The sequence below is a fragment of the Microbacterium sp. UBA7513 genome (genome assembly GCF_002478345.1).
Classification (GTDB): domain Bacteria; phylum Actinomycetota; class Actinomycetes; order Actinomycetales; family Microbacteriaceae; genus Microbacterium.
This window is the reverse complement of the sequence record NZ_DLNJ01000015.1, coordinates 51401-98437: the sequence shown is the minus strand read 5'-3', so window position 1 is coordinate 98437 and position 47037 is coordinate 51401. Positions and strand designations below refer to the sequence as shown.

The following is a 47037-nucleotide window of genomic DNA, read 5'->3' as shown; positions in this document are numbered from 1 at the left end:
ATGTCGGTGACGTTGCGCACGAAGGTCACGCGGCCGTGACGGTGCGTCAGCCAGCGGCGCAGGAGATCGAAGCTCAGGGCCGCCCGGACGTGGCCGATGTGCGGGCCGGACTGCACGGTGGGTCCGCACACGTACATCGTGATGTTCTCGGGATCGAGAGGCACGAAGTCGCGCAGCAGCTGTGCGCGGGTGTCGTAGAGGCGGAGAGTCACCGCTCAAGCCTACTCGGCGGGCGCTGAGAGACCCCGCTCCGGTCGCGGGATGACGACCGCGACGGCCGTGACCGCGATTCCCTCGCCCCGCCCGGGGAAGCCGAGGCCGTCCGTCGTGGTGGCCGTCACAGCCACCGGAGCACCCCAGAGCGCCGCCGACAGAACCGCCTCGGCCTCCTTTCGACGTGCGCTGAAGCGCGGACGATTGCCCTGGAACTGGACCGACACGTTGCCGATCGCGAAGCCCGCCTCCGCCAGGAGCTCCGCGGTACGGGAGAGGAAGACGTCGGCGTGGGCCCCCGCATACTCCGGATGGGCGGTGCCGAAGTGCTCGCCGATGTCGCCGAGCCCGGCGGCGCCGAGCAGGGCATCGACGATCGCGTGGGCGACCGCGTCCCCGTCCGAATGCCCGGAGAGCGCGGGCTCCCCCGGCCATTCCAGCCCGGCCAGCCACAGCGGTCCGTCGCCGCCGAACGCATGCACGTCCGTGCCGATGCCCACGCGGGGCGCGCCCCCGACGACGGCCGACGTACGAGGCGCAACGGAAGGCGTGGCGGGCGCGGTCGCGACGAGCAGGCGGGCGCGCTCCAGATCGGCAGGGGTGGTGATCTTGAACGAACGCTCGGAGCCGGGCACCAGCCGCACCGCGTGCCCCGCCGCGGCGAAGAGCGCCGCGTCATCCGTGTACTCGACACGCTGAGCCGTCGCCTCCGCGTACGCCGCTTCCAGCGGGCCACGAGGGAACCCCTGCGGCGTCTGCGCGGCCGCGAGCTCCGCACGATCCAGGGTGCCCACGACGAGACCGTCCGCGACCCGCTTGAGCGTGTCCACGACCGGCAGGCTCGGCACGGCGCCGGCGTCGCCGATCACGGCCTCCGCCACGGCGTCGATCACCTCGGGCGGGGTCAGCGCGCGCGCAGCGTCGTGCACGAGCACTGTGCGCACGTCCCCCCACAGCGCCGCGAGTCCGGCGGCGACGGATTCCTGCCTCGTCGCGCCTCCGGTGACCACGCGGCCCAGGTCGGCACGATCGCCGGCGGCCGCGAGCAGCTCGGTCTGCGCGTCGCCCTCGTAGCCTGCGGGCGCGACGACGACGACCTGCAGGGGTGCCGCCGCGAACACGCCGTCGAGGGAGTGCCGCAGGATGGTACGGCCGTCGATGCCGACGAACGCCTTGGGCGCTCCGGCCTCGAGACGGGTGCCGGAACCGGCGGCGACGACGATGATCGCGGTATGCGGGACGGGGAGGATGCTCACAGCTTCACGTTACCCGCGGAGACGACAGAAGGCGGGTGCCGCAGCACCCGCCTTCCGTGGAGGACGTCTCAGGACGCGAGGACCTCGTCGAGCAGTGCGCCCGCCTTGTCCTCGTCGATCTTCTCGGCCAGGGCCAGCTCCGAGATGAGGATCTGCCGGGCCTTGGCCAGCATCCGCTTCTCGCCCGCGGACAGGCCGCGGTCCTGGTCGCGGCGCCAGAGGTCGCGCACGACCTCGCTCACCTTGATGACATCGCCGGACGCGAGCTTCTCCAGGTTCGCCTTGTACCGGCGCGACCAGTTGGTGGGCTCCTCGGTGAACGGCGCGCGCAGCACCTCGAACACGTGGTCGAGGCCCTCCTTGCCGATCACGTCGCGGACGCCGACGAGGTCGACGTTCTCGGCCGGGACCTCGATGATGAGATCGCCCTGCGTGACGTTGAGCTTTAGGTACTTCTTCGCCTCGCCCTTGATGATGCGCTCCTTGACCTCGATGATGGTCGCAGCGCCATGGTGCGGATAGACGACGGTCTCGCCAACCTCAAAAAGCATAAAAACATGTCCTTTCGGCAACCTCAAGGATACCACAGGGGATATGCGCTAAGGTTCGCGCTCCCTGTTCCCTGCGCGCTCCCGACTTACCCATAGAATGGGGAGGGATATCCCGTCGGACCTCAGGAGGACCCGTGAAATCGCGCCTTGTCGCGTCTGCCGCCATCAGCGCCCTCGTTCTGCTCGGCGCGACCGGGTGCACGTTCATCACACCGCAGTCGACGAAGATCGAGTACGCGGCCTCCGACGGCGTGAACGTCTCCGATCAGGACGGCCCCATCGCCGTGCGCAACGCCCTGATCATCGCGAACGAGGACGGCACGGTCGGCAACTTCGTCGGCGCCGTCGTCAACCCGTCGCAGGACCGCGCCACCCTCACTGTCTCGCTGGAGGGCGGCGATCCCTTCATGATCACCGTGCCGGCCGGCGGGACCGTCAGCTTCGGCGCCGACGAGGAGCCCGTGGAGATCACGGGGCTCGACACCATGCCCGGTGCCACCGTCGCGATGCACTTCCAGTCCGGCGACTCCGCCGGCGTCACGACCGAGATCCCGGTCCTCGACGGCACACTGCCGTACTACTCGGACCTCGCTCCTCAGGACTGAGTCCCCGGGGACGCGAGAGGCCGGCACCCGTGGGTGCCGGCCTCTCGCGTCTCCTCAGCCTTCGAAGCGGTAGCCCAGCCCTCGGACCGTGACCAGCATCACCGGCTCGCTGGGGTTCTCCTCGATCCGCGAGCGGATGCGCTTGATGTGCACGTCGAGCGTCTTGGTGTCGCCGAAGTAGTCGCTCCCCCACACGCGGTCGATGAGCTGGCCGCGCGTGAGCACGCGTCCCGAGTTGCGCATGAGCACCTCCAGGAGTTCGAACTCCTTTAAGGGCATGTTGATCTGCTCGCCGGCGACCGACACCGTGTGCCGATCGATGTCGAGCGAGACGCGCCCGCCTTCCAGCACCCGCTCGTCCAACTCACCCTCGGCCTGCACGACCCGTCGCAGCACCGCCCGCATCCGGGCGAGGAGCTCCCGCGACGAGTAGGGCTTGGTGATGTAGTCGTCCGCTCCGAGTTCGAGTCCCACGACGATGTCGACCTCGGAGTCCTTCGCCGTCAGCATGATGATCGGCACGGCCGAGGTGGAGCGGATCTGACGGCACACCTCCGTCCCGGGCATCCCGGGAAGCATGAGGTCGAGCAGCACGATGTCGGCGCCGCGCTCCCGGAACGCCGTGAGGGCACCGGGACCGTCCTCGGCGATCTCCACCTCGTAGCCTTCGCGACGGAGCAGATACGCGAGCGGGTCGGCGAGGTCGGGTTCGTCTTCGACGAGAAGGATGCGGGTCATGCGGTCTCTCCGTTTCGGACGCGCGTCGCCCCGGTCGCGGGGGCGGCCTTGCGCGCGCGCTTGTTCTTGCTCTTCTTGCCCTGTCCGGCGTTCGCGGGAGCATCGATCCGGGGCAGGCGGATGGTGAACGTGGACCCGCGGCCGGGGCGCGACCACAGCCGCACCTCTCCCCCGTGCCGCTGGGTGGCGTGCTTGACGATGGACAGCCCGAGGCCGGTGCCGCCGGTGCGCCGGGAGCGGGCCTCATCCGCGCGATAGAACCGCTCGAAGATGCGCTCGCGATCGGCCTCGGCGATCCCGATGCCCTGGTCGGACACGGCGATCTCCACGACGTCGTCGTCGGCCTTCACCCCGACGCCCACGCGGGAGCCGCGGGGCGAGTAGACGATGGCGTTGGCGATCAGGTTGCCGACCGCCTCGATGAGGATCTGCGCGTCGCCGCGGACCCACACCCCGCGATCGCCGCCGCGGGCGAGCTCCACACCCGCGGAGTCGGCCTGCACGACGTGGGCTTCGATCGAGGAGGCGATGACCTCGTCGATCGAGACCGGGGCGACCTCGGTCAGCCCGTCCTCCGCCTGCAGCCGGGACAGGCTCATGATGCGTCCGGTGAGCTGACCGAGGCGGCCCGCCTCCGCCGAGATCCGGGACGCGAACGCCCGCACCTGGGCAGGGTCGTCGGCGGCGGATTCGATGGCCTCCGCGAGCAGACTCACGGCCCCGACCGGCGTCTTGAGCTCGTGGCTGGTGTTGGCCACGAAGTCCCGGCGCATCTGGTCCAGGCGCTCCTGCTCGGTCACGTCGCGGATGATGAGGAGCACCAGGCGCGTGCCGATCGCGCTCGCCCTGGCCGACACCAGGCGGGGGTCGAGGCTGAGACCGCCGCGGGTGATGCGCAGGGACTCGGTCGCCGTCTCCCCCGTCGAGCGGACGCCCCGCACGAGCTGCCGGAGCTCCGGGTTCTCGAGCGTCGATCCGACCTCGATCCCGAACCGCGCGGCGGCTTTCGACGTGGCGAGCACGAGGCCGGAGACGTCGACCACGCACGCGGCGTCATCCATGCTGCGCAGCACGTCGGTGATCCCGGTCGGGATCGTCATCGACGTCTCCTCCTCCGCCCGCGCCCGCGCCCGATAGGCCCAGACGACCAGGAGGGAGAGGCCCACCCCGATCGCCAACCCGATGGCGAGGGAGGACAGCGCGAGCTGCGGCAGGGTCATGACTCCAGCGTAGAGCGCGTTCACCGTCGATCCGGCGGGTTCCCGCGCCATCCCGGGGAGCGGAGACGTACTATTCACTCGCCGGGCACCGTTCGTTAACCTTCGGAGCAGACAATCGCTTCAGGCCTGCGCGCGCGCAGCCCTCCCCCTGCGGACGCCCCGCCGCCCCGCGCTGGACCGTCAGCCGGGATCCGAACGAAAGGTTGCGCCCACCATGCGCGAAGTCTTCCACCAGTCCCTCGAGGACCTGCAGTCCCGCCTCGTCGAGATCGCCGAGCTCGTCACGGTCTCCATCGACAAGGCCACCCGCGCGTTCGCCACGAGTGACGTCGCGCTGGCCGAGGAGGTCATCGCCGACGACGCGAAGATCGACGAGCTCGCTGTCGCGCTGGACGAGCAGGCCATCGAGATCCTCGCCCGCCAGCAGCCGGTCGCGCGCGACCTCCGGATCGTCGTCACGGCGCTCCGCGTCAGCGCGTCCCTGGAGCGGATGGGCGACATGTCCGAGCACATCGCCCAGCTCGCCCGCCTGCGCTTCCCGGAGCGCGCGATCCCGAAGGGCCTCAAGGGCACGTTCGTGAAGATGGGCGAGCTCGACGTGGAGATCTCCCGCACGCTCACGGAGCTCCTCCGTACCCAGGACCTGAAGTTCGCGGACGCGATCCGCAACGCCGATGACGACGTCGACGAGCTGCACGCCAGCGTCTTCGAGAAGGTGCTCAGCGACAACTGGAAGGGCGAGGCCGTCGCCACGGTCGATGCGACGCTCGCCAGCCGGTACCACGAGCGCTTCGCGGACCACGCGGTCGCCGTCGCCAAGAAGGTGGTCTACCTCGCGACGGGCGACTGGCACGTCGAGGAGGAAGACATCGCCCTCGCGGTGGAGCAGCAGGAGCAGCTCGGCCACGCCTGACCGAAACCCCGCCTTATCGCCGAGACCCCCTGCTGCAGTCGCCTGCAGCAGGGGGTCTCGGCGTGAAACCGGGGTCTCGGTTACTTCTTACCCTGGGCGGCGACGGCCGCGGCACCGGCGGCGGCGGCCTCCGGGTCGAGGTAGCGACCGGGACCGGTCGGCGCGTTGTTCTCGTCGAGCTCGTACACGAGCGGAATGCCGGTCGGGATGTTGAGGCCGGCGATGTCGTCGTCGCTGATGCCCTCGAGGTGCTTGACGAGGCCGCGCAGCGAGTTGCCGTGCGCCGTCACGAGCACGGTCTTGCCGGCGTCGAGGTCGGGAACGATCTCCGCGTCCCAGTAAGGAAGGAGGCGGTCGATGACGAGCTTCAGCGACTCCGTGCGCGGCACCTCGCCGTCGATGCCCTCGTAGCGGGCGTCGCCTACCTGGCTGAACTCGCTGGCGTCGTCCAGAGGGGGCGGCGGCACATCGAACGAGCGGCGCCACAGCTGGAACTGCTCAGGACCGAACTCTTCGAGCGTCTGCGCCTTGTCCTTGCCCTGCAGAGCCCCGTAGTGGCGCTCGTTGAGCCGCCACGAGCGCTTCACCGGGATCCACAGCCGGTCGGCGGCATCCAGCGCGATGTCGGCGGTCTGGATCGCCCGGCTCAGCAGCGACGTGTGCAGCACGTCGGGCAGGATGCCGGACTCGGCGAGGAGCTCACCGCCGCGACGGGCCTCGCTCTTGCCCTGCTCGGTCAGGCGGACATCCACCCAGCCGGTGAAGAGGTTCAGCTCGTTCCACTCGCTCTGGCCGTGGCGGAGCAGGATCAGGGTGCGCTTCGCAGTCATGTCGTCAGTTTATCCGGGGTACGGAGCGGGCACGGCGGCGAAGGAGGGAGGATGGACGTATGGCGTCATCTCCCCTCGGTCGGCCGACCCGCGGCACGACCGGGACGAACCGGCTGCGTCGGAACGACCGCTGGATCGCCGCCTCCCCCGCCTTCCGTCGTGCGGCGGACCCGCTCGTCGTCGACCTCGGTTTCGGAGCGAGCGGGGTCACCGCGTTCGAGCTGGCCGCACGGCTGCGACGCGTACGGCCGGATGCGGAGGTGCGCGGTCTCGAGCTCGATCCGGACCGGGTGGCGACCGCGGAGCAGCAGCTCGCCGAGGTCAAGGCCGGCCGGAGCCCCTTCCCCGCCGACCTCCGCGTCTCCTTCGGCCGCGGCGGGTTCGAGGTGCCGCTCCCGGGCGGTCGGCGGCCCGCGGTCATCCGGGCGATGAACGTCCTGCGGCAATACGACGAGGAAGAGGTCGCCGCCGCCTGGCGGACGACGGCGCACCGCCTCGCTCCGGACGGACTGCTCGTGGAGGGGACGTGCGACGAGATCGGACGCGTCGCGAGCTGGGTGGACGTGGATCCGCTGGGTACTCCGGTCCGCTTCACGGTGTCCCTCCGGCTTCGCGAGCTCGAGGTCCCGAGCATCGTGGCGGAGCGGCTGCCCAAGGCGCTCATCCACCGCAACGTCCCCGGCGAGCGCATCCACGCGCTGCTGGTCGATCTGGACCGAGAGTGGGAGCGCGCCGCTCCGCTGTCGACCTTCGGCGCCACGCAGCGATTCCTCGCCGCGGTGGCCGCGCTGCGCGCGCAGGGCTGGCCCGTGCAGGGCGGGCGGAGCCGCTGGCGACTGGGTGAGCTCACCCTGCCGTGGGAGGCCGTGGCACCGGCCTGACGGCACCCCGCGAGGACGCACTCCTGCTGTATACCGGTGCGCACCTCACTCCGGGCCTGCACACCGCTAGCGTCGTACGCGGCGGGCCGTACCGACGCGTGCGCCGACTCGATCGCCATGCGTTCCCAGGGCAGGAGAGGCGATGACCACCGAGAACGCGAAGGCGGAAGGATCCGCGGAGGCACAGGAGAACGACCGCGAACGACTCGGCGACGTCCTGACGTCGGCGCAGGACTTCGCCCACGAGCAGTCCGGCTACCGGACCGCGCTGAAGGCACGGCATCTGCAGATGATCGCCCTCGGGGGCGCGATCGGGACCGGACTGTTCATGGGGGCGGGAGGACGCCTGAACGCCGCGGGTCCCCTGCTGGCCGTCTCGTACCTCGTGTGCGGCGTGTTCGCCTTCTTCATCCTTCGCGCCCTCGGGGAGCTCGTCATCCACCGCCCCTCCTCCGGATCGTTCATCTCGTATGCGAGGGAGTTCTACGGCGAGAAGCTGGCCTTCGCCGCCGGCTGGCTGTACCTGCTGAACTGGGGCATGACCGCGGTCGTCGACTCCACGGCCGTGGCCCTGTACGTCCACTACTGGTCGGCGTTCCGCGTCGTCCCGCAGTGGCTGCTCGCACTGATCGCCCTGATCGTCGTCGTCGGCCTCAACCTCGTCTCGGTCCGGCTGTTCGGCGAGATGGAGTTCTGGTTCTCGCTCGTGAAGGTCGCCGCGCTCGCCCTCTTCCTCGTGATCGGCGTGGTGTTTCTCGCGGCCGGCTGGCAGACGGATCAGGGACCGACGGGAGTCGCGATGCTCGCCGCACACGGGGGCTTCGCGCCGGAAGGGGTGCTCCCCGCCGTGATCGTGATGCAGGGAGTCGTCTTCGCCTACGCCTCGATCGAGCTGGTCGGCACCGCCGCGGGCGAGACCGAGAACCCGGAGAAGGTGATGCCCCGGGCCGTCAACTCGGTGATCCTGCGCATCGCCGTGTTCTACGTCGGATCGGTCCTGCTGCTCGCCCTCCTGCTCCCGTACACGGTGTACCGCGCCGGGGAGAGCCCGTTCGTGACGTTCTTCTCGCACGTGGGAGGGCCGGACGTGGGAGCGGTGGCCGGCAGCACCATGAACTTCATCGTGATCACCGCCGCGGTCTCGGGGCTGAACGCCGGCCTCTACTCGACCGGCCGGGTCTTCCGCTCGCTCGCGGCCTCGGGCGCCGCACCACGGGCGACCGGCCGGATGAGCCGTCGCGGCGTGCCCGTCGTGGGCATCCTTCTCACCGCGGTGTTCGCCCTCGCCGGTGTCCTGCTGAACGCGGTGGTTCCGACCCAGGCCTTCGAGATCGTGCTGAACCTGTCCGCCCTGGGGATCATCGCGGCCTGGGCGACCATCATCCTCTGCCAGCTCCGGCTGTACCGGCTTTCGCGGCGCGGCCTCGTCGAACGACCGTCGTTCCGCCTCTTCGGGGCGCCCTACACCTCATACCTGACGCTGGCGTTCCTCGCGTCCGTCGTCGTGCTCATGGCCTTCGACTATCCGACGGGCACCTGGACCGTCGCCAGCCTCGGCGTGCTGATCCCTGCGCTCATCGGCGGCTGGTTCCTGGCCCGAGCACGGATCGCGGAGCTCGCCGCACAGCGCTCGGCCGGCGGCTCGGACGCCAACGGCTGACCGGCTCCCGTCGGCTCAGACGCCGGCGTCGCGGGGATCGGGTGCCGTCGGTCGGCGGGACAGCCGCGTCAGCCGCGGGATGTCCGCGGTGGCGCCGGCGTCGGCCGGGACGATGATCTGCTGGGACGCGGCGATGTCGATCCCCTCGGCCCGGACGACGAGGTCGCCGACGGGAGCGCGGCGGGAAAGGAGGGCGAGGGCGATCGGCCCGTCCTCATGATGCCGCGCGGAGGAGGTGATGTGCCCGACCTCGTCGTCGCCCGCGAACACCGGGGCTCCGGGTTCCGGAAGCACGGCGTCGCTGCCGTCGAGCTGGAGCAGGGCGAGCCGCCGCGGCGGATGACCGAGGTTGTGCACCTTCGCGACGGTCTCCTGCCCGCGGTAGCAGCCCTTGTTCAGGTGCACAGCGCTGCGGAGCCAGTCCGACTCGTGCGGCAGCGACCGCTCGTCCACCTCGGCCGCCCACCGCGGACGCCAGGCGGCGATGCGCAGCGCTTCGGCGGCGAGGAGACCAGCGGCGTCCTCCCGATCGAGCTCCGCGGCGAGCGCCCGCGCCACCGTCTCGGGCACGATGGCGACCCGCCAGGCGAGGTCGGCCCCGGGGTGCGCGGCCACGTCAGCGTACTGATGCCCGCCGACGGCGACCTGCTGCCACGGGTCGACCCAGATCCGGGCGTCGTCGAGGCCACGCACGCGCTCGGCCGCGGGACCCCCGTCGACGAAGCCAAGGAGCGCGAGGTCGGAGCGCAGCTCGACCGTGGCCTGGGTGCGGAACTTCATCCGCGTCAGCCAGCTCGCCAGACCCTCGGCGTCGCCGGCGTCCGCCAGGAGCCAGGTCGAGGTGCCGTCGTCGAGCACGCCCGCCGCGTGCTCCACCCGTCCCTGCGGATCGAGGACGAGGAGTTCGGTACTCTCCCCCGCGCGCAGGCGAACCACCGCCTGCGACGTGATGGAGTCGAGCCAGGGCAGGCGTTCGGGGCCGGACACCTCGATGACCGTCCGGTCGTCGAGGGGCGCGATCGCCGTTCCGGCCGCGAGGCGGCGCTGCTCCCGGAACGGATCGCCGAAGTGGGCGATCCCGCGCTCCCCCGCTGTCGCGCCGGGGACGCCGTCGAAGACGCTGGTGCTCACCGTGTGCTCCGTTCAGACGCGGGCGAGACGCGCCGAGGCGTGCGCCCGCAGAGGTGTGCCGAGGGCGGCGATGTCCCACGCCCACAGCAGGTGCCCGTCGACGAGTCCGTACATCCGCGAGGCGGAGCCGTAGTCCTTGGCGCCGGCGCCGCGCACGATCGCGTCCGACGCGAGGTCGACCCGCGGTCCGTTGATCTCGCCGAGGTAGTACTCGAGCATGCCGTCCGAGCGCGCCAGCGACACCTCGAGCGGGAACGCGCCGTTGGCCGACCGCAGCGCCTCCACGTCGTCGACCGTGCGGGCGACGGGCGTCGCCGTCGGCGGCAGCAGCGCCGGTCCCGCGTCGGTCGCCGCGGCCGGGCGCGCCAGACGCCAGAAACCGGACTCGGCGGTCAGCGGGACGGCGGGCGCACCCTCGTCACCGACGAAGGTCGCCGTGGCCGCATAGTTGAGGAACGGCCCCCCGTCGTGGCTGAAGCTGACGCGATGCGTGAACTCGCCCTGCAGACGCTCCTCGCCGACCGGGTAGTCGATCACCCCGGACCCCTCCCACACGCCGATCAGCCACGCCAGCGGGGCGAGGTCGGCGGGAAGGTCGGTGGGGAGTTCGATCATGTCGTCAGCGCTGGCCGCGGAAGAGGTTGCGCAGCACCACGGCCGAGACGAAAACGATCGCGAGGCTCGCCAGGCCGAGCAGGCCGATGAAGAAGATTTCGAGCGCCATGATGTCCATGACCTCCACCTTACCCCCGGCGATCCGGGTCAGGAGGGGATGAGGGCAGCCAGCCCGAAGCCGACCGAGATGATCCCCATCAGCAGCAGCGCACCGGTCACGCTGCTCGCGACACGGAAGATGAAACCCTGCGTGCGGCCGTACCAGAGCTGCACGGCGAAGGAGAGCAGCACGACCGCCCCGAAGCCCACCAGCATCCAGGGGATGCGCCACTCCTCGGGAGCGAAGATCCCGATGACGATACTGCCGACGAACGCGGTCGCCCAGACCGCGATGACGCCGGTGAAGGCGTTGCGGGGCGCGAGTGCCGGTTCTGACATGTCTCCATTCTTGCGCATCGGTGGCCGCTATCATGGCGGCACGGCGTCGATCCCCCCGCCGGTGAGGAGTGCGCGTGGCCCTGGTGCTGGTTCTGACCAATGCTCCGCTCTCGGAGCAGGTGCTGCCCGCCCTCGAGCTGCTGAGCCATCGCACCCGGCAGATCCCCGCGGAGCCCGCGCAGCTCATCAACGCCCCGGAGTACGACATCGTGATCGTCGACGGCCGTCACGACCTGGTCGGGGCGAAATCGCTGTGCCGTCTGCTGCGGGCCACCGGCCAGGATGCGCCGCTGCTGCTCGTGGTGACCGAGGGCGGCATGAGCGCGCTCTCCGGCGAATGGGGCATCGACGACGTGCTGCTGTCCACCGCCGGCCCCGCCGAGATCGACGCGCGCGTGCGCCTCGCCCTCGCCCGGCGGGACGAGGTCGCGGAACCGGCGCGGGTGCAGGCCTCCGGCGTCACGATCGACGAGCAGTCCTACTCGGCGAAGCTGCACGGCCGGCCGCTGGACCTCACCTACAAGGAGTTCCAGCTCCTGCACTTCCTCGCCACGCACCCCTCGCGGGTGTTCACCCGCGAGCAGCTGCTCAGCGAGGTGTGGGGGTACGACTACTTCGGCGGCACCAGGACCGTGGACGTGCACGTGCGCCGGCTGCGCGCGAAGCTCGGCGATCAGGAGCAGATCATCGGCACCGTGCGCAACGTCGGGTACCGCTTCAACGTCTACGAGGACGACAGCCTGGTCGGCTCGCGCTGACCGCCGTTCACACGCCCGACACCTGCCGGTGCTTAGATGTACCCCATGATCGATCCCGCACTCGCCGACGCCGGACTCGGTGACGCAGAAGACGACGACTTCGACGACGCCGTCGAGGCGCCGGACTCGCAGCTCCCCGACCACCGCTATCTGGACCGCGAGCTGAGCTGGCTCGCGTTCAACCAGCGGGTGCTCGAACTCGCGGAGGACCCGTCGCTGCCCGAGCTGGAGCGGGCGAACTTCCTGGCGATCTTCGCCAGCAACCTCGACGAGTTCTTCATGGTGCGTGTGGCCGGCCTCAAACGGCGCATCATGACCGGCCTCGCCGTGCCGACCAACATCGGGCGGTCGCCCGTCGACGCCCTCGCGGACATCTCGCGGGAGGCCCACGCGCTGCAGCTCCGCCACGCGGACGCCTGGACGAAGCTCGTCCGTCCTGCTCTTGCCGACTCCGGCATCGAGATCACCGACTGGTCCGATCTCACCGACGACGAGCGCCGGGCACTGTCGGACTACTTCGGAGCGCAGGTCTTCCCGGTGCTGATGCCCCTGGCGGTCGACCCGGCGCACCCGTTCCCCTACATCTCCGGCCTCTCCCTGAACCTCGCCATCCGCATCCGCAACGCGCGGACCGGCCGCCAGGAGTTCGCGCGCCTCAAAGTGCCGCCCATGCTGCCGCGCTTCGTCGAGGTCCCGGGCGGCGGGGAGATCAAGCGTTTCCTGCGGCTGGAGGAACTCATCGCCAACCACCTCGGCGACCTCTTCCCCGGCATGGAGGTGCTCGACCACCACGCGTTCCGCCTCACCCGCAACGAGGATGTGGAGATCGAGGAGGACGAGAGCGAGAACCTCATCCAGGCGCTCGAGGCCGAGCTGCTGCGTCGTCGGTTCGGTCCGCCCATCCGGCTCGAGATCACCGACGACATGGACGACGTCACCATGGACCTGCTGGTCAGGGAACTCGACATCACCGACCTCGAGGTGTACCGCCTCCCTGGGCCGCTCGACCTCCGCGGACTGTTCGACCTGTCGCGGATCGACCGTCCGGACCTGCGGTATCCGCCGCACCTGCCCACCACCGCCGTCGCCTTCCAGCCCGCGGGGTCGAGCAATCGCGCCGACATCTTCAAGGCGATCCGCAAGTCCGACGTCCTCGTGCACCACCCGTACGAGTCGTTCACCACGAGCGTCCAGGCGTTCCTGGAGCAGGCCGCCCGCGACCCGCATGTGCTCGCCATCAAGCAGACGTTGTACCGGACGTCCGGCGACAGTCCCGTCGTGCAGGCGCTCATCGACGCCGCCGAGGCCGGCAAGCAGGTGCTCGCGCTCGTCGAGGTGAAGGCGCGATTCGACGAGGCGAACAACATCGTGTGGGCGCGCAAGCTGGAGAAGGCCGGCGTGCACGTGGTGTACGGCCTCGTCGGGCTCAAGACCCACTGCAAGCTCGCCCTCGTCATCCGCGAGGAGGACGGCCGGCTCCAGCACTACTCGCACGTCGGCACGGGCAACTACAACCCGAAGACCAGCCGCATCTATGAGGACTTCGGCCTGTTCACCGCCGACGCCCAGGTGGGCAAGGATCTCACCCGGCTGTTCAACGAGCTCAGCGGTTACGCCATCGAGAAGAAGTTCAAGCGCCTCCTCGTCGCGCCGCTCCACCTCCGCAAGGGTCTCGTCCGGCTGATCGACGCCGAACGCCGGATCGCCGAGGCAGGCAAGCCGGCGCACATCCGCATCAAGGTCAACTCGATGGTCGACGAGGAGATCATCGACGCGCTCTATCGCGCGAGTGCCGCGGGGGTGAAGGTCGACGTGTGGGTGCGCGGTATCTGCAGCCTGCGGACCGACCTCGACGGGATCAGCGACAACATCACGGTCCGCAGCATCCTCGGCCGCTATCTCGAGCACTCCCGGATCTTCACGTTCGAGAACGACGGCGACCCGCAGGTGTACATCGGCAGCGCCGACATGATGCACCGCAACCTCGACCGTCGCGTGGAGGCCCTGGTCCGGGTCACGGACCCCGCGCATCTCAAGGAGCTCATCGCCTTCTTCGACCTGGCGATGGACGACCGGACCTCCTCGTGGCACCTGGGCCGCGACGGCGTCTGGGAGCGTCACGCCGTGGACGCCGACGGCAAGCCCCTCGTCGACCTGCAGGATACGACCATGGGGATGATCCAACGACGTCGTCGGGCGCGGGCGGTTCGATGACGGCGCGGCAGGTCCAGCTCCCGCCGTCTGCGGCCGAAGCGAAGTGGGCGGACAAGGCCGTGTACGCGGCCGGTGCCGTCGTGTGGCGTCTGGTCGACGGCAAGCTGCGGATCCTTCTCATCCACCGCACGAAGTACCGCGACGTCACCCTGCCGAAGGGGAAGGTCGACCCGGGCGAGATGCTCGCGGAGACCGCGGTGCGCGAGGTGCACGAGGAGACCGGCATCCGGGTGGCGCTCGGCGTGCCGGTCGGGATCAGCCGCTACCACCTCGCGTCCCGCAAGCAGAAGGTCGTCCACTACTGGGCGGCCGAGGCCACGGACGCGGCGATCCGCGCCTCGACCTTCGTGCCGAACCGCGAGATCGCCGCCCTCGAGTGGGTCAGCGTGAAGAAGGCCCGTGCCGCGCTGAGCTACCCCGTCGACCTCGAGATCCTCGATGCGTTCGCGGCGCTGGTGGACGACGGCGTGCTGCGGACCTTCCCGGTGATCGCCCTCCGGCACGCGAAGGCCCTGCCCCGCTCGGAATGGGACAAGGCGGACGCGGCCCGACCGCTCACCGACCGCGGGAAGCGCCAGGCCAAAGCCATCGTCGGGCCGCTCCGCGCTTTCGGCGTGCGCAAGATCGTCACCAGCGACGCGGTGCGCTGCGTGCAGACCGTCACGCCGCTCGCCAAGGCCCTGGACCGCACGCCGGTCCTCGCCGAGAAGATCAGCCAGGACGCCTGGGAGGACGGCGTCGCCGACCTCCGCTCCGTCGTCGGCCGCCGCATCCGCGCCGGTAAGCCCGCCGTACTCTGCAGCCACGGCCCCGTGCTACCCGCGCTACTCTCGGAGATCGCCCTCGCGACCGGCACCGTGCACGGCTCGTACGTCGGCAGTGCTGCCGATCTGGAGACCGGCGCGTTCTCCGTGGTCCACGTCTCGGCGACCAACCCCGGCTCCGGCATCATCTCGATCGAGACCCACGCGCCCAAGGTCTGACCCTTCCCGTCGTTCGAGTCGCGCACTTCGCTGCATCTGTGCCCGAAATGGCGCAAAGTGGGCGATTCAAAAGGGCGCGCGGTGACGGGGGGCCGGCTCCAGAGAGTCGCCGGCCGTTCACCTGCCGTTCACCTGCGCGGGAGAGTCTCGTTAACCGTCGCCCCTAGCGTCACTGTGTGCCCTGCACCGGGCCCCACCCCTCCAAGATCGAAGGATCCACAGTGAAGATCTCCCGAATCGCACGAATCGGCGCCATCGGCGCCGTCGCCGCTCTCGCCCTCGCCGGCTGTGCCGCGAACGAAGGCGGAGCCGGCGGCTCCAGCGAAGAGCCCTCGGAGTCCACGCTCTCCGGCACGATCGACGCGACCGGCGCGTCCTCGCAGACCGCAGCCCAGGAGGCCTGGGTCGCCGCCTTCCAGACCGCCCACCCCGACGTGACGGTCAACTACGAGCCCACCGGCTCCGGCACCGGCCGCGAGAACTTCCTCGAGGGCGGCAGCAACTTCATCGGATCCGACCGCGCGTTCAACGACGAGGAGATCGCCGCCGGCGGCTTCGGCGCCTGCACCACCGACGACATCGTCGAGGTCCCCCTCTACATCTCCCCCGTCGCCGTCGCCTTCAACCTCGAGGGCATCGACACGCTGAACCTCGACGCCGCCACGATCGCGGGCATCTTCGCCGGCACGATCACCAACTGGAACGACGAGGCCATCGCCGCCCTGAACGACGGCGTCGAGCTCCCCGACCTGGCGATCTCCCCCGTGCACCGCTCCGACCCCTCGGGCACCCAGGAGACCTTCGCCAAGTACCTCAGCGCGACGGCCCCCGACGTCTGGACCTACGAGGTCTCCGACGAGTGGCCGATCCAGGGTGGCGAGGCCGCGCAGGGCACCTCCGGCGTGAAGCAGGCCCTCACCGCCGGCAACGGCGCGATCGGCTTCCTCGACGCGTCCCAGGCGGACGGCCTCGGCCAGGTCGCCGTGGGCGTCGGCGAGGACTTCGTCTCCTACTCGGCCGAGGCCGCCGCGAAGCTCGTCGAGGGCTCGCCGCTCGCCGAGGGCCGTGGTGAGGGCGACCTCGTCTTCGACGTCGACCCGGCCGCTGCTGCGGACGGCGCCTACCCGATCGCCCTGGTCAGCTACCTCATCGGCTGCGAGCAGTACGAGGACAGCAACGTCGCGGAGCTCGTGAAGGAGTACTTCACGTACATCGCGAGTGCCGAGGGCCAGGACGCCGCCGCCGAGAACGCCGGCAGCGCCCCGATCTCGGACGGCCTGCGCGAGCAGGTCCAGGCCGCGATCGACCTCATCCAGGTCGGCTGATCCTGCCGATCCACTGACGACGGTGCCCCCGCGTCCCCGAGCGGGCGCGGGGGCTCCGCCAGGTCAGCACCCGATCCATCTCCACCCGGCCCGAAACAGGGAGATCATGAGCACGACCGCGCAGGAGCCGACAACGGCACCGGCACCGGCACCGACACCGGCGCCGCCCACACCGATCAAGGCCAAGCAGCGCCTCGGCGACCGGGTCTTCTCCGGTACCGCGCTGGCGGCCGGCATCATCATCCTGGTCGTGCTGGCGCTCGTCGCGGCCTTCCTCATCATCCAGAGCCTGCCGGCCTTCCAGCTCGACACCACCGACAACCACATCCTCCGGGGCGAGTCTTTCTGGGTGTACGTGTGGCCGCTCGTCTTCGGCACCCTCTGGGCCTCGTTCATCGCCCTGCTGATCGCGGCCCCCATCGCCATCGGCATCGCGCTCTTCATCTCTCACTACGCCCACCGACGGCTCGCGTCGTTCCTCGGCTACATCATCGACCTGCTCGCCGCAGTCCCCTCCGTGGTGTTCGGACTCTGGGGCGGCCTCGTGCTCGCCCCCATGCTCCAGCCGATCTACGTATGGCTCAACGAGAACGCCTCGTGGGTGCCGTTCTTCGGCGGCCAGGTCTCCGCGACGGGCAAGACGATCCTCACCGCCGCGCTCGTCCTCGCTGTGATGTGCATCCCGATCATGACCGCGATCTGCCGCGAGGTCTTCCTGCAGACCCCCAAGCTCCACGAGGAGGCGGCCCTCGCCCTCGGGTCCACGCGCTGGGAGATGGTCCGCATGGCTGTCCTCCCCTTCGCCCGCGGCGGCATGGTGTCGGCGGCAATGCTCGCCCTCGGCCGCGCGCTCGGCGAGACGATGGCCGTGACGATGGTGCTCTCCCCCTCGGCGGTCGTCAGCTTCCTCGTGCTCACCGCCACGAACCCCACGCCGATCCCCGCGAACATCGCGCTCGCGTTCCCGGAGGCGCACGGCACCGGCGTGAACACGCTGATCGCGACCGGCCTCATCCTCTTCGTCGTGACCTTCGCGGTCAACGCGCTGGCGCGCTGGATCGTGGCCCGCCGCGCCGAGTTCTCGGGAGCGAACTGACATGACCGCCCTCACCAGCGCTCCGCCCGCCGCGAGCAGCACCGCGCTCACCTCCGGCCGCCTGCCGAAGTGGGCTCCGTGGGCCCTCCTCGGCGTCTCCTTCGTCGTGTCCGCCGCGGTCTTCGGTGTCGCCGCCGCCGGCTCGGACACGCCGCTCGCCGACTTCAACATCGCGGGCACCGTCATCGTCGGCATCCTGCTCTACATGGTGATCATCACGGTGATCTCGTCCATCGCCGAGAGCCGTCGCAAGGCCGTCGACCGCCTGATGACGGCCCTCGTCGCCACGGCCTTCCTCATCGCCCTGCTGCCGCTGATCTCCCTGCTGTGGACCGTGGTGGCGAACGGCCTCGAGCGCTTCGACGCCGAGTTCTTCACCTACTCGATGCGCAATGTCGTCGGTGACGGCGGCGGTATCGTGCACGCCATCTGGGGCACGGTCCTCATCACGCTGACGGCCACGATCATCTCGGTGCCGGTCGGTCTGATGACCTCGATCTACCTCGTCGAGTACGGTCGCGGCAAGATCGCCAAGGCCATCACGTTCTTCGTCGACGTGATGACGGGCATCCCCTCGATCGTCGCGGGTCTGTTCATCTACGCGGTGTTCGCCCTCCTGATCCGCCCCGGCATCTCGATGGGCTTCATGGGCGCGCTCGCCCTCGCCGTGCTGATGACGCCGGTCGTCGTCCGCGGCAGCGAGGAGCTGCTCCGGATCGTCCCGAACGAGCTGCGCGAGGCCTCCTACGCCTTGGGCGTGCCGAAGTGGCTCACGATCCTCAAGGTCGTCCTGCCCACCTCGATCGCCGGCATCATGACCTCCGTCATGCTCGCCATCTCCCGCGTGATCGGCGAGACGGCCCCGCTGCTGCTCACCGCCGGCTTCACGCAGAGCCTCAACACGAACATCTTCGACGGTCAGATGATGACCCTCCCGGTGTTCGCCTACAACCAGTACATGAACCAGGGCACGAGCCCGGACGCCGCCGTCGCGCGCGCCTGGGCCGCCGCCCTCACCCTCATCCTCATCGTCATGGTGCTGAACCTGCTCGCCCGCCTGATCGCGAAGCTGTTCGCCCCGAAGGTCAACGGCCGCTGAGGCCCCGACCACTCAGAATAGGAATCCACGTGTCCAAGAGCATCGAAGTCAACGACCTCAACGTCTACTACGGCAACTTCCTCGCGGTCGAAGGCGTCTCCCTCGACATCCAGCCGCGCAGCGTCACGGCCTTCATCGGCCCGTCCGGCTGCGGCAAGTCCACCTTCCTCCGCACCCTCAACCGCATGCACGAGGTGATCCCCGGTGCCCGCGTGGAGGGTGAGGTGCTGCTCGACGGCAAGGACCTCTACGGCGCCGGCGTCGACCCGGTGCTCGTGCGTCGCCAGGTCGGCATGGTGTTCCAGCGCCCGAACCCGTTCCCCACGATGTCGATCAAGGAGAACGTTCTCGCGGGTGTGAAGCTCAACAACAAGCGGATGTCGAAGAGCGAGCAGGACGACCTCGTCGAGAAGTCGCTCACCGGCGCGAACCTGTGGAACGAGGTCAAGGACCGCCTCGACCGTCCGGGCTCCGGGCTCTCGGGCGGCCAGCAGCAGCGTCTCTGCATCGCCCGCGCGATCGCCGTCTCCCCCGAGGTGCTGCTGATGGACGAGCCGTGCTCCGCCCTCGACCCGATCTCGACCTACGCGATCGAGGAGCTGATCGGCGAGCTCAAGAACGAGTTCACGATCGTGATCGTGACGCACAACATGCAGCAGGCGTCCCGAGTCTCCGACAAGACCGCGTTCTTCAACATCGCCGGCACCGGCAAACCCGGCAAGCTCATCGAGTACGACGACACCACGAACATCTTCACGACCCCGTCGGTGCAGGCGACCGAGGACTACGTCTCCGGCCGCTTCGGCTGACCCGCACACCCTTCGGTCATCGGGCCCGTCCGTCCTCTCCCCCTCCGCCCCGGGCACAACTTCGGATGTACCGCGCGACACGCCGGCACCCGCTCCAGGGCCGCGGCGCGTCCCCTTCGGTCTCCGAAGCCGTGCACGGGTCGTGAGTCCTGCACCGACGGGGCCGTGAGGCGGATCGTCCACAGAGGGCGGACTCTGAGGTCGAGACCGGGCGGAGAGGCCGCGGCGGCGCGAATGATGGCGGGATGTGCACGGGGCGAGGGACGCAGGTGTGGACGTATGCCGCGCTCCGCGCCCGGCACCGACGACGGCAGATCGAGCGTCAGATGCGCGACGGTACCCTCGTCCGGGTGCGGCGCGGGATCTACGCGACCGCCGCTGCGTGCGTGGAGGTCGTGACCGCCGCCGCTCACGGCGGGGTCCTCGGCTGTGAGTCCGCCGCCCGGCACCTCGGGATCTGGGTGCTCGACGAGCCGGCTCTGCACGTCTGGATGCACCACGACCGTCATCAGTATCCGCACGAGGACTGCGACTGCGTGACGCACTGGGATGCCGCGAGGTCGAGCAGTGCCTTCGAGCAGCCGGGGGTGCCCCTCGTGCTCCGGCAGATCTACGGCTGCCGAGGGCCGGAGGCGTTCTTCGTCGCTCTGGAGTCCGCCCGGCGGCTCGGACTCATCGATGCGGTCGAGCTGCGCCGACTCGGTGACCGGCTCGGGCCCGAGGGGCGCGACCTCATCGCCTTCTCGCGGGCCGACGCCGACAGCGGCCTGGAATCCTTGGTGCGGCTGCGGATCCGGCGCCACGGGTGGCGCGTGCGGACACAGGTCGGCGTGGTCGGGACGGGCCGGGTAGACCTCCTCATCGACGATTGGCTCATCATCGAGACGGACGGACGCGCCAACCACGAGGAGGGCTCGCTCCGGCACCGCGATCTGGTCCGCGATGCGACCGCCGCCGGCTGGGGCCACCCCACTCTCCGCTTCGACTACGCGATGGTCCTCCACGACTGGCCCCTCGTCGAGCGCGCCATCGTCGAGACCATGCGTCGCCGTCCCTGACCCGGTCACCCCTGTGCCGTGCACAGCTTCGGAGACCGTCGACGACACGCCGGTGTCGGGGCCGGGGCCACGGCGTGTCGTCCGGCATCTCCGAAGTCGTGCCCGGGGACCCCGGAGGCTCAGTCGCGCGGGGAGAGGAGGTAGGCGTTGAGGTCGTCCGTGAGGGCGGTGTCGACGGGCACCGGCGTGCCGTCGATCGCGGTGATGGCGGTGGCGAGACGCACGCTCGACACGAGCCATGCGGCGTCGGCCCGCGTCAGATCGGCGGCGGGGATGCGGTCGTACCCGACCTCGAAGCCGCGCGCGAGGAGGTGGTCGTAGACGCTGAGCTGCGTGGTGCCGTGCAGGATCCCGCCGTTCGGGGCCGGCGTCGTGAAACGGTCGTCGAAGCGCAGGATGAGCGAGGCCGTCGGAGCCTCCAGCACGAAGCCGTCGCTCGACAGGAAGATCGCGTCGTCGGCTCCGCGGCGCTTGGCCTCGCGCAGGGCCGCCATGTTGACGGCGTAGGACAGCGTCTTGGCTCCGAGCAGCAGCCAGGGTGCCCGTTCTGCGGCGCCGAGGTCGTATCCGCGGTCGAGGGTCACGACCTTGACGCCGTTCCGCCGTACCGCGGCGAAGTCCGCCGCCGGAGCCGCCGTGACCCAGGCGGTGGGCGTCGGCCCGTGCTCGACGCCGCGACTGAGGATCAGCTTGATGACCGACTCCCCCGCCCCGAGCTGTGCGGCGGCCTGCTGGATCGCCTGCCGCCACTGCTCCTGGTTCGGCACCGGGAGGTCGCAGAGTCGCGCCGAGTGCGCAAGGCGTTCCAGATGCGGGACGACCTCCTGCGCATGTCCGTCGACGACCCCGATGGACTCGAACACACCGTCGCCGCGCTGCGTGCTCAGCTCGCCGACGCTGAGGGCGGGGGCCGCGGCGTCCACCTGCGTGAACGTGTCGGCATAGTCGGCACGCTGCTCGTCGGCGGCGACGGGATCGATCATGAGGGCGAAGCGACGGGTCATGTCACGAGCCTAGGCCGCCGGGAATACCCACCGCGTCCTCGCGTTACACTGGAGTGGCCGGGCCGCATAACCCCGGGCTCCAATTTTCGCCGCTGCGAGCGGCCTTCCGCCGAGAGGCGTTCTTGCGGCCCGGTCTTTCTCTGTCCGGACGCTGTTCCGCCCCGCTCGGACTCAGGCCAGGGCTCCGGTGCGCCACAGAACTGCCGACGCCGCGAGGTCCTGGGCATAGCTGCTCAGCCGCAGCGCCCGCGTGGTGAGCTCGCTCGCCCGGGCGGGCTCCGTGGGCTCGTAGCCGTCGGCGGTGTGCGTCGCCCCCGAGGCCTGGACCCGGCAGAACGCCGCCGCGCGCTCCAGTGCCACGGCGAAGTCGCCGCGGAAGGCGCCGCGCAGGATCGTGTCGATGAGCGCCACGAGCTCGTCCGGGCTCGCCGGCACCGGCGCCCCGGCGACCACGGCATCGGCCGACGGCAGCTCGACCCGTCCCCGGTCGTAGAGCAGGGCGGCGGTGCGTGGGTCGCCGTGGATCGCGAGCTGGAGCACGTACAGCCGCCACAGCGACCCGGGGAGAGTGCGCGACGGCGCCTTGGACCACAGCTCCGCGATCTCGTCGATGCCGTGCTCGCTCGTGAAGGCGATCAGCCGCTCGACGCTCGCCCCGCTCTCGTCCTCGCGGACGCGGGTCAGCAGCGCGGAGGCCGTGGCGTGTGCGACACGCGTCTCCTCGGCGGGATCATGGGCGCCGACGATGTTGTCGAAGGCGCTCGTCGGACGGCGCACGGGGCGATGGTGCTGCTCGGGCATCCCTCCAGGGTACGCCCCGCCTCCCGCGCTCAGGCCGTCGGGATGACGATCACCGGGTCGGTCGTGGGGAGCCCGGACGGCGATCCGCCCTCCTGCTCGACCGTGACCGCGATGGCGTCGCCGGCCTGCATCTCGCCCTCGAGGAGCGCCGTGGCCTCTCCGTCGTCGACGTCGAACACACCGGCGGCGATGGGATCCTCCCCGCGCACGAACCACAGCTCGTAGGTCTTGCCGTCCGCCACCTCGGGCAATCCGTCCGTGACGAGCACGGCCTTGCCGACCGAACCCGACCAGTGCGCCGTCGCCGTCGCGCCGTCGTCGAGCTCGACCGTCGCCTTCTGCGCGTCGCCCGCGGACTCGATCTCCTGCAGCGCGACGACGCTCTCCGGCCTGTTCAGCTGATCGTTCAGAGCCACCGCACCGATCCCGACGCCCACGAGGAGTGCGAGGCACGCGGCGAGCGCGAACGCGAGCCGGGTCCAGCGGCGAGCCGGAGCGGGAGCGGCGGCACCGGAGGCAGGGCTCTCGCCCGCGAGCTCGGGCGCGGAGGCATCGCTCTGCGGAGTCTGGGCGATCTGCGCGAGCAGAGCCGCACGGATGCCGGCGGGCGGAGCGACCGGAGCCACGCCGTCGGCGAGGACAGCGGCCGTCTCGGTGTCGGTGTCGTCCTGCGCCGCCCACTCCGGGTGCTCGGCGAGGGCACGGCGGTACCGGCGCTCGTCGTCCGCCGACAGCGCGTGGAGCGCGGCACCTGCCGCGAGTTCTGCGAAGTCCTTCTCGTTCATGCCGTCACCCCCATCGCCGTGCGGAGCCGGGCCAGCCCGTCTCTCATCCGTGTCTTGATCGTTCCGAGTGGCGCTCCCACGAGCGCCGCGATCTCGTTCTGACTGTAACCGCCGTAGTAGGCGAGGACGAGCGCCTCCCGCTGCGCCTCCGGAAGCCCGGTCAGCGCCGCCACGACCCGCTCTCCTTCGATCCCCAACTCGACCCGTTCCGCCACGCTGTCGTGCGCGACGCCGAGGTCCTTGAAGCCCGCGCGCACGTCCCGGTCCGCACTCGACTGCGAAGCCCGCACCCGATCCACGGCCCGGCGATGCGCGATGGTCATCACCCAGGTTCGTCCCTGTCCCTTGTTCGGAGCGAACCGGGAAGCGGATTGCCAGATCTCGAGGAAGACCTCCTGGAGCACTTCCTCGCTCTGCGCGCGGTTCACGAGCACGCGGAGGATGAGGCCGAACACGCGGGAGGAGAGGGAGTCGTACAGCGCCGCGAAGGCAGCCTGATCACCGGAGGCGACGCGGACGAGGAGGTCGGCGACAGCATCCTGCGGCGCCGCCCCGTCCTCGGGGACGTCCATCCCATCAATGACCATCTCCATAAGCATGCCGTATCTCCTCCCTCTTCCCGTGCAGACGTCACCCGAATGTGAACGAATACACCTCGACGCCGGTGGGGACCTCGAGCGTGAACGTGCCCTTCGCGATGTCGTCCTGCTCGAGCAGGCCGTAGGAGCGTGGCGTCCCGTCGATCCGGATCGTCTGCGCGTTCCCGTCGGCGTCGGTGACCACCACCTCGCCCGACCCCGCGACGACCATGCGCACCTCGGCCGCCCGATACTGCAACCGGATCCGCGCGTCGTCAGCGGTCGGCGTGACGTACTGCGTGTCCACGGTCCAATCGCCGTCCAGCGCGAAGCTGTCGTCGGGCTGGTCATCGGGGAAGCGGAAGCTGCCCTCGCCGCGGCGGTACTCGTCGCCACCGCCGTAGTTGATATCCTTCGAGGAGCCGAGGAAGGTCTCCCGGGTCGTGGCGCCCACCTCGGGGGTCTCGTCCTTCACGTCCGTGGCGGCGGGCAGCTCGACGTCGGGGTCGGCATCCTGCAGCAGTTCCCGGATCATCGCCTCCGTCGCGGCGTAGTTGCCCTCGCCGAAGGAGATGTGGCGGACGGTCCCCTCCGCGTCGATGAGGTAGTGCGCGGGCCAGTACCGGTTGCGGTAGTTGGTCCAGGTCGAGAGGGTGTTGTCGAGGGCGACGGGGTACTCGATGCCGAAGTCGCGGGCGCCCGCCGCGACGTTCCCCGGATCCTTCTCGAACGCGTACTCGGGCGAGTGGACGCCGATCACCTGCAGCCCGGCGTCCCGGTAGGTCTCATCCCAGGCCACGACGTGCGGGATCGAGCGCTGGCAGTTGATGCACGAGTACGCCCAGAAGTCGATGAGGACCACCTGTCCGCGCAGGTCCTTCAGATCGATCGCCTCCCCGTCCGGGGTGTTGAGCCACTGCTGGATCCCCTTGATGGACGGCGCCGTCCCGCAGGACTCCAGCTCGGTCGCGCCGTTCGTGCACTTGTCGAGGTCTTTGTTCTCGTCGTTGACCAGGCCGCCGAGGTCGAGGGCATCCTGCACCTGCTCGGAGTCGGCGATCTGCTCCTGCAGCGGTGCGGTGTAGTCCGGCAGCAGCCGCTGCAGCGCCTGGGGCACGTTGAAGACGAGACCCACGGCGAGCGCGATCATCGCGACACCGGCGGCGATCCGCAGCGCACGCTCCTTGGTCCGGAAGGCGCGGATACGCTCGATGACGCTGCGACCCGCGAGCGCGAAGACCAGCAGGGGCACGGCGACGCCGATCGCGAACGAGACGGTGAGCAGCACAGTGCCCACGCCGATCTGCCCCGTGGAGCCGGCGACGATGATGGCCGCGAGGACCGGGCCCGCGCACGGGACGAACACGGCCCCGAGAGCGAGGCCAACGCCGAAGCCGTTGCCGCGGTTCTTCACCTCGCGCTGTCCGAAGCGCTGGAACGGCCGCTCCAGGATGTGCTGGAACCGCGGCACGATGAGTCCCACCCCGATGACGACCAGCACCGCGATGCCGACCCAGCGGATGATGTCCTGCGGCAGGTTCAGCAAGCCCAGCAGGAGCGACCCGGCGAGCGTCACGAGCGTGAAGCTCAGCACGAGGCCGGCGATGACGAAGTAGGGGCGGCTGCGCTTCGCCGGCACCGCCTCCCCCTCGTAGGACGCCGACTGGGCACCGCCGGTGAGGAAGATCACCGGGAGCACGGGCAGGATGCACGGCGAGATGCCGGTGATGAGCCCGCCGAGCAGGCCGATGATGATCAGGTCCATGAGGTCCTCGTCTCTGTCGGGGGCTGTTCGCGCCGACCCCCCGGAGCGGATTGGATCGGATCCGATTTCGGAGAATCTCGAAATTCTTCCCATCCGATCCGGGGACGCTTCCGAACAGCCCTCGACGCCACGGAGAGGCCGTGGCCGGAGTTTCGAAGGAGCTCGACATGTTCAGCACCAAGAAGAAGGTCACCGCAGCAGTCACCCTGGGTCTGGCGAGCGCATTCCTGCTCTCGGCATGTTCCATGGGCAGCGGAACGAGCACGGAGGAGTCGTCGGAGCCGACGACCCCGGAGTCGTCGGAGTCGACGCCGATGGAGATGGACCCCGCCGCGAACCTCGTCGGTCCCGGCTGTGCGGCCTACGCGGAAGAGGTCCCGGACGGCGCCGGTTCCATCCAGGGCATGTCCCAGGACCCGGTGGCGGTCGCCGCCTCGAACAACCCCATGCTGACGACGCTCGTATCGGCGGTCAGCGGTGAGCTGAACCCCGACGTGAACCTCGTCGACACGCTCAACGGCGACGAGTTCACCGTGTTCGCCCCGGTCGACGACGCCTTCGCGAAGATCGACCCCGCGACCATCGAGACGCTGAAGACCGACAGCGACCTGCTGACCTCGATCCTCACGTACCACGTGGTCCCCGGCCAGATCGAGCCGTCCGACATCGAGGGCACGCACACCACCGTCCAGGGCGCCGACCTGGAGGTCACCGGCAGCGGTGACGAGTGGATGGTCAACGACGCCAACGTCATCTGCGGCGGCGTGCAGACCGCGAACGCGACCGTGTACCTCATCGACTCGGTCCTGATGCCCCCGGCTGAGTAAGCCAGGGATGGTGCCGGCGACCCGACCGGCACACGGCCTCCCCTGTTGTCAGGAGGGACACGGGGCAGGTGAAGGGGCCGTCGGCGGCTGTGGCGCCGACGGCCCCTCGTCGTGCGCCCCCTAGACTGGGAGCACGGGCCTCTAGCTCAGTTGGCAGAGCATCGGACTTTTAATCCGCGGGTCGTGGGTTCGAGCCCCACGGGGCCCACCGCATCCTCAGTCGTCGCCGCCGACGTCCCCGGCGAGCAGGTCGTCGCGGATCCCGGCGACACCGTCCGGCAGGGTCTCGCCGTGCAGCACGAAGTCCGGGGCCTCGGGGCTCCCCCCGATACCGCAGACGGCGACGTTGTCCTGACCGTCGATCGTCTCCGGGACGGCCACGAACCACACCGCCGACTGTTCCAGCCACTCAGTGGTCGCCATGTCGGCGAAGAACGTGGCGTTCGGCGAGATCGTACGGATCTTCTCGGTGCAGAGGGAGACGAGCTGCCCCTTCGCGAAGGCGCCGGCAGCCGGCGGCGACGACGACTCCGTGGGCGTCGGGGCCGTGGTCGGGACGGGCGAGGACGACGGCGTCTCCGAGGGGGTGGAGGTCACGGTCGGCGTCGGGTCCGGAGCCGGCGTGCACCCGGCGAGGACGACCAGCACCGGCAGGAGGAGGAGAGCAGGGCGGAGGCGCATGTCTGGATGGTATCGAGTCGCCGCTGCCATTCCCTCCAGCGCGGCCGCTCTGTATCACCGTCGTCCACGGCTGGCCACCCCCTGGCGATGCCCGGAGCTCCGCGAGAGGGTCGAGGAGTCCCCGGATCAGGGCGACTTCCCACCGAAAGGACGGACCATGACTCTCACCGGAAACCGCGTGGCATTCCTGGCGACGGACGGCTTCGAGGACAGCGAGCTCACGAGCCCCTGGGAGGCGGTGACCACGGAGGGCGCCAGCGCCACCCTCATCGCCCCGGACGGAGCGGCGATCACCGGCAAGAACGGCCACGAGCAGGCCGTCGACCTGAAGGCCGCCGACGCCAGCGCCGACCAGTTCGACGCGCTCGTGCTGCCCGGAGGCGTCGTGAACGCGGATCACCTCCGCATGGATCAGGCCTCCATCGACCTGGCCCGAGCGTTCTTTGAGCAGCACAAGCCCGTAGGCGTCATCTGCCACGGCGCCTGGATCCTCATCGAGGCCGGCGTCGTGGACGGCCGGACGATCACGAGCTATCCGAGCCTGAAGACCGACCTCCGCAACGCCGGGGCGAGCTGGGTGGACGAGGAGGTCGTGGTCGACGAGGGGCTCGTGTCGAGCCGCACCCCGGACGACCTCCCGGCGTTCAACGCCAAGCTCGTCGAGGAGATCGGCGAGGGCAAGCACGCAGGGCAGACGGCCTGACCCTCAGCTGACGCGCGCCCGATGGCGCCGCACGGCCGCCCGATTCGCGCACCTCACGGAGCAGAACCGCTGGCGGCCGTTGCGCGTCACGTCCGCGACGACGTTGGTGCACGGCGGCGCGTCGCAGCGCCCGAGTCGGTTCATCCCCCGGGTCACGAGGTGCAGCGCCGTGCCGAGGTTGATGATCGCGCGCAGCACGAAGGGCAGCGAGCGCACGTCGTCCCGGTAGTGCAGGTGCCAGCCCTCGTCATCGTGATTGGTGAGCCGCGGATAGGCTCCCGCGGTGGCGAGTTGATCATTGAGCAGGACGGCCCGGGCATCGGGGTCCGGCTCATCCACGATGGCCAGCCAGTCGTCTATCACGGCCCGTACCTGCGCGTGGTCGTCGGGGGCCGGCGGAAAGGTCTGCGTCATCCCCAGCGCGAGCGTGCGCTCCTCGATCCCCGCGCGGTCCTCCGGCCAGTCGTTCGCGAGGGAGGCAGCGAGGAGCACCGCATACTCGCCGTAAGGGTTGAGATGCATAAGACCATTACATCACGCTGGTCCCATGACCTCCTCCGACACCCTCCCGATCCCCCGGCTCGCCTCCCCCGCCGACACGCACGAGCACGCCTGGCTGGTCGAGTCTCGCCATCCCACCAGCGAGGGCGTCGTGCTGTACGTCCGGTGCGCGGGCTGCGACTCCCGCCGGGTCGACCTCGCCCCGCGTGCCGAGATGCCGCCGACCGCGCTGAGCCGCGCCGTGGTCACGCCGTCAGCGCGATGAGCTTCCGCACCGTGCGCAGGTTGCGCGCCGTACCGGGAACCCCGAGCGCTCGGTCGAGCACGGCTTTCGTGAGCTTGGTCGTGTGCACCCCGCCGGGGGCGTAATCGATCCACAGATCGTGTCCGACCAGAGCGAGACGCTCCCCTGGCACCAGGCGCTCGTGCAGAGCTTCGAGGGCGCCCGCGGCGGGCTCACCCTCGAGGAACATCGCGTGCACGAGGTTCAGCTCTCCCTCCGAGGAGGGCTGGGCCGCCTCGGACTCGGCGAGCTCGGCGTGCGTGCGATGGATGACCGGCGTGTCGACACCGAACTCCGCCGCGATGAGCGCCCGGACCGTCGCGCAAGCCGCCGCGGGTTCTCGCGGCGTCGCGCAGAGGATGTTGCCGCTCGCGATGTAGGTCGAGACGTCACCCAGGTCGGTCTCGGCGACGAGCAGCTCGCGCAGCCGCATCATCGGCACGCTGTTGCGGCCGCTGACGTTGACCGCGCGGAGGAGGAGGACGCTGCTACTCACGCCTTCGCGCTCTCGAGGAGCTCGGCACCGGCGTGCGCGAGCTCGGCGAGGGCCGCGGCACTGGGTTCGGGCGCGACTCCGGCGACCAGGTCGGTGAGGACGCGGACGCGGACGCCGTGCGCGATCGCATCGAGTGCGGAGGCACGGACGCAGTGGTCCGTGGCGATGCCGACGATATCCGCCGTGACGACGCCGGCCGCGCTCAGCACCGCGGCGACGGTCGCCCCGTGGTCGGTCACCCCCTCGAACATCGAGTAGGCCGGACGGCCCTGCCCCTTGCGCACGTGGTGGGTGACGCGGTCGGTCACGAGCAGCGGATCGTAGTCCGCTCCCGCGGTGCCGGCGACGCAGTGCACCGGCCAGGAGTCGGTGTAGTCGGGAGTGGCGGAGAAGTGGCCGCCGTTGTCGCCGTCGGCATCGTGCCAGTCGCGGGAGGCCACGACGACCTCGTAGTCGTCGGCGTGGGACGCGAGGTAGGCGGAGACGGCGGCGGCCACCGCGTCACCGCCCGGGACCGCGAGGGCGCCGCCCTCGGTGAAGTCGTTCTGCACGTCGACGATGAGAAGCGCTCTGCTCATGCTCCGAGCGTACGCCCCGCGGCCGAGCCCGGAGACGAGGAAACCCCCGGGACCACGAGGGTTCCGGGGGTTTTCCTGAGCCGCTTGTCAGAATCGAACTGACGACCTTTTCATTACGAGTGAAATGCTCTGCCGACTGAGCTAAAGCGGCGTGCGACGCGTGAGCGGCGCGATCACCGATATTACCCTGTCTCGCGCTCGCTCGCGAATCGAGGCGCGATCACTCGCAGCGCAGGCCGTCTTCCGGCACCACGTCTTCGAGGAGGAACGCCTCCACCGCCTCGTCGACGCAGGCGTTGCCCTTGTTGTAACCGGTGTGGCCCTCGCCCACGCGGGTGATGAGGACACCCTCGGAGAGCTGGTCGGCGAGCGACTCCGACCACTCGTACGGGGTCGCAGGATCGTTGGTGGTGCCGACGACGACGATGGGACCCGCGCCTTCCGCGGTGATCTTCTCGCGGGTGCCGGTGGGCGGATACGGCCACACCTCGCACGGGTCCGGTCCGGACCAGTACGGCGCGATGGTCGGCGCCCCGTCCGCGATCTTCTTCTCGGTGGCCGCCTCGGCCGCGGGGTCGTCCTCGACCGGGTAGTCCATGCAGTTGTACGCGCGGAAGGCCTCGGTCGAGTTGTCGATGTAGGTGCCGTTCTCCCGGCCGTTGTAGTAGTCGGCCAGGCGGAAGGCCGTCGACGGGTCCCCCTGCAGCGCCTCGTCCAGGGCCTGGGTGAGGATCTCCCAGCTGTCCTCCGAGTACAGCGCCGCGATGATCGCCGTCATCAGGGCGTCGGCGCCCATGAGCCGGCCGTCGCCGTTTTTCAAGGGCGTGCGATCCGCGCTCGCGAGCAGGGCGCCGAGATCGGCCATCGCCTCGTCCACCGTGCCGTTGAACGGGCACGAGCCGGAGTCGAGGCAGTTCTGCATGTAGGCCCGCAGCGCCGACTCGAAGCCGAGTGCCTGCGTAGCACCGACCTCGAGGCCGGGGACGGAGGGATCGATCGCTCCATCGAGCACGAGCCGTCCGGCCTTCTCCGGGTAGAGCTTGGCGTAGGTCGCCCCGAGAAACGTGCCGTACGAGTACCCGAGGTAGTTGAGCTCCTTGTCGCCCAGGACGGCACGGAGGAGGTCCATGTCGCGGGCGGCGTTGACCGTGGTGATGTACGGCAGGATCCCCTCGCTGTTGGCGTCGCACGCCTCACCGAAGGCGCGGGCCGAGTCGAGCAGCTCGGACTCCCACTCCGGGGTGCCCCGCGGCGCGGAGGGGATGCCGTAGAGGTACCCGTCCATCTCCTTCGCGTCGTAGCAGGTGACCGCGGTGGAGGCGCCCACCCCCCGGGGATCGAAGCCGATGACGTCGTAGTTCTCGATGAGCGCCGGACCGACCGCGTAGTCGAGGCTGCCCTGGATGAGGTCGACGCCGCTGGAACCGGGGCCGCCGGGGTTCGTGAGCAGCGAGCCGATCGCCTCGCCCTCGGCGCGGTGCCGCACCACGGCGAGCTCGATCTCTCCCGCGCTCGGGTCTTCCCAGTCGAGCGGCGCGGTGACGGTCGTGCAGTCGAAGCCCTGACCGCAGTCGGTCCAGTCCAGCCCCTGGGAGTAGAACGGCAGCAGATCTTCCGCGACGCCCTCGGTGTCCGGCGTCTTCTCCACGGCCGGCTTCGAGGACTGCTCCGGGATCATGGCGTACAGGCAGCCGGAGAGCGCGACCGAAGCCGCGGCGAGACCGGCGACGATCGCCGCGGTGCGACGGAAGCGGGACAGGGATCGAGTCTTCACGGTTTCCTCCCGCTCGTGACGGTCACGAGCAAACTCTCGAGTGCGAGCAGCGGGGCGACGTTGCGCTCCAGCGCCTCACGGGTCTCGGCCAGGTGGTCGAGCACGACCAGCGTGCGCTCCACACTCCAGGCGGCGGCGAGGCCGGCCACCTCGGTGTGCAGTTCGCGGTTGATGAGATCGTCACCGCGACCGTACTGCAGCATCACGACGTCGCGGAAGAGCGACTGCAGGTCGGTGAGGACCCGGTCGATGCCGTCCCGCAGACTCCGCGTCGCCCGTTTCTTCTGGTCGTCCTCCAGCGCCGACACCTGAGCACGCAGCGCCGGAGGCACCGCCTGCCCCTCGGCGACCCCGACGGTGCGCAGGAGAGCGGCGCGTTCCGCCGCGTCCCGCTCGGCGGTGAGCGCCTTGGCGTCTTCCGTCGCCGCCTGGATGATGCGCCCGGCGACCTCGACCGCGTCGTTGACGCCGCGCACCCCGATCACGGCACGGAGCGTCTCGTCGCGGCGGCGGCGTGCGGCATCGTCGGTGGCGAGACGCTGGGCCATGCCGATGTGGCGCTGCGCGTGGCGGGCGGCCTGCTCGGCGACGGCCTCGTCCACGCCCGTGCGGAGGCTGATGAGGCGGGACACGTCCGCCACGTCGGGTTCGCGGAGTCGGAGCGACCGCACGCGTGACCGGATGGTCGGGAGGAGGTCGGCCTCACTGGGCGCGCAGAGGATCCAGACGGTCTGCTCCGGCGGCTCCTCCAGCGCCTTGAGCAGCACGTTCGAGGTGCGCTCGACCATCCGGTCGGCGTCCTCGACGACGATGACCCGGTAGCGCCCGGCAGAGGGCGCGAAGTAGGAGCGTTCGACGAGGGCCCGCGCCTCGGCGATGGTGATGATCACCTTGTCAGTGCGCAGCGCCGTCACATCGGGGTGCGTGCCGGCGAGGACCTGCCGCATCGTGGCCTCGTCATCGGGCCCCTCGGCGATGAGCGCGGCGGCGAAGGCGTAGGCGAGGGTCGAGCGTCCGGAGCCCGGAGGGCCCGTGATCAGCCAGGCGTGCGAGAGCGCGGCGGGATCGGACGCGGCGGCGCGCAGCGTCTCGACGGCGGCCTCCTGCCCCCAGACGTCGGCCCAGGGAAACGGCGGGGCGAGGGTCGAGGGCATGCACTCAGCCTAATCGCGACCGCCGACGCTCCCACCACCCGCCGGGGACTGGGCCTCCCAACGGACGAGGCCCCCGATGAAGGATCAGTCGAACAGTGCGGAGACGCGGGCGCGGATGCGCTCGGCGATGCGCTCGGGCGACGCCGCAGCGTCGATCACGAGGAACCGGGCAGGCTCCGCGCGGGCCAGTTCGAGATAGGCGTCGCGCACACGGGCGTGGAAGGCCTCCTTCTCGGCCTCCAGCCGATCGAACGGCTTGTCGGCCGAGTCGAGGCGCGTGCGCGCCATGGCCGGATCGAGATCGAGGAGCACGGTGAGATCCGGAAGCGCCCCCTCGGCCGCCCACAGCGACAGATCGCGAATCTCCGCGGCATCGAGGACGCGTCCGGCGCCCTGGTACGCCACCGAGGAGTCGAGATAGCGGTCCTGCAGCACGATCTCGCCGCGAGCGAGCGCGGGGCGCACCACCGTCGCGACGTGGTGCGCGCGGTCGGCGGCGTAGAGCAGCGCCTCCGCGCGCGGTGCGATGTCGCCGCGGTGGTGGAGCACGATGTCGCGGATGAGCTGCCCGACCTCGGAGCCACCCGGCTCCCGGGTGCGCACGACCGTTCGACCGCTCTGCTCCAGCCAGATGGCGAGGAGGTTCGACTGGGTCGTCTTCCCGGAGCCGTCCCCGCCCTCCAGCGTGATCCAGAAGCCGGGGCCTGCGGTCACGAGTCCGCCTTCTCTGCCGCCTTCGCCGCCGCGTTCGCGGCCCGGGTCGCCGCCGCCTTCTTGGCCGCCGCCGAGCGGGCTGCCGACGTGGTCGACGCCTTCGCCGTCGAGGACTTCTTCGCCGTGGAGGCCTTGGCCGGGGACTTCTTGGCCGGGGCCTTCTTGGCCGGAGCCTTCTTCGCGGGAGCCTTCTTCGCCGCTCCCCGCTTGGGCGCCGGACCCTTGGCGCGCTTGTCCGCGAGCATCTGCACGGCGATCTCGAACGTGATGTCGTCCGGGGTCTGTCCCCGCGGGATGGTGACGTTCGTCTCGCCGTCGGTGACGTACGGCCCGAAGCGGCCGTCGCGCACGCGGATGGGCTTGCCGCTCACCGGGTCGGCTTCGAACTCGGCCAGCGCGCTCGACGCCCGCCGGGCGCCGTACTTGGGCTGCTGGTAGATCTCCAGCGCCTGTTCGAGCGTGACGTCGAAGATCTGCGACTCGCTCTCCAGCGACCGGGAGTCGGCACCCTTCTTCAGGTAGGGACCGAAGCGGCCGTTCTGCGCGGTGATCTCGTCCCCCGTCTCCGGGTCGACGCCGACGACACGCGGCAGGCTCAGCAGCTGCAGCGCGGTATCGAGATCGATCGTGTCCACCGACATCGAGCGGAACAGCGAGGCGGTGCGGGGCTTGGGCGCCGCTTCCTTCTTCGCGCCGCGCTTGGGCTTAGGGGCCTCGACGACCTCACCGGTGGCCTCATCGACGGCGGCATCGTCGGAGACCGGATCGTTCTCCTGCACGTAGGGGCCGAAGCGTCCGTCCTTGACGACGACGACCTTGCCGTTGTCCGGGTTCACCCCGAGGACACGGTCGCCGGCGACCGGCGCATCGATGAGCTCCTGGGCCTTCTCCGCCGTGAGCTCGTCAGGCGCGAGATCTTCGGGGACGTTGACGATGCGCGGCTTGGCCTCCGGATCCTTCGGGTCCGTCACCTCGAGGTAGGGGCCGTACTTGCCGAACCGGAGGGTCGCGGTATCGGTGATCCGCGTCGAATTCAGCGCTCGGGCGTCGATCTCCCCGAGGTTGTCGACGACCTGGCGGAGACCCACGTGCGAGTCGGAGCCGAAATAGAACGACTTCAGCCATTCCACGCGGTTCTGCTCGCCACGTGCGATGGTGTCGAGGTCGTCTTCGAGCGCCGCCGTGAAGTCGTAGTCGACGAGCTCGGCGAAGTGCTCTTCGAGCAGACGCACCACGCTGAACGCGAGCCACGTCGGAACGAGGGCCTGGCCGCGCTTGACCGCGTACCCGCGATCGAGGATGGTCTCCGGGATGGTGGCGAAGGTCGAGGGACGGCCGATGCCCTTCTCCTCGAGCACCTTCACCAGCGAGGCCTCGGTGTAGCGCGGCTTCGGCGTGGTGCGGTGCCCCTTCGCCTCTGCGGCGGACACCGCCAGCTCGTCTCCGACGGAGACCGCGGGGAGGGACTGATTCTCCGCGGCGTCGGCGTCGCTGCGCTTCTCGTCGCGGCCCTCTTCGTAGGCCTCCAGGAACCCCTTGAAGGTGTAGACCGTGCCCGAGGCGGTGAACTCCGCCGTCTGCCCGTCCGCCTCGACCGCGACGGTGACGGTCGTCGTCTCGTACTTGGCGTCCGACATCTGGCTGGCGACGGTGCGCTTCCAGATGAGGTCGTACAGCCGCTGCTCCTCGCGGTCGAGCTCGCCGGACAGCGAGGACGGTGTGCGGAAGTTCTCCCCCGAGGGGCGGATCGCCTCGTGCGCCTCCTGCGCGTTCTTGCTCTTCGACTTGTAGACGCGCGGCTTGAGGGGCACCGCGTTGTCGCCGTAGAGAGCCACGGCCTGACTCCGGGCCGCTTGCACCGCCTGGGTGCTCAGCGCCGTGGAGTCGGTACGCATATAGGTGATGTAGCCCTTCTCATAGAGGCGCTGGGCGACGCTCATCGCCTGCTTCGCGCTCATCGAGAGCTTGCGGCCCGCCTCTTGCTGCATGGTGGAGGTCGTGAAGGGCGCATAGGGGCTGCGGGTTCCCGGCTTGGCCTCGACCTTGGTGACGGTTCCCGCCCCGGCGGCATCCACGGCGCGCGCGAGGGCGGCCGCCCTCGCCTCGTCGAGGACCACGACCGCCTTCTTGAGCTTTCCGGTGTCGTCGAAGTCGGAGCCTCGGGCGAGCTGGCCGCCGTCCACGCGCACCAGGCGGATGCGGAAGGACGTACCGGTCGCGGCCGCGTCGGCGTCGACGTCCCAGTACTCCGCAGAGACGAACGCCATGCGCTCACGCTCGCGGTCGACGATCAGGCGGGTCGCGGCGGACTGCACCCGGCCGGCCGAGATCCCGGTCTTGACCTTGTACCAGAGCACGGGCGAGACATCCCACCCGTAGAGGCGGTCGAGGATGCGCCGGGTCTCCTGCGCGTCGACGAGGGCGTGGTCGAGTTCACGGGTGTTGCCGACGGCGGCCTGGATCGCGTCCTTGGTGATCTCGTGGAAGACCATGCGCTTGACCGGCACCTTGGGCTTGAGCGTCTCCAGCAGGTGCCAGGCGATCGCCTCACCCTCGCGGTCCTCATCAGTGGCGAGCAGGACCTCATCGGCGTGCTTGAGCGCGCGCTTGAGCTCGGCGACCGTCTTGGTCTTGCGGTCCGAGACCACGTAGTAGGGGTCGAAGCCGTTGTCGATGTCGATGGAGTACTTGCCGTACGCCTTCTTGTCCTCGGCTGGGATGTCCTTCTTGTCGGCGAGGTCGCGGATGTGCCCGACAGAGCTGAGCACCTCGTAACCGTCGCCGAGGTATCCCTGAATAGACCGCATCTTCGTCGGGGACTCGACGATGACGAGCTTCTTGCCTTCAGCCAAGGGGCGTCCTTTCTTCGAAGCACACCATACACACCGCTATCAGGGGTCGTTCACAGCGGGCGAGGGGTAGAGCCGCCGTCATGGTTCCTCGGGTGGCCCGGCACGAGCGCGGGAGACGGCAGCGAGTCCAGCGTACGCCGCCTCCACCGACACGGTCGCCACATACCCTTGCAGCGAACAGCTCGTCAGGGCCGCCCCGCTCGCCGCGGCGACCCTGGCGGCCAGCGCACACGGCTCGTCCGCCGTCGGCACCGCGCCGCTCGCGGCATCCGCGGCGGCGAGCGCGGCGGCGTCGGCAGCGCCCGCCGCCCGCTGTGCCGTGACCGCCGCGCCGCCCACCGCCGCAAGACCGACGGACAGCGTGGCGCTCACCACGAGGAGCGCGGCCGCGAGCGCCGAGCCCGCCATCAGCGGCCCCCGTCCAGCGCACAGCTCGAGGCGCGCAGCGGGACGCTGACGACCGCTCCGAGGGAGAGCCGGAGCGTCGCCGTGGCGCACACGAGGTCGCCCGCAGGGGCGAACGCGGCACCGGCGCCAGGGATCGCCTCGTGGACGACCCGGGCTGCCGCCGCCGGGTCCTCGCCGCGGCCGAGCAGCCGCGCGGCGTCGGCGGCCGCATCCTGCAGCGCGACCTGCCTCGACGCCGCCACGAGAGCACCCGCCCCGAGCAGCAGCACCAGCACGATGGCCGGCAGGGCCAGGGCGAGCTCCGCCGCGACGGCGCCACGGTCACCACGCCACCGCCAGTGCGCCGGGGGCGCATCGGCATCGGGTACGCCGCCCGTCATGAGACAGTCAGAGCTCGACGGACGAGGCCCGTGAGGATTCCCCGCACCTCGTCCGAGCGCATGATCGCCACGAGCAGACCGGCGAAGGCGACCGCGGCCATGGTGGTGATGGCGTACTCGGCGGTCGCTGCGCCGGTGTCGTCTCCGAAGAGAGCCCGGGCGCGGCGCCGGTTCAGGGTGGGCAAGGTGTCGTTCATCTTCATACCTCTTTCTTTGGGTGATCACGGAAGGGTCAGGTCGGCAGGGGTGTAGAGGCGAGCACACTGAGCAGGAGGGGCGCCACACCGAGCAGGAGGAACGCCGGGAGCGTGCAGACGCCGAGCGGAAGCAGCAGCCGCGTGGAGAGGCGCGCGGCGCGAAGACGCCCCTGGACCCTCGCACGATGCCGGTCCTGTGCCGCCGCCGCACGCAGCAGCTCCACGGCGGGGACGCCAGCGGCACGCGAGAGCTCGAGAACCTGACCGACGCGGTCGCGCTCGGCGGGATCGACGACTCCGGTCTCGGTGACGAGCGCGACGGCGCGGTCGATCGGTGCACCACCCGTGAGCGCGACCGCGACGAGCTCCGCCGTCATACCCGGCGTCCCCGGCTCGGGACGCGCACGGCGCAGCAGTCGTCTCGTCCACAGCCGGGCGACCGCGACCAGCAGCAGGCCGACGACGACGCACGCACCCCCGAGGGGGTTGCCGATGATGGCACCCAGGGTGTCGAAGCCCAGCGCGACGCCGAGCAGCAGACCGGCCAGCGGCATCCAGAGCAGCAGTCGCGCCGTGCCCGCCGGTTCGGCCAGGGCCACCCGGACGTCGTCCGCCGCCGACGCGGCATCGCGCAGCGCCTCGGCGATGGTGCGGAGCACGTCGGCCAGCGGCGCTCCGACCGTCGTGGCGACCTCCCATGCCGCCGCCAGCTCCGTCCACATGCCGCCCTGCGCCTCGATCGCCGCGACCAGGGGCACCCCCTCGTCCGTTCGTTCCAGCACCGCCGTCGCAGACGGGTCTCCCGTTCCCGCGAGGTGCCGCCAGGCGACGAGCGGGATCGCCCCGGCCTGCAGGAGCACCGCGAGCGTCTGGACGGAATCGGCGACATGCGGACCGGCCGCCGATGCCGGCCTCGGCACACGGGGCGTCACCACGGCTCGACCTCCTCGATCGCCAGCCGCTCACCCGCGAGCACGAGACGACCGGTCTTCGCGATGCGTCGCGCCCCGCCCGGGGTGCGTTCCAGGTGCAGCACGATGGTGAAGGCGCTCACCGCCTGTCGCGCGAGGGCGACCGCGTCCATGCCGGCGAGCGCGCCCAGGGCCTCCAAGCGCGCGGGCACGTCCGCCAGACCGCTGGCGTGCAGGGTGCCCGCGCCACCGTCGTGCCCGGTGTTGAGCGCGGTGAGCAGCTCGCGGACCTCCTCCCCTCGGCACTCGCCCACCACGAGGCGGTCCGGACGCATGCGCAGGGACTCACGGACCAATCGCGCCAGATCGATCTCGCCGGCGCCTTCGAGATTGGCCTGACGGGCCTCCAGTGCGACATGGTGCGGGTGCCGCGGCCTCAGCTCCGCGACGTCTTCGATGGTGACGATGCGCTCATCGGGCGGGACCTCCGACAGCAGGGCCGACAGCAGCGTCGTCTTGCCGGAGCCCGTGCCGCCGGTGAGCAGGAGGTTCGCCCGGTCGCGGACGAGCACGCCGAGCCAGCGCCTCTGCCGCGCATCGAAGGCCCCGCGCGCCGCGAGCGCATCGAGGTCGGCCGCGTGTACGCGAGGGACGCGGATCGACACGGCTGTGCCCAATGCCGACACCGGAGCGAGGGCGGCGTGCACCCTGACGCCCGAGCCGAGCCGCACATCGACGCACGGCGTCTGATCGTCGAGGTGTCGCCCTCCGATCGCGACGAGCGCCACGGCGAGCTCGCGGACCTCACGTTCCGTGGCCCGCCAGTCCGGCACGCGTTCCGCCCCGCTCCCTCTATCCACGAACAGCGCGTCCGCGCCGTTCAGGAACACGTCCGTCACCTCGTCGTCGACGAACGGCGCGAGCAGGGCGAATGCCGGCTCGCTCCGGAGCGCCTCCTGCGGAGCGCGCGATGCAGCACGAGTCCCGGAAGAGCGAGGGCGGATGACGAATCGATCAGGCATACGGCGACGGTAGGCCGCGGCTGTGCGCGTCGACCGCGAGGGGCGTGTGCTCCGTCGGACCCTGTGCACAAGCAGACGCCACCCGCAGCGGTGCAGGAGCCGACCGCGGCGGACGAGGAGGCGGGAGCGCTCCCATGAGAAAGGGCGGCACCTCACGGGGGGAATGAGATGCCGCCCACGGCGGCTCTCGATCGGGGGAATCGGGCACGCCAAGGCCGGAATGAGATTTCGGCTGTCGTCGAGTGTACGCAAGGCGACCGTCCTGACAAAACCCACTCGACTACCGACTTTCGGCAGTATTCGAGGGTCAGGGGCGGGGATAGATTCACCCTGACCTGGTCGCACTCCCCCTGCGGCCATGCCTGCACGACCCGAACGCCGCAAAGGAGCGCCTGCCGATGAGCAGTCAGATCGATCACCTTCTCGACGAGACCCGGCGCTTCGCGCCGTCGGAGGAGTTCGCCGCCAAATCCGTCGCCTCGCAGGAGCTCTACGAGCGCGCCGCCGCGGACCGCGAGGGCTTCTGGGCCGACCAGTCACGCGAGCTCGTCCACTGGCACAAGCCCTTCACGCAGGTCCTCGACTGGAGCAACCCGCCCTTCGCCAAGTGGTTCGACGACGGGGAGCTCAACGTGGCGTACAACTGCCTCGACCGGCACGTCGAGGCCGGCAACGGCGACCGCGTCGCGCTCTTCTGGGAGGGTGAGCCCGGCGACAGCCGCCGCATCACCTATGCCGAGCTGACGGACGAGGTCAAGCGCGTCGCGAACGTGCTCGACGAGCTCGGCATCGGTCAGGGCGACCGGGTCGCGATCTATCTGCCGATGATCCCCGAGGCGATCGCCGCGATGCTCGCCGTGGCGCGCGTGGGCGCCATCCACTCGGTCGTCTTCGGCGGGTTCAGCGCGGACAGCCTCCGCTCCCGGATCGACGACGCCGGCGCCAAGCTCGTGATCACCGCGGACGGCGGGTACCGCAAGGGCCGCGTCTCCGCGCTGAAGCCGGCCGTCGACCAGGCGCTGGCCGACCGCGGCGAGGGCGAGCAGCAGACCGTCGAGCACGTGCTCGTGGTCAAGCGCGGTGAGAACGAGGTGGAGTGGACGGAGGGCCGCGACCTGTGGTGGCACGACGTCGTCCCCGCCGCCTCCGCCGACCACACCGCCCTGGCGTTCCCCGCCGAGAACCCGCTCTTCATCCTGTACACCTCGGGCACGACAGGGAAGCCGAAGGGCATCCTGCACACCTCCGGCGGCTACCTCACCCAGGCGGCCTACTCGCACAAGAACGTCTTCGACCTGAAGCCGGAGACCGACGTCTACTGGTGCACCGCCGACATCGGCTGGATCACCGGACACAGCTACGTCGCCTACGGTCCTCTCGCGAACGGCGCGACGCAGGTGCTCTACGAAGGCACGCCCGACACCCCGCACCCCGGCCGCTGGTGGGAGCTCATCGAGAAGTACAAGGTCTCGATCTTCTACACGGCGCCGACCGCCATCCGCTCGTTCATGAAGATCGGTCGCAGCGTTCCCCAGAAGTTCGACCTGTCCTCGCTCCGCGTGCTCGGCTCGGTCGGCGAGCCCATCAACCCCGAGGCCTGGATGTGGTACCGCGAGGTCATCGGCGCCGGCTCGACGCCGATCGTCGACACCTGGTGGCAGACCGAGACCGGCGCGATCATGGTGTCGGCGCTCCCCGGGATCACCGCCACGAAGCCCGGCTCGGCGCAGGTGCCCCTGCCCGGCATCTCGATCGATGTGGTCGATGAGCAGGGCGTCGAGGTCGGCAACGGCAACGGCGGGCTCCTCGTCATCACCGAACCCTGGCCGAGCATGCTGCGCGGCATCTGGGGCGACCCGGAGCGTTTCCGCGAGACGTACTGGGAGAAGTTCGAGAAGCAGGGCTACTACTTCGCCGGCGACGGTGCGCGGCTCGACGAGGACGGCGACCTCTGGCTGCTCGGACGCGTCGACGACGTGATGAACGTATCGGGCCACCGCCTGTCGACCGCGGAGATCGAGTCCTCGCTCGTCGCGCACGAGGCCACGGCCGAAGCCGCCGTCGTCGGCGCCTCGGACGAGACCACGGGTCAGGCGGTCGTGGCGTTCGTGATCATCAAGGAGAGCTACCTCTCCGCGCACGACCCGGCGGGACTCGCCCAGCAGCTGCGGCTCTGGGTGGGCGAGCAGATCGGCGCGATCGCCCGTCCGCGTGACGTCTACATCGTCGGCGAGCTGCCGAAGACCCGCTCCGGCAAGATCATGCGGCGTCTGCTCCGCGACGTGGCCGAGGGTCGCGAGGTCGGCGACACGACGACGCTCGCCGACACCGCCGTGATGAGCATCATCTCCGCCCAGGTCAAGTAACGCCAGCCCCCGGGTTCATGTCGAGACCCCCTGCTGCAGACGTCTGCAGCAGGGGGTCTCGACGTGCACCCGGGGGCTCGGCGAGCCGGGGCACGGGAACTACGCGAGGCGGAACGTGACCTCGACCTCGACGGGACTGCCGAGCGGGAGCTCCGCGACGCCGACCGCGGCGCGGGCGTGCCGGCCTTCCTCTCCGAAGATCTCGCCGAGCACCTCGCTCGCGCCATTGATGACGGCGGGCTGTCCGGTGAAGCCCTCCGCCGAACCGACGAACCCGCCGACGCGGACCACACCGGCGATCCGATCGACACCGCCCGCGACATCGGCGGCCGCGGCGAGCGCGTTCAGGGCGCAGGTCCGGGCGAACGCCTTGGCGTCCTCCGCAGAGACCTCCGCACCGACCTTCCCGGTTGCCGGAAGGGCACCGTCGACGAACGGGAGCTGGCCCGAGGTGTACACGAGTCCGCCGTGCACGACGGCCGGCACGTAGGCGGCGACGGGAGCGGCGACGGCGGGCAGCTCGATGCCGAGCTCGGAGAGGCGGGTGGCGACGCTCATGCCTGGCCTCCCTCGAACTGGCGCGAGGCCTCGGCGGCGGCGGCGAGACCGGCGTTGGCCGAGCCGTCCGTCGTGACGGGGCGCTTGAAGTAGGCGACCAGACCGCCTTCGGGGCCCTGCACCACCTGGACGAGCTCCCAGCCCTGCTTGCCCCAGTTGTTGAGGATGGCCGCGGTGTTGTGGATCAGCAGCGGCGTGGTGAGATACTCCCACGTGGTCATGGCACTCCTGTCGATCGGGGCGCGTCCAGGGCAGACCGGGCCGCGCTCGTCAAAGCCGGTATTCAGGGAACTCCCCTACGATCAAGCGTATGCCCCAAAAGAACCGCACGGTGAAGGGCGTGCTCGGCGGTCTCGTCGGGCTCGTCGGACTGAGCGCCATCGCCGGTCTGCTGGTCACCGCCAGCGTCACCCCTGTCCTCGCGATGACCGGCGTCGCCGGCTCCACGGCGCTGACGATCTTCGATGAGCTGCCCGAGGTGCTCAAGGTCGACACCCCGATGGAGCAGTCGACCATCTACGCGACCAACCCCGAGGGCAAGCCGGTCGTGCTGGCGTCGTTCTACGAGCAGAACCGCGTGCCGGTCACCTACGAGCAGGTCGCGCCCGTCCTCTACGACGCGATCCTCTCCAGTGAGGACAAGAACTTCTACACCCACGGCGGCGTCAACCTCGGCGCGACCGTGAAGGCCCTCGTCGACAACGTGCGGGGCACGTCCAGCCGCGGCGCCTCGACGATCAGCCAGCAGTTCGTGAAGAACGTCCGCATCCAGCAGTGCGAGCAGAACGTCAACACGGCCTCCGAGACGTACGCGGACGAGCTGCAGCAGTGCTGGCAGGACGCCACCAACGCCTCCGGTGTGGACGGCATCGAGCGCAAGCTCCAGGAGATGCGCTACGCCATCCAGATCGAGAAGGACTACTCGAAGAACGACATCCTCCTCGGGTACCTGAACATCGCGAACTTCGGCGGCACCGTCTACGGCATCGAGGCCGCCGCGCGCTACTACTTCTCCACGTCCGCGGCGAAGCTCACCGTCGGCCAGGCGGCGACACTCGCCGGGATCGTGCAGAACCCGAACACGTATCGCATCGACAAGCCGGGCGGGACCTACACGACCAAGGACGGGGTCGCGCACAACTCCGAGGCGGACGGCTACAAGGACGCGAAGGACCGCCGCGACTACGTGCTCGGCCGCATGCTCACGGACGGCAAGATCACCCAGGCGCAGCACGACGAGGCGAAGGCCGCCGCGATCACGCCCGCCATCAAGGTCCCGACCCAGGGCTGTGCCGCCGCCGGTCGCAACGCCTACTTCTGCCAGTACGTGAAGTCGATCGTCGAGAACGACGAGGCATTCGGTGCGGACATCCAGGAGCGTCGCGACCTGCTGCGCCGCGGTGGCCTGAAGATCTACACGACCCTCGACTTCCGCGTGCAGGACCCGGCGGCCGAGGAGATGGCCAACGTCGTCCCGGCGAACTTCGACAACAAGTACTTCGGTGCTGCCGGCGTCTCGATCGAGGTCGGCACCGGCCGCATCCTCTCGATCACGCAGAATACGAAGTTCTCGGAGACCCCGACCACCGACCAGCAGTACTCGTCGCTCGTCTTCGCCGGTGACCAGAAGTACGGCAACTCCGGCGGCTTCCAGGTGGGCTCGACCTATAAGCTCTTCACCCTTATCGACTGGCTCGAGAAGGGCCACTCCGTGCGGGAGAACCTGAACGGGACCGTGCAGACGAACCTGCAGATCCCCGTCTGCGGCAGCCCCCAGCCGACGGACACCGCGAAGATCGGCAACTTCGGCCGCAGCCGCGGCTATCCGGGGACGCCGATGACCTTCACGGCGCAGTCGCTCAACAGCGGCTACTTCGCAATGGCCTCCAAGCTCGACGTCTGCGACATCAACAAGGTCGCCGACAAGATGGGCGTCACGCTCGCCAGCGGCGAGAAGGTCACCGAGGAGAACGTCCCCTACGACGTCCTCGGCCCGAAGAACATCTCTCCCATCGCGATGGCCAACGCCTACGCGACGGTCGCCAGCGGCGGCACCTACTGCACGCCCCGCGCGATCGACAAGGTGATCGACGCCGAAGGCAAGGAGCGCCCGCTTCCCAAGGCCTCCTGCACCGAGGGCGTGCTCTCGAAGGAGGTCGCGGCGACCGCGGCCTATGCGCTGCAGGGCGTCATGGCCGGCGGTGGCACAGGCTCGCGAGCCAACCCGTTCGACGGCACCCCGCTGATCGGCAAGACCGGTACGCACGACCTGTGGTCGACCATGATGATCGAGTCCAGCACCAAGGTCGCGACCGCGGTCTGGGCCGGCCGCTCGAACGGCAACCACGACAACGTGTTCAACGTCTGGACCGGCAGCCACCTCCTCAACGAGGTGCGGTACCCGCTCGCCCGCGCCGCGCAGCACGCCGCGAACCAGGCCTACGGCGGTGACCGGTTCCCGGAGCCGGACGGCAACCTCATCCGCCAGATCCGCGTGGACGTGCCCGATGTCGTCGGCCAGACCGTCGAGGAAGCGACCGCGACCCTCGAGCGGGCCGGTTTCCAGGTCTCCGTGGGCGATCCGGTGGACAGCGACAAGGCGACGAACATCGTCGTCGAACAGAGCCCGTCCGGTCAGGCCACTGCCGGGGCCACCATCACGATCTCGCCCAGCAACGGCAACGGCGCGACCGTCCCCGATGTGACAGGGCAGAGTCCGACCGAGGCCAACGCCGCGCTCGTCGCCGCCGGCTTCACGACGGTCGAACGAGAAGGCTCCTGTAACGCGGAAGACGCGACGGTGACTGCGACGACCCCGGCCGCGAACTCTGCGGCGACGAAGGCCACGCCGATCCGAGTGTCGTGCAAGTAGGCACGTCCCGCGCGGCGCACCCGGCCCTCATCGCGCTCGGCGCGGTGGGGGCCGTCGGTGCGGCCGCCGCGATCTGGGGTATCGGCATCGAGCGGTACCTGTTCACGGTGCGGGAGGTCTCGGCGGAGGCGCTTCCGGCGGGCGCGGCGCCGCTGCGCATCCTGCACCTCTCCGACGCGCACATGGCGCCCTGGCAGCACCGGAAGCAGGACTGGCTCGCGTCCCTGGCCGATCTGAAGCCCGACCTCATCGTCAACACGGGCGACAACCTCGGGCACGAGGAGGGCTTGCAGGGCATCCGCCGGGCGTTCGCCCCCTTCGCCGGTGTTCCCGGAGTGTTCGTGCACGGCTCCAACGACGTCAACGGCCCCTCCCCCCGGAATCCGCTGCGGTACTTCGCCGGACCATCGCAGAAGCACCGCGAGCCCACTCTGCTCGACACCGCCGCGATGGACCGCTACTTCACGGACGAGCTCGGCTGGGCCGACCTGAACAACACGGCGACACGCCTCACGGTGCGCGGCGAGGCGGTCGACCTGTTCGGCGTCGACGACGCCCATCGCGACTGGGAGCGCCTCGACGTGCTGCCCGCGGCGCTCGAACAACTCGGGTCCCGGTCGGACGCCACCCCCGTGCTCGGCGTCACGCATGCGCCGTATCAGCGCGTGCTCAACGGCTTCGTCGACCTCGGCGCGGACGCCATCCTCGGCGGGCACACCCACGGCGGACAGGTCTGTCTTCCCGGTTTCGGCGCCATCGTGGCCAACTGCGACATCCCCCTGAAGCAGGCCAAGGGACTCAGTACCTGGACGCATGGCGACCGTTCGGTGCCCCTCAACGTCAGCGCAGGCTGCGGGCACTCCATCTACGCGCCCGTCCGCTTCGCGTGCCGTCCCGAGGCGACACTGCTCACGCTGACCCCGCACGCGTGACCCCGCGAACGGTTCCGCCACGCGAGTGGACGGCTCGATTCGGCGCTGGAGACATTTCGCTGTAGACTCGGAGGGTTGCAAAACGGGGTGTGGCGCAGCTTGGTAGCGCGCTTCGTTCGGGACGAAGAGGTCGCAGGTTCAAATCCTGTCACCCCGACCAGTGACACGAGTAGGCCGCCCGCAGGGGCGGCCTTCTCTGTATCGGGATGTCGTGCGAGAGGGGAACGCATGGGGAGGCTCCTGCCACCGCCGCGGCGTTCGACGCGCGTGTGGGCCGTCGCCCTCGGACTCCCCTTCCTCCTCGGCGTCGCCCTCCTCACACTCACGCCCGCGCGCGTGGAGCAGACGATGCCCAACCTGCTCGACCTCCTCCTTCGCGCGATCCAGCGTCTCGGCTGGACGAGCCTCGACTTCACGCGACTCGAGGTTCTGGCGAACGTCGCCGTCTTCATCCCCGTCGGGGTGCTCGCGTTCCTGCTCGTGCCCCGGCGCGCGTGGCTGCTATCGCTGCTCGTGGGTCCGGCCCTCTCGCTGGCGATCGAGACGGCGCAGTACCTCGCCCTCCCCCACCGCGCCGCGACTGTGAGCGACGTGCTGGCCAATTCCACCGGGGCGAGCATCGGCGTCGTCCTTGCGATATTCTGCACGCTGCTCGCGGCCACACCGTCCTCCCGGCCGCGAACACCTACAGTGGAGGCATCATGACTTCGCCCTCTCTCGTCGCCTTCGACCTCGATGACACCCTTGCCCCTTCCAAGGGCACGATCGACCCGCAGATCGCCGCACTCCTGGGTGAGCTGCTGCGTTCGGTGGACGTCGCGATCATCTCCGGCGGCAACGAGGCGCAGTTCCGTACGCAGGTGGTGGCGCAGCTCGCCGACGCCGACCCGGCGGCCCTCGCCCGACTGCACCTGCTCCCGACCTGCGGCACGCGGTACCTGCGGCATGACGGCACCGATTTCGTCGCGGTGTACGCCCATGATCTGAGCGACGAGGAGAAGACCGCCGCCCTCACCGCGCTGCGCGAGGAGGCCGAGCGTCTCGGGCTCTGGGAGGCCGAGCCCTGGGGCGAGATCCTCGAGGATCGCGGCTCGCAGATCACGTTCTCCGCGCTCGGTCAGCAGGCCCCGCGCGACGCGAAGCATGCGTGGGATCCGACGGGTTCGAAGCGCGGCGCGCTGCGCGATGCCGTCGCCGCGCGGCTCCCGGGCCTCGAGGTGCGCTCGGGCGGCTCGACCTCGATCGACATCACCCGCGCCGGGATCGACAAGGCGTTCGGCATGCAGCAGCTCGCCACCCACACCGGGATCGATCTGACCGCGATGCTGTTCTATGGCGACCGCCTCGACGAGGGCGGCAACGACTACCCCGTCCTGGCGCTCGGAGTGCCAGCGGTGGCCGTCGAGGGCTGGGAAGACACGGCTGCCCGTCTGCGGGAACTGCTGCCGACCCTCTCCACCCGGGTCTGACGGGCACAGCCGCACGACGAGACGACGCCTGCA

48 protein-coding genes, 3 tRNA genes and 1 pseudogene are annotated in these 47037 nt (G+C 70.1%); 22 read left to right on the top strand and 30 right to left on the bottom strand.

Annotated features, from left to right (window positions below; all coding sequences use genetic code 11):
• From B2W79_RS07815 to B2W79_RS07805, 3 genes and pseudogenes are all read right to left on the bottom strand, one after another.
• Positions 1-212: pseudogene (locus tag B2W79_RS07815) on the bottom strand (cysteine--tRNA ligase); the annotation flags it as partial.
• A gap of 9 nt (positions 213-221) precedes the next feature.
• On the bottom strand, positions 222-1469 hold the full coding sequence (ispD, locus tag B2W79_RS07810) for a 2-C-methyl-D-erythritol 4-phosphate cytidylyltransferase (protein WP_292788382.1): 1248 nt from the start codon (positions 1467-1469) through the stop codon (positions 222-224).
• A 68-nt stretch (positions 1470-1537) separates the two neighbouring features.
• Positions 1538-2020, bottom strand: coding sequence for a CarD family transcriptional regulator (locus tag B2W79_RS07805; RefSeq protein WP_045255828.1), 483 nt, complete (start codon positions 2018-2020; stop codon positions 1538-1540).
• A 134-nt stretch (positions 2021-2154) separates the two neighbouring features.
• On the opposite strand from B2W79_RS07805, the gene B2W79_RS07800 reads away from it, so the two are divergent.
• Complete coding sequence (locus B2W79_RS07800) at positions 2155-2625, top strand: DNA modification methylase (RefSeq protein WP_071328840.1); 471 nt, start codon at positions 2155-2157, stop codon at positions 2623-2625.
• Positions 2626-2679: 54 nt separating this feature from the next.
• Here the strand turns inward: B2W79_RS07800 and B2W79_RS07795 are convergent, their stop codons facing one another.
• Both B2W79_RS07795 and B2W79_RS07790 read right to left on the bottom strand, forming a co-directional pair.
• Positions 2680-3363 carry a response regulator transcription factor gene (locus tag B2W79_RS07795; protein WP_071328841.1) on the bottom strand — a complete coding sequence of 228 codons (684 nt, stop codon included), beginning with the start codon at positions 3361-3363 and terminating at the stop codon, positions 2680-2682.
• Entirely contained in the window at positions 3360-4583 is a 1224-nt protein-coding gene (locus tag B2W79_RS07790; protein ID WP_292788376.1) for a sensor histidine kinase, read from the bottom strand. The genes B2W79_RS07795 and B2W79_RS07790 overlap by 4 nt, the downstream gene beginning before the upstream one ends.
• A gap of 214 nt (positions 4584-4797) precedes the next feature.
• On the opposite strand from B2W79_RS07790, the gene phoU reads away from it, so the two are divergent.
• On the top strand, positions 4798-5496 hold the full coding sequence (gene phoU / locus B2W79_RS07785; RefSeq protein ID WP_025104304.1) for a phosphate signaling complex protein PhoU: 699 nt from the start codon (positions 4798-4800) through the stop codon (positions 5494-5496).
• Positions 5497-5576: 80 nt separating this feature from the next.
• Here the strand turns inward: phoU and B2W79_RS07780 are convergent, their stop codons facing one another.
• Positions 5577-6326 (bottom strand): phosphoglyceromutase, encoded by a 750-nt coding sequence (locus B2W79_RS07780; protein ID WP_292788374.1) that lies wholly within the window; start codon positions 6324-6326, stop codon positions 5577-5579.
• A 59-nt stretch (positions 6327-6385) separates the two neighbouring features.
• Here B2W79_RS07780 and B2W79_RS07775 point away from each other — a divergent pair, with 59 nt between their 5' ends.
• Both B2W79_RS07775 and B2W79_RS07770 read left to right on the top strand, forming a co-directional pair.
• Complete coding sequence (locus B2W79_RS07775) at positions 6386-7207, top strand: class I SAM-dependent methyltransferase (RefSeq protein ID WP_292788372.1); 822 nt, start codon at positions 6386-6388, stop codon at positions 7205-7207.
• 142 nt (positions 7208-7349) lie between these two features.
• Entirely contained in the window at positions 7350-8867 is a 1518-nt protein-coding gene (locus tag B2W79_RS07770) for an amino acid permease (RefSeq protein ID WP_292788370.1), read from the top strand.
• A 15-nt stretch (positions 8868-8882) separates the two neighbouring features.
• Here the strand turns inward: B2W79_RS07770 and B2W79_RS07765 are convergent, their stop codons facing one another.
• The 3 genes from B2W79_RS07765 to B2W79_RS07755 form a co-directional block, all read right to left on the bottom strand.
• Entirely contained in the window at positions 8883-9998 is a 1116-nt protein-coding gene (locus tag B2W79_RS07765; protein ID WP_292788368.1) for a YgfZ/GcvT domain-containing protein, read from the bottom strand.
• A 12-nt stretch (positions 9999-10010) separates the two neighbouring features.
• A complete protein-coding gene (locus tag B2W79_RS07760; protein WP_292788366.1) occupies positions 10011-10613 on the bottom strand; it encodes an FABP family protein in 603 nt (200 codons plus the stop codon).
• A 147-nt stretch (positions 10614-10760) separates the two neighbouring features.
• The gene (locus tag B2W79_RS07755) at positions 10761-11051 is read right to left on the bottom strand and encodes a hypothetical protein (protein ID WP_062636289.1); all 291 of its coding nucleotides are present in this window, start codon (positions 11049-11051) and stop codon (positions 10761-10763) included.
• Between the two features lie 74 nt (positions 11052-11125).
• Between B2W79_RS07755 and B2W79_RS07750 the strand changes: the two genes are divergently transcribed.
• The 8 genes from B2W79_RS07750 (at position 11126) to B2W79_RS07715 (ending at position 20393) form a co-directional block, all read left to right on the top strand.
• Complete coding sequence (locus B2W79_RS07750; RefSeq protein WP_060923071.1) at positions 11126-11809, top strand: winged helix-turn-helix transcriptional regulator; 684 nt, start codon at positions 11126-11128, stop codon at positions 11807-11809.
• Between the two features lie 45 nt (positions 11810-11854).
• Positions 11855-14023 (top strand): RNA degradosome polyphosphate kinase, encoded by a 2169-nt coding sequence (locus tag B2W79_RS07745; RefSeq protein ID WP_071328846.1) that lies wholly within the window; start codon positions 11855-11857, stop codon positions 14021-14023.
• Positions 14020-15006, top strand: a complete 987-nt coding sequence (locus tag B2W79_RS07740; RefSeq protein WP_292788361.1) for an NUDIX hydrolase — start codon at positions 14020-14022, stop codon at positions 15004-15006. Before B2W79_RS07745 ends, B2W79_RS07740 begins: the two co-directional genes overlap by 4 nt.
• A 221-nt stretch (positions 15007-15227) precedes the next feature.
• Positions 15228-16331 (top strand): phosphate ABC transporter substrate-binding protein PstS, encoded by a 1104-nt coding sequence (locus tag B2W79_RS07735; protein ID WP_071328848.1) that lies wholly within the window; start codon positions 15228-15230, stop codon positions 16329-16331.
• A gap of 106 nt (positions 16332-16437) precedes the next feature.
• Positions 16438-17427, top strand: coding sequence for a phosphate ABC transporter permease subunit PstC (gene pstC, locus B2W79_RS07730; protein ID WP_292788358.1), 990 nt, complete (start codon positions 16438-16440; stop codon positions 17425-17427).
• Position 17428: 1 nt separating this feature from the next.
• Positions 17429-18526 carry a phosphate ABC transporter permease PstA gene (gene pstA, locus B2W79_RS07725; RefSeq protein ID WP_292788356.1) on the top strand — a complete coding sequence of 366 codons (1098 nt, stop codon included), beginning with the start codon at positions 17429-17431 and terminating at the stop codon, positions 18524-18526.
• A 29-nt stretch (positions 18527-18555) separates the two neighbouring features.
• Positions 18556-19335 carry a phosphate ABC transporter ATP-binding protein PstB gene (pstB, locus tag B2W79_RS07720; RefSeq protein ID WP_062636281.1) on the top strand — a complete coding sequence of 260 codons (780 nt, stop codon included), beginning with the start codon at positions 18556-18558 and terminating at the stop codon, positions 19333-19335.
• Between the two features lie 245 nt (positions 19336-19580).
• The gene (locus B2W79_RS07715; protein WP_292788353.1) at positions 19581-20393 is read left to right on the top strand and encodes a hypothetical protein; all 813 of its coding nucleotides are present in this window, start codon (positions 19581-19583) and stop codon (positions 20391-20393) included.
• 119 nt (positions 20394-20512) lie between these two features.
• Here the strand turns inward: B2W79_RS07715 and B2W79_RS07710 are convergent, their stop codons facing one another.
• The 5 genes from B2W79_RS07710 to B2W79_RS07690 form a co-directional block, all read right to left on the bottom strand.
• The gene (locus B2W79_RS07710; protein ID WP_292788351.1) at positions 20513-21397 is read right to left on the bottom strand and encodes an aminodeoxychorismate lyase; all 885 of its coding nucleotides are present in this window, start codon (positions 21395-21397) and stop codon (positions 20513-20515) included.
• Positions 21398-21568: 171 nt separating this feature from the next.
• Entirely contained in the window at positions 21569-22198 is a 630-nt protein-coding gene (locus B2W79_RS07705) for a DNA-directed RNA polymerase subunit beta (RefSeq protein ID WP_292788349.1), read from the bottom strand.
• A 29-nt stretch (positions 22199-22227) separates the two neighbouring features.
• Positions 22228-22983, bottom strand: a complete 756-nt coding sequence (locus B2W79_RS07700; protein WP_292788347.1) for an anti-sigma factor — start codon at positions 22981-22983, stop codon at positions 22228-22230.
• A complete protein-coding gene (gene sigK / locus B2W79_RS07695; RefSeq protein WP_292788345.1) occupies positions 22980-23582 on the bottom strand; it encodes an ECF RNA polymerase sigma factor SigK in 603 nt (200 codons plus the stop codon). The genes B2W79_RS07700 and sigK overlap by 4 nt, the downstream gene beginning before the upstream one ends.
• Positions 23583-23613: 31 nt before the next feature.
• Positions 23614-25326 (bottom strand): cytochrome c biogenesis protein DipZ, encoded by a 1713-nt coding sequence (locus tag B2W79_RS07690; RefSeq protein WP_292788343.1) that lies wholly within the window; start codon positions 25324-25326, stop codon positions 23614-23616.
• A gap of 167 nt (positions 25327-25493) precedes the next feature.
• On the opposite strand from B2W79_RS07690, the gene B2W79_RS07685 reads away from it, so the two are divergent.
• Complete coding sequence (locus B2W79_RS07685; RefSeq protein WP_071328855.1) at positions 25494-26153, top strand: fasciclin domain-containing protein; 660 nt, start codon at positions 25494-25496, stop codon at positions 26151-26153.
• Positions 26154-26288: 135 nt separating this feature from the next.
• Positions 26289-26361, top strand: a tRNA-Lys gene (locus B2W79_RS07680).
• A gap of 8 nt (positions 26362-26369) precedes the next feature.
• Here the strand turns inward: B2W79_RS07680 and B2W79_RS07675 are convergent.
• Positions 26370-26834, bottom strand: a complete 465-nt coding sequence (locus B2W79_RS07675; protein WP_292788341.1) for a hypothetical protein — start codon at positions 26832-26834, stop codon at positions 26370-26372.
• 157 nt (positions 26835-26991) lie between these two features.
• Here B2W79_RS07675 and B2W79_RS07670 point away from each other — a divergent pair, with 157 nt between their 5' ends.
• Positions 26992-27537, top strand: coding sequence for a type 1 glutamine amidotransferase domain-containing protein (locus B2W79_RS07670; RefSeq protein WP_025104283.1), 546 nt, complete (start codon positions 26992-26994; stop codon positions 27535-27537).
• A gap of 3 nt (positions 27538-27540) precedes the next feature.
• Here B2W79_RS07670 and B2W79_RS07665 read toward each other — a convergent pair whose 3' ends face one another.
• Positions 27541-28059, bottom strand: a complete 519-nt coding sequence (locus B2W79_RS07665; RefSeq protein ID WP_292788338.1) for a CGNR zinc finger domain-containing protein — start codon at positions 28057-28059, stop codon at positions 27541-27543.
• Between the two features lie 25 nt (positions 28060-28084).
• On the opposite strand from B2W79_RS07665, the gene B2W79_RS07660 reads away from it, so the two are divergent.
• Positions 28085-28303, top strand: coding sequence for a hypothetical protein (locus B2W79_RS07660; protein WP_292788336.1), 219 nt, complete (start codon positions 28085-28087; stop codon positions 28301-28303).
• Here B2W79_RS07660 and B2W79_RS07655 read toward each other — a convergent pair.
• The 12 genes from B2W79_RS07655 to B2W79_RS07600 form a co-directional block, all read right to left on the bottom strand.
• Positions 28284-28817, bottom strand: a complete 534-nt coding sequence (locus B2W79_RS07655) for a DUF1697 domain-containing protein (protein WP_292788334.1) — start codon at positions 28815-28817, stop codon at positions 28284-28286. The two genes, B2W79_RS07660 and B2W79_RS07655, sit on opposite strands and share 20 nt — an antisense overlap.
• Positions 28814-29395, bottom strand: coding sequence for an isochorismatase family protein (locus B2W79_RS07650; RefSeq protein WP_292788333.1), 582 nt, complete (start codon positions 29393-29395; stop codon positions 28814-28816). Before B2W79_RS07650 ends, B2W79_RS07655 begins: the two co-directional genes overlap by 4 nt.
• Positions 29396-29473: 78 nt before the next feature.
• Positions 29474-29546: transfer RNA gene (locus B2W79_RS07645), tRNA-Thr, on the bottom strand.
• 69 nt (positions 29547-29615) lie between these two features.
• Positions 29616-31169, bottom strand: coding sequence for an alpha/beta hydrolase (locus B2W79_RS07640; RefSeq protein WP_292788331.1), 1554 nt, complete (start codon positions 31167-31169; stop codon positions 29616-29618).
• Positions 31166-32323: a DNA polymerase III subunit delta' gene (locus tag B2W79_RS07635; RefSeq protein WP_071328864.1), complete on the bottom strand. Its 1158-nt coding sequence runs from the start codon at positions 32321-32323 to the stop codon at positions 31166-31168. The genes B2W79_RS07640 and B2W79_RS07635 overlap by 4 nt, the downstream gene beginning before the upstream one ends.
• 84 nt (positions 32324-32407) lie before the next feature.
• Positions 32408-33037 (bottom strand): dTMP kinase, encoded by a 630-nt coding sequence (tmk, locus tag B2W79_RS07630; protein ID WP_292788327.1) that lies wholly within the window; start codon positions 33035-33037, stop codon positions 32408-32410.
• Positions 33034-35889 (bottom strand): type I DNA topoisomerase, encoded by a 2856-nt coding sequence (gene topA, locus B2W79_RS07625; protein ID WP_071328866.1) that lies wholly within the window; start codon positions 35887-35889, stop codon positions 33034-33036. The genes tmk and topA overlap by 4 nt, the downstream gene beginning before the upstream one ends.
• 78 nt (positions 35890-35967) lie before the next feature.
• Positions 35968-36297, bottom strand: coding sequence for an Rv3654c family TadE-like protein (locus tag B2W79_RS07620; RefSeq protein WP_071328867.1), 330 nt, complete (start codon positions 36295-36297; stop codon positions 35968-35970).
• Positions 36297-36677, bottom strand: coding sequence for a TadE family type IV pilus minor pilin (locus B2W79_RS07615; RefSeq protein WP_292788324.1), 381 nt, complete (start codon positions 36675-36677; stop codon positions 36297-36299). Before B2W79_RS07615 ends, B2W79_RS07620 begins: the two co-directional genes overlap by 1 nt.
• A complete protein-coding gene (locus tag B2W79_RS07610) occupies positions 36674-36874 on the bottom strand; it encodes a DUF4244 domain-containing protein (protein ID WP_414683547.1) in 201 nt (66 codons plus the stop codon). Before B2W79_RS07610 ends, B2W79_RS07615 begins: the two co-directional genes overlap by 4 nt.
• A 35-nt stretch (positions 36875-36909) precedes the next feature.
• Positions 36910-37809 carry a type II secretion system F family protein gene (locus tag B2W79_RS07605; protein WP_292788321.1) on the bottom strand — a complete coding sequence of 300 codons (900 nt, stop codon included), beginning with the start codon at positions 37807-37809 and terminating at the stop codon, positions 36910-36912.
• Positions 37803-38807 carry a TadA family conjugal transfer-associated ATPase gene (locus B2W79_RS07600; RefSeq protein ID WP_292788319.1) on the bottom strand — a complete coding sequence of 335 codons (1005 nt, stop codon included), beginning with the start codon at positions 38805-38807 and terminating at the stop codon, positions 37803-37805. The genes B2W79_RS07605 and B2W79_RS07600 overlap by 7 nt, the downstream gene beginning before the upstream one ends.
• A 398-nt stretch (positions 38808-39205) precedes the next feature.
• Between B2W79_RS07600 and acs the strand changes: the two genes are divergently transcribed.
• Positions 39206-41173 (top strand): acetate--CoA ligase, encoded by a 1968-nt coding sequence (gene acs, locus B2W79_RS07595; RefSeq protein ID WP_292788317.1) that lies wholly within the window; start codon positions 39206-39208, stop codon positions 41171-41173.
• 99 nt (positions 41174-41272) lie between these two features.
• On the opposite strand, the gene B2W79_RS07590 is transcribed toward acs, so the two are convergent.
• Together B2W79_RS07590 and B2W79_RS07585 are read right to left on the bottom strand one after the other, a co-directional pair.
• A complete protein-coding gene (locus tag B2W79_RS07590) occupies positions 41273-41731 on the bottom strand; it encodes a RidA family protein (protein WP_071328872.1) in 459 nt (152 codons plus the stop codon).
• Positions 41728-41952: a hypothetical protein gene (locus tag B2W79_RS07585; protein ID WP_060921874.1), complete on the bottom strand. Its 225-nt coding sequence runs from the start codon at positions 41950-41952 to the stop codon at positions 41728-41730. The genes B2W79_RS07590 and B2W79_RS07585 overlap by 4 nt, the downstream gene beginning before the upstream one ends.
• An 89-nt stretch (positions 41953-42041) precedes the next feature.
• Between B2W79_RS07585 and B2W79_RS07580 the strand changes: the two genes are divergently transcribed.
• The 5 genes from B2W79_RS07580 (at position 42042) to B2W79_RS07560 (ending at position 47004) form a co-directional block, all read left to right on the top strand.
• The gene (locus B2W79_RS07580) at positions 42042-44603 is read left to right on the top strand and encodes a transglycosylase domain-containing protein (RefSeq protein ID WP_071328873.1); all 2562 of its coding nucleotides are present in this window, start codon (positions 42042-42044) and stop codon (positions 44601-44603) included.
• On the top strand, positions 44594-45535 hold the full coding sequence (locus B2W79_RS07575; RefSeq protein ID WP_292788313.1) for a metallophosphoesterase: 942 nt from the start codon (positions 44594-44596) through the stop codon (positions 45533-45535). Before B2W79_RS07580 ends, B2W79_RS07575 begins: the two co-directional genes overlap by 10 nt.
• Positions 45536-45618: 83 nt before the next feature.
• Positions 45619-45695, top strand: a tRNA-Pro gene (locus B2W79_RS07570).
• Between the two features lie 68 nt (positions 45696-45763).
• Positions 45764-46240, top strand: a complete 477-nt coding sequence (locus B2W79_RS07565) for a VanZ family protein (RefSeq protein ID WP_083391731.1) — start codon at positions 45764-45766, stop codon at positions 46238-46240.
• Positions 46237-47004 carry an HAD-IIB family hydrolase gene (locus tag B2W79_RS07560; RefSeq protein ID WP_071328876.1) on the top strand — a complete coding sequence of 256 codons (768 nt, stop codon included), beginning with the start codon at positions 46237-46239 and terminating at the stop codon, positions 47002-47004. Before B2W79_RS07565 ends, B2W79_RS07560 begins: the two co-directional genes overlap by 4 nt.
• Positions 47005-47037: the final 33 nt, after the last annotated feature.

Coding starts and splice junctions, on each gene's coding strand:
- B2W79_RS07805 (WP_045255828.1), bottom strand. CDS start 2,020: ATGCTTTTTGAGGTTGGCGAGACCGTCGTCTATCCGCACCATGGCGCT.
- B2W79_RS07795 (WP_071328841.1), bottom strand. CDS start 3,363: ATGACCCGCATCCTTCTCGTCGAAGACGAACCCGACCTCGCCGACCCG.
- B2W79_RS07790 (WP_292788376.1), bottom strand. CDS start 4,583: ATGACCCTGCCGCAGCTCGCGCTGTCCTCCCTCGCCATCGGGTTGGCG.
- phoU (WP_025104304.1), top strand. CDS start 4,798: ATGCGCGAAGTCTTCCACCAGTCCCTCGAGGACCTGCAGTCCCGCCTC.
- B2W79_RS07780 (WP_292788374.1), bottom strand. CDS start 6,326: ATGACTGCGAAGCGCACCCTGATCCTGCTCCGCCACGGCCAGAGCGAG.
- B2W79_RS07775 (WP_292788372.1), top strand. CDS start 6,386: ATGGCGTCATCTCCCCTCGGTCGGCCGACCCGCGGCACGACCGGGACG.
- B2W79_RS07770 (WP_292788370.1), top strand. CDS start 7,350: ATGACCACCGAGAACGCGAAGGCGGAAGGATCCGCGGAGGCACAGGAG.
- B2W79_RS07760 (WP_292788366.1), bottom strand. CDS start 10,613: ATGATCGAACTCCCCACCGACCTTCCCGCCGACCTCGCCCCGCTGGCG.
- B2W79_RS07755 (WP_062636289.1), bottom strand. CDS start 11,051: ATGTCAGAACCGGCACTCGCGCCCCGCAACGCCTTCACCGGCGTCATC.
- B2W79_RS07745 (WP_071328846.1), top strand. CDS start 11,855: ATGATCGATCCCGCACTCGCCGACGCCGGACTCGGTGACGCAGAAGAC.
- B2W79_RS07740 (WP_292788361.1), top strand. CDS start 14,020: ATGACGGCGCGGCAGGTCCAGCTCCCGCCGTCTGCGGCCGAAGCGAAG.
- pstC (WP_292788358.1), top strand. CDS start 16,438: ATGAGCACGACCGCGCAGGAGCCGACAACGGCACCGGCACCGGCACCG.
- pstA (WP_292788356.1), top strand. CDS start 17,429: ATGACCGCCCTCACCAGCGCTCCGCCCGCCGCGAGCAGCACCGCGCTC.
- B2W79_RS07715 (WP_292788353.1), top strand. CDS start 19,581: ATGTGCACGGGGCGAGGGACGCAGGTGTGGACGTATGCCGCGCTCCGC.
- B2W79_RS07710 (WP_292788351.1), bottom strand. CDS start 21,397: ATGACCCGTCGCTTCGCCCTCATGATCGATCCCGTCGCCGCCGACGAG.
- B2W79_RS07705 (WP_292788349.1), bottom strand. CDS start 22,198: ATGCCCGAGCAGCACCATCGCCCCGTGCGCCGTCCGACGAGCGCCTTC.
- B2W79_RS07700 (WP_292788347.1), bottom strand. CDS start 22,983: ATGAACGAGAAGGACTTCGCAGAACTCGCGGCAGGTGCCGCGCTCCAC.
- sigK (WP_292788345.1), bottom strand. CDS start 23,582: ATGCTTATGGAGATGGTCATTGATGGGATGGACGTCCCCGAGGACGGG.
- B2W79_RS07690 (WP_292788343.1), bottom strand. CDS start 25,326: ATGGACCTGATCATCATCGGCCTGCTCGGCGGGCTCATCACCGGCATC.
- B2W79_RS07685 (WP_071328855.1), top strand. CDS start 25,494: ATGTTCAGCACCAAGAAGAAGGTCACCGCAGCAGTCACCCTGGGTCTG.
- B2W79_RS07675 (WP_292788341.1), bottom strand. CDS start 26,834: ATGCGCCTCCGCCCTGCTCTCCTCCTCCTGCCGGTGCTGGTCGTCCTC.
- B2W79_RS07670 (WP_025104283.1), top strand. CDS start 26,992: ATGACTCTCACCGGAAACCGCGTGGCATTCCTGGCGACGGACGGCTTC.
- B2W79_RS07665 (WP_292788338.1), bottom strand. CDS start 28,059: ATGCATCTCAACCCTTACGGCGAGTATGCGGTGCTCCTCGCTGCCTCC.
- B2W79_RS07660 (WP_292788336.1), top strand. CDS start 28,085: ATGACCTCCTCCGACACCCTCCCGATCCCCCGGCTCGCCTCCCCCGCC.
- B2W79_RS07650 (WP_292788333.1), bottom strand. CDS start 29,395: ATGAGCAGAGCGCTTCTCATCGTCGACGTGCAGAACGACTTCACCGAG.
- B2W79_RS07635 (WP_071328864.1), bottom strand. CDS start 32,323: ATGCCCTCGACCCTCGCCCCGCCGTTTCCCTGGGCCGACGTCTGGGGG.
- B2W79_RS07620 (WP_071328867.1), bottom strand. CDS start 36,297: ATGGCGGGCTCGGCGCTCGCGGCCGCGCTCCTCGTGGTGAGCGCCACG.
- B2W79_RS07615 (WP_292788324.1), bottom strand. CDS start 36,677: ATGACGGGCGGCGTACCCGATGCCGATGCGCCCCCGGCGCACTGGCGG.
- B2W79_RS07610 (WP_414683547.1), bottom strand. CDS start 36,874: ATGAACGACACCTTGCCCACCCTGAACCGGCGCCGCGCCCGGGCTCTC.
- B2W79_RS07600 (WP_292788319.1), bottom strand. CDS start 38,807: ATGCCTGATCGATTCGTCATCCGCCCTCGCTCTTCCGGGACTCGTGCT.
- acs (WP_292788317.1), top strand. CDS start 39,206: ATGAGCAGTCAGATCGATCACCTTCTCGACGAGACCCGGCGCTTCGCG.
- B2W79_RS07590 (WP_071328872.1), bottom strand. CDS start 41,731: ATGAGCGTCGCCACCCGCCTCTCCGAGCTCGGCATCGAGCTGCCCGCC.
- B2W79_RS07585 (WP_060921874.1), bottom strand. CDS start 41,952: ATGACCACGTGGGAGTATCTCACCACGCCGCTGCTGATCCACAACACC.
- B2W79_RS07580 (WP_071328873.1), top strand. CDS start 42,042: ATGCCCCAAAAGAACCGCACGGTGAAGGGCGTGCTCGGCGGTCTCGTC.
- B2W79_RS07565 (WP_083391731.1), top strand. CDS start 45,764: ATGGGGAGGCTCCTGCCACCGCCGCGGCGTTCGACGCGCGTGTGGGCC.
- B2W79_RS07560 (WP_071328876.1), top strand. CDS start 46,237: ATGACTTCGCCCTCTCTCGTCGCCTTCGACCTCGATGACACCCTTGCC.